This window comes from Corallococcus silvisoli (genome assembly GCF_009909145.1).
Classification (GTDB): Bacteria; Myxococcota; Myxococcia; order Myxococcales; family Myxococcaceae; genus Corallococcus; species Corallococcus silvisoli.
The window spans coordinates 230687-288357 of record NZ_JAAAPJ010000003.1 but is presented as its reverse complement, the minus strand read 5'-3'; the positions used below and the strand labels follow the sequence as shown (position 1 = coordinate 288357).

Genomic DNA, 57671 nt, shown 5'->3' with positions numbered 1-57671 from the left:
ATCTTCACGGACTTCGCTGGCCACTCCGCGAGCATGAACGGCGCGTCGGCGCTGGACCCCACGGTGGTGCAGGCGGGCGTGGGCTTCCGCGACCTGCAGTTGAGCGTGCTCTACCTGCGCCAGGACACCACGTCGGTCGTGTCCGTGGACGAGGTGCTGCCCGCTCCCGCGAACACCGACTTCGAGTCCTTCCACGCGGAGCTGAGCGACCGCTTCCGGCCCACGGACCGGATCGAGATCATCCCCCGGCTGAACCTCACGCTGGGCGAGTCCTACCGGGACTCGGACGAGTCGTCGGAGTTCTTCTACGACAAGCGCTACCGCCGCCTGCGGGGCCGGGCCCTGGCGCGCTGGGCGGCGCTGGACTTCCTCCAGCTGACGGGCGGCGTGGACCTGGCGTTCGACCAGGGGCAGCTGCGCGGACCGGCGGGCATTGGCCAGCAGGAGGCCTTCAACGGGGACGAGGACGTCGTCTCCTACCGCAACGTCGCGGCCTTCGTGGAGGCGTACTCGGACAACCCCATCGCCACGGTGGTGGCGGGCGCGCGCTTCGAGGACCACAGCTTCTTCGGCAGCTCCTTCGTGCCGCGCCTGGTGCTGCTCAAGTCCTTCGGGCCGGTGAGCGGCAAGGCGCTCTACAGCCGCGCCTTCCGCGCGCCCGGCATCGAGAACATCTCCCTGGGCCAGGACGTCCGGCCGGAGCGCACCACCGTGTACGAGCTGGAGGCCACGGTGCGCCTGGGCGAGGGCCAGGCGGTGAGCGCCAACGCCTTCGACGTGGGCGTGACGGACCCCATCATCTATTCGTACGACGCGGAGACGGCGTCGGAGGCGTACCGCAACCTGGGCCGCCTGGGCAGCCGGGGCGTCGAGCTGGACTACCGCCTGCGCGGGCCGTGGGGCCGCGTCCAGGCGGGCTATTCCTTCTACCGGCCGGGCGGGCGCAACGACGTGGAGGACTACCTGGTGCCCGGGCACCCCAAGGCCTTCACGGGCCTGCCCACGCACAAGGTGACGCTGACGGGCACCGCGAAGGTGCTGCCGTGGCTGTCCGTCAGCCCCACCGCCGTGCTGGTGGGCCAGCGCTTCGCCGTCGGCGCGCCGGACGAGGAGGGCGTGTCCGAGGTCCAGACGCTGTCACCCCGGCTGCTGCTCAACCTGTTCGTGCGCGCGGAGAACGTGGGCACGAAGGGGCTGGAGATTGGCGCCGGCGTCTACAACCTGCTGGGCAGCGACTTCCGGGTGGCCCAGCCCTACAACGGCGGCCACGCGCCCCTGCCGGTCTTCAGCCGGGAGTTCCTGGTGCGGCTCACCTACCTCTTCGAGCCGTCCTACGACGACTAGGCCCGCCGTGACACGGCGTGCATCTGGCGTTGCGCACGGGCGTGGCGGGGCGTAGGGAAGTCGCCCCTGCCATGTCCGAGAACGCCCAGCTCCTCGAAGCCGTCCGAAAAGAAGCCAAGCCAGGACTCTGGTCCAAGGGCGTCAGCCTCGCGCGCGCGGGCGCCGTGGCGCTCCAGTCGCGCACGGCCTCGGAGATCGAGCTGCGCGTGAAGGTGGCGGGCCGGCCGGTGGCCCTCACCGTCGTCCTCTACCCGGGCGACGAGGCGTGGGAGTGCGACTGTCCCAGCCCCGTGGACCCGTGCGAGCACGTGGTCGCGGCGGCCATCTCCCTGGAGCAGGCGGAGAAGCAGGACGCGCCGCTGGAGGCGGTGGCGGAGCGCTGGTCGCGCGTGGTGTACCGCTTCACGCGCGTGGAGGGCGGACTCCAGCTGCACCGCGTCCTGGCGCACGCGGACGGCACGGAGGAGCCGCTGGAGGACAGCCTGGCGGGCCGCATCGCGAAGCCCACGGGCGGCGCCACGCTGCAGGTGGAGCAGGTGGACCTGGTGATGGACCGCCTGCTGGAGCGGCGCACCCGGGGGCCGCTCTTGGCGGAGAAGCTGGACGCGCTGCTGCGGGCGCTGGAGCCCGCGCGCAACGTGCTGCTGGACGGCCGGCCGGTGGCGGTGTCCAGCGAGGTGCTCTCCCCGCGCGCGAAGGTGGAGGACAAGGGCCAGCAGTGGGTCATCACCATCACCCGCGATCCGCGCATCACGGAGGTGGTGAGTCCCGGCGTCGCGCTGACGGCGGAGTCGCTGGTGCGCCTGGGCGAGACGGCGATGACGGGGGCGTGGCTCCAGCACCTGCCGCTGGTGCGCACCTATTCGCCGGAGCAGCTGGGCGAGCTGTCCGCGAAGGTGCTGCCGGAGCTGGCGCGGCGCATGCCGGTGGAGATGAGGAGCCGCCGGCTGCCCGCGTTGGATCGCGAGCTGAAGCCGCGCATCCTCCTGGAGCTGAACCAGCTCACCCAGGGCCTGTCGGTGCTGCCCACGCTGGTGTACGGCGCGCCGCCGTCGGTGCGCATCGACAACGGGCGCATGGTGTACCTGCGCGGCGCGGTCCCGCTGCGCGACGAGCCGGCGGAGCAGAAGCTCCTCCACCAGCTGCGTGACGAGCTGAACCTGGTGCCCGGCCGCCGGCTGACGGTGCAGGGCCCGGAGATGATGCGCTTCGCGGACAAGCTGCGGAAGTTCCGGGGCGACCTGGGCGGCGACGCGGCGGGCATCGTCAGCCCGGACATGCGCCTCAAGCCGTCGCTGCGCGTGGAGGGCGGTGCGTCCGGCGCGGGCGTGCCGGAGGTGCGCTTCACGCTGGAGTTCGACGTGGAGGGCGGCAAGGGCGGCGCGCGCACGGTGGACGCGGCGGCGGTGGTGCGGGCGTGGACGGAGGGGTTGGGGCTGGTGCCGCTGGACGGTGGCGGCTGGGCGCCGCTGCCGCGCGCGTGGCTGGACAAGAACGGACAGCGCGTCGCGGACCTCCTGGCCGCGCGTCAGGCGGATGGCCGCGTGGCGAACCACGCGCTGCCGGAGCTGACCGCGCTGTGCGAGTCGTTGGAACAGCCGCCGCCCCCGGGGCTGGACCGGCTGGCCCCGCTGGTGGAGGGCTTCGAGAAGCTGCCGCCGCCGGTGCTGCCGGCGGAGCTCAACGCCACGCTGCGCGCGTACCAGCAGCAGGGCGTGAGCTGGCTGTCGTTCCTCAAGGGCGCGGGGCTGGGCGGCATCCTCGCGGACGACATGGGCTTGGGAAAGACGCTCCAGACGCTCTGCGTGCTGGGGCCCAGGTCGCTGGTGGTGTGCCCCACGAGCGTGCTGCCCAACTGGCTGGCGGAGCTCCAGCGCTTCCGGCCGTCCTTGAAGGTCTGCGTGTACCACGGGCCCGGCCGCAAGCTGGACCCGTCGGCGGACATCACGCTCACCACGTACGCGCTCTTGCGCCTGGACGCGCCGGTGCTGGGCGCGCCCACGTGGGAGGCGGTGGTGCTGGACGAGGCCCAGGCCATCAAGAACCCGGAGAGCCAAGTGTCGCGTGCGGCGTTCGGGCTCAAGGCGAACCTGCGGCTCGCGCTCAGCGGCACGCCGCTGGAGAACCGCCTGGATGAGCTCTGGAGTCTGATGCACTTCACCAACCCGGGCCTGCTGGGCGGCCGGCGCCAGTTCGAGGAGAAGACGGCGCAGCCCATCGCGGACGGCAAGCCGGGCGCGGCGGAGGGGCTGCGCCGCCGCATCCGGCCGTTCATCCTGCGCAGGCTCAAGCGGGACGTGGCGCCGGAGCTGCCGCCGCGCACCGACTCCGTGATGCACGTGCAGTTGGACGAGCGCGAGCGCTCCGTCTACGACGCGGTGATGGCCGCCACGCGCGCGGAGGTCGTCGCGCTGCTCAACGAGGGCGGCAGCGTGCTCAAGGCGCTGGAGGCGCTGCTGCGGCTGCGGCAGGCGGCCTGCCACTCCGCGCTGGTGCCCGGGCAGCACGCGAAGACGTCCTCCAAGGTGCAGACGCTGGTGGACGCGCTGGAGACGGCGGTGTCGGAGGGCCACAAGGCGCTGGTGTTCTCGCAGTGGACGTCGCTGCTGGACCTCATCGAGCCGGGCCTGAAGGACGCGGGCATCGCCTTCGACCGGCTGGACGGCGCGACGGCGAACCGCGGCGAGGTGACCTCGCGCTTCCAGGGCGAGGACGGCGCGCCGGTGCTGCTCATGTCGCTGAAGGCGGGCGGCACGGGCCTGAACCTCACGGCGGCGGACCACGTGTTCCTGATGGACCCCTGGTGGAACCCGGCGGTGGAGGCGCAGGCGGCGGACCGCGCGCACCGCATCGGGCAGGAGCGGCCGGTGATGGTCTACCGGCTGGTGTCGCAGGGGACGGTGGAGGAGAAGATCCTGGGCCTCCAGGAGAAGAAGCGCGCCCTGTTCGAGGCCGCGCTCAGCGAGGCCTCGGGCGCCGCGGCCATCACCCGCGAGGACCTGCTCCAGCTCTTCGCGTGAGGCGCGGCTTCACTTCGCGAACGTCACCGCCACGGTGCCGGCGTCCGGGTCGCTGAAGCGCAGGAGGTCCTCCCCCTCCTGCGCGAGCGCGTCGCGGACGGGCTTCTTCAGCGGCGCGAAGGCCTTGCACACGAGGGTGGCGGTGCCCTTCTTGCGCTCAGGGGTCCAGGTGCCAGCGGTGCGCCCGTCCACCAGGAACACGTTGAGCACGCGCAGGTTCTGGGTGGACAGCTTCGCGCGGTGCTCCTCCGGGACGACGCGGGTGCGGTCCGCGTGGGAGAGGATGAGGTTGTCGAAGTCCGGCAGGAAGCGCACGGGCGCGGGGGTTTCCTCGGGAGGGCGCGGGGCCCTGGGCAGATCAAAGAGGACACGCTTCTTCTCGTCGCGGAACTCCACCAGCTTGCCGCGCACCTTCTCGAAGGCGTCCTTCAGCGGCTTGAGGCCGGACCAGGCCTGCATGTCCGCCACGGTGGCGGGGCCGAAGGCGGCCAGGTAGCGCACCACCAGCGGCGAGGCGTCGTCGTCGGTGGAGAGCTTTTCGCCCAGCCAGGACTCCGCCAGCGTGAAGCAGGCGTTGCCCGGCCAGCCCCATTCGAGCCCCTCCTCGGGGACCTGGATGAGGGGGAGCAGCATGCGCGTGGCGAAGCCCATGGCGCGCTCGTCGCCGTCCACGTGGTGTTTCATCAGGTGGGCCCGCACGTCCTCGAAGGTGTGGGCCTTCCCGTCGAGGAAGGGCTTCGCGGTGGCGAGCAGCGCGGGCAGGTCCAGCGCCGCGGCGCGCTCCTTGAGCACGGAGCGCATGGCGGCGGTGAGCAGGGGGCGGAAGAGGTCGCGGTAGCGCAGGTAGTCCTTCGCGCTCATCAGGTGCAGCGTGCCGCGCATCATCGTCCCGCGAACGAGGGTGCGCTGGAGCGCGGGCTTCGTGAGCTGGTCGCGCTGGAAGCCCTGGAGGCGGGACCAGAGGGCCAGGTACGGCGGGCGCGCCAGCTGCGCCTGGAGTCCCACCAGGTGCTCCACGGCGCGCGGCACCGTCATCTTCTCGCGCGTGAGCAGCAGCTGCCGCGCGAGCGTGGCGCGGTTGAGGGCCTGGGGGGACAGCACTTCGGTGGGCATGCGCCCGAGCATACCGGGGGACCGTGATGGCCTGGGGGCTCCGGGAGCCTGTGCGGCGCCTGCGAGACAGCCGCGAACAACGGACGGCACGGAGCGGAGGAGGGGGCCGCCCCGTGCCGCCGTCACGGAGTCAGAACCTCAGTCCAGCTCCGCTTTCTGGAAGAGCTTCTCCGTGGGCGCGACGCCATCGGAGAAATCGATGATGGCCGTGTAGTAGCTGGGGTCGGTGTAGTAGCCGTAGAGCAACTGGTCATGGCCCAGGCCCCGGAAGTCACCGGCGAACATCCGCTTGGCCGAGAAGGAATACCCGCTCTGCTCTTCGCGATAGCGCACCTCGGCGGGCGGTACGCCGTCGAGGAAGTCCGCGACGAGCATGGCCGGCCCCGTGGTACCGGCATTGACCAGGAGCAACTGGTCGTAGCCCAGGCCTCGGAAGTCCCCCACCACCTGGCTGTCATCCGCGTCCATCAGACCGTCCAGCAAGGGGAAGGCGCCAGAGGCCTCCACGTAACGCACCTGCGCCGGCGCCACGCCCGTGTGGAAGTCGATGAGCTTCACCCGCGCGCCCGTGCCGGAGCGGTTGAGGCAGAGCACCTGGTCGTAGCCCAGGTTCTGGAAGTCGCCCACGTAGAGCTTGTCGTCCGGCTCGGAGCAGTCCTCGAAGGAGTTGGTTGTCCCCCACGCCTCGTGGTAGCCGACCTCCACGGGGGCGACGCCGTCGCTGAAGTCGGTGATCATCACCCGGCCCCCGGCGCTGGAGCGGTTGAAGAACAGCACCTGGTCATGGCCCCGCTGCAGGAAGTCGCCCGCGAGCTGGAGGTCCTCCGGATCGTGCCAGCCGTTGAGCACGGCGCTCTGGCCATAGGCCTCGTGGTAGCGCACCTCCGTGGGGACGACGCCATCGCGGAAGTCGGTGATCATCACCCGGCCGCCGACTCCGGAGTTGTTGATGAGGAGCAACTGGTCGTAGCCCAGATGCCGGAAGTCCCCCTGGAGCTGGATGTCACCGGGGTTGTGCCAGCCGTCCAGCAGGGCCGAGACCCCCCACTGCTCCTCGTAGTGGTAGTTGGGGAACGCGGTGGCGTTGACGTAGCCGGAGATCTCGACGCGCCGGCCGTAGCCGGCGCCCCAGATGGAGAGGAGCTGGGCCGCGCTGCCCGTGCCCGCGAAGACGCCCGCCCTGTAGACGGGGGGCATGGCGATTCGGAAGGTCTTGGGCGCGTTCATGAGCAGCGGGCTGTTTCTGCCCTGTTGATCCAACGCGTAGATGCTCAGCGTGTGGTCCGTTCCGTCCACATAGGCGTCCGGGATGCGGAAGGAGAAGCCGTTGGACCCAGAGGCCATCGGATAGGCGGCCTTCACGTCGGACCGGTAGAGGTTCGCCACCACGTTGGTCGCGGTCGCCGGGTTGCCATCGATGGAGTAGTAGACCGTGATGGAGGTGCTGGGCGAGTCCAGGTCCAGCGCCCAGCCCGTCACCGTGCCATCGGCGGCGATGGTGTCGAGCTTCCCGAAGGCGCCCGGCAGGTTGAACGTGCGCGGCGAGCCGGCGATGAGCGGATTGTTGATGCCCTGCACGTCGATGCCGTAGACGTACATCGTGTGGTTCTGCCCGTCGCGGAAGTACGCGGGCACGGGGAACGAGAACCCGTGGTCGCCTTTGATGTTGTCGAACGCGGCGTTGACGTCCTCGCGGAGGACGTTCGTGGGGGCGGCGGCGCCGAACGCACCCGAACCGGTGGGCCCGTCGATGTAGTAGTGCACGTCCACGGACACCTCCGGTGACGCGGTGTCCAGCGCCCAGCCTCCCACCTGGCCGGTGGAGGAGATCTCCTCGAAGTTGCCCCTCATCTCTCCTGGGTAGATCGCGGCGGCGGAGGCGATGTCGCCCGGGCTCAGGCCCTCGCGTTGCCCGATGGATTCCCCTTCCTTCGTCCGAATGGTCGTCATGGGTTTGCCCGTGACGGGATCGGGCTTGCCGAACGCGGTGGCTCCGTAGTGCATGATCGAGTCGAAGTCGTAGGGCCCGAAGTTGTCGCCGTCGCTGATGTGCTGCTCGAAGTTGTGCGACTCGCCGGACACGATGTTGTTCCAGAGAATCTCCACGTAGTCGTCGCGGAACTCGCGGCTCTGCTCGTGCCAGAAGCCGATGGCATGGCCCAGTTCGTGGATGACGGAGCCCTTGTTGCAATCGGCACCGAGCACGATGAACTGCCGGCCACCTTGACGCCCGACGGGGGATGAGCAGCCCTCTCCCTTCACGAAGTAGACATGGTCCACGGAGGACGGCGTGGTCGCGGAGAGCGGCTCGAAGCGCAGGCCCGTTTTTACCTGCCAGTGCCGGATGGCATCGTTGATGATGTAGTTGTCATACAGCGAGCCGTAGACGTGGACATACGGGACGACGCCGTTCGGCCAGCGCTTGCTGCTGCCGGTGACGCGGATGCCCTGGGCGGAGACGCGGTTCTCCGCTTGGGCCTTCACCCTTGGTGAATCGCGCTCCACGTCCTCGACGGAGCCCAGGATGATGTCGCCCTCGAAGAGGGCCAGTCCGTTGACGGCCTTGTACTTCACTTCGCGGGGCTCAGCGTTCGGCCCCAGGTGGACCCATGCCGAGCGCACGCCGGAGCTGGCGGTGGCCGAGGCGGGGGCGGGGAGGGTGGGTGGGGCCGCGTCTTCAGGACGGCAGGCGGTGCCAAGGCAGGCCGCGGCCGTGAGTACCCGGATCCACCGGGTGTGATGGCTGCTACTTCTCATGTGTGGGCTCCCCTCGTCGGGACAGAAGGTGACTCCGGGTGCAATACGCAAGCACCCGCGAAAGCTGGCAGTGCCGGGGCGGAAGCTCCCGCGATAAGAGGCGGCATCTCCATGGCCGCTTCCACCTCCGAGTCCGCTCCTTCCCGTGTTCCCCTCCGCTGCGCGCTCGCGTTCGCGGCGCTGTACGCCGCTTACGAGGCGCCAGAGGGAGTCGGAGGGCGGCTGTTGGGGAACGCGGTGGTGGCCGCGGTGATGATGACGCTCTTCCACGCGGTGGCCTTTGGCGTGGGACGGTGGCTGGGCTACCGCCGCAATGGCTTCCATGCGTACGCGCTGGAGTGGCATGGCTCCGCGCTGGCGCGGGCGCTGGCGGTGATGCTGGTGCTCAAGCCGCTCTCCGTGCTGGTGGGCGTCAGGCTGGGCCTGTTGCAGGTGCTGCCGTTGGAGAAGCCCGTGGTGGGAACGGCGCTGCTGGTGGCGGTGCTGGGCGTGGCGGTGTCCACGTTCGTCCCGTCGGTGGCGGAGGACATCGTCGCGCGGGGCTTCTGGTTCCGCGCGTGGCCGGTGGCGGGGCAGCGCGCGGGCTACGTGCTGCTGTCCGCCGGCGTGTTCGTGCTCACCCACGTGTACCGGCTGGGGAACGGCCCGCTGGAGTGGCTGATGCTCTTCTGCACCGGACTGGCCTACGCGGCGGCGGTGGCCCGCACGGGCTCGCTCTGGGGCGCCGTGGGGCTGCACTGGGGTTGGAACCTGGCGAACAGCCTCATGGACCTGCGGCTGGATGTCACGGCGGTGGGGCAGGGTGGCCGCATGCTGTCCACCGCGACGGGACTCGTGGCGCTGGCCCTCGTCGTGCTGTTGCCCGCGAAGCGGCGGGCCGTGGAGCCCTGACGCTTCGCGAAGTAACCCGTGGCGCACGCTGGACCTCCCGAGGCCCTTCGCCCCTGGCGGGATCCGCGCTACAGACCCGGGACAGGAGGCACGCGATGCCCGCACCCCTGACGCGGCGCCCGGAGACGAAGTCGTTCAGCATCGAGGACCTGCTCGACCGCGTGCGGCGGGGCGAGGTGCGCATCCCCGACTTCCAGCGGCCCCTGCGCTGGACCGCGGACGACGTGCGCGACCTGCTGGACAGCGTGTACCGGGGCTATCCCATCGGGACCCTGCTGTTCTGGCGACGGGAAGCGCCCGCCGCCAGCGTCAGCTTCGGACCCGTGCGCATCGACGCGCCTTCCTCCAGCCAGGGCCTGTGGGCCGTGGATGGACAGCAGCGGGTGACGGCGCTCGCGGGCGTGCTGCTTCACCCGGCCTACGGCGATGAGACGGGGCGCGACGACTTCCAGCTCTACTTCGACCTGGAGACAGACGAGCTGCATCCGGCCCCAGCCGAGGGCGTGCCGCCGCCGCACTGGCTGCCGATGAACGAGGTCCAGGACAGCGAATCGCTGCTCCACTGGCTCAGTCGCTATCCCGGCCGGGAAGCGCACCCGGAGCACCTGCGCGCCGCCATCCGCCTGGGCAAGGCCATCCGCGAGTACCAGGTCCCGGCCTACGTCGTGGACACCGCGGACGAGAAGGTCCTGCGCATCATCTTCAAGCGCCTGAACACCGCGGGCCGGCCGCTGACGGATGAAGAGGTGTTCAACGCGCTGTACGTGGGCTCGCGGTCGCTCAGCCTGGAGTCGGTGACGCAGGGCCTGCGCGAGCTGGGCTTTGGAAGCATCCCGGAGCCCCTGCTGCTGCGGGCCGTGCTGGCCGTGCGCGGCCTGGACTTCACGCGCGGCTACCAGAAGCAGCTCCATCAGGACGACGAACTCGCGGAGACCGTCCAGCGCACGGACCGGGCCCTGCGCGATGCCATCGTCTTCCTCAAGCGCGACGCGCTCATCCCGCACCTCCGGCTGCTGCCCGCGCCGGAGAACTCGCTGGTGTTGCTGACGCGCTTCTTCCAACTGCACCCGGAGCCATCTCCCCGGTCCCGGGAGCTGCTGTCCCGCTGGTTCTGGCGCCACCTCGTCTTCGGCGGATGGGTGCTGGAGCCCGAGGAAGCGCTGGAGATCTTCGCGGCGATCCGCTCCGACGAGGAGCGGTCCATCCAGTCGCTGCTGGCCCAGGTCTCGCATCCGCCCGTCCGGTGGTGGGACGCCCCGGGGCTCCCCTTCATCCCCAACCCCGGCAGGACGCAGCCTCCTCCCTTGATGCGCATCGCGCTGGTGTCGCTCCAACCACGGCACCTGCTGACGGGCGCGCTGCTGGACACCGGCGAGCTGCTCGACGCGGAGGACTTCCAGTCCATCGCGCCCAAGGCCGGCCCCGCCGTGCCGCCGCCCGCCGCGGGCCCGATCCTCCCCATCGCGTGGTCCTTCGTCACCGCACCGGCCTTCGCCTACCTCCTGCACCCCGCGCTCGCGCGGACGTCACCGGCGGCCGTGCTGCGCGCCGAGCCCCCTCCCAGCGAGGAGATCCTTCGCAGCCATGGCCTGGGCCTGCCCGTGCTGGAGGCGATGCGACGGGGCCTGGAGGTGGACTTCTTCCGGGAGCGGGTCCGGGTGCTGATGCCCGTGCTGTACCAGTTGATTGAATCCCGCACGCGCTGGGACGACTCGGACCGGCCCTCGCTCCAGTCGATGATCATCGACGACGATGAGGACTGACATGGACTCCACGCCCCCTGTGTCCACCACCGGCATCCTCGACGTCCTGATGGGCGACGTGCACGTCGGCACGCTCACGCTGCTCGCGGACGAGCGCATCGAGTTCAACCTCTCCGAGGACTACCGCCAGCGCTACCCGCGCCCCGTGCTGGGCCAGTTCTTCGAGGACGACCTGTCGCGCCGGCACACCAGCCGCATGCGGCTGCCCCCGTTCTTCTCCAACCTCCTGCCCGAAGGCCCGCTGCGCGACCTCATCTCCGAGCGCGAGCACATCGCCCGGCAGCGCGAGTTCTTCTTCATCGCCCACCTGGGCGCGGACCTCTCCGGCGCCGTGGTCGTCCGCCCCGCGGGCGAGCTCTCCGGCCACGACGCGCCCCTCGCGGACGGCCCCGCGGAGGCCACGGCCGACGGAGAGCCGCTGCGCTTCTCGCTCGCGGGCGTGCAGCTCAAGTTCTCCATGCTGCGCCGCGACCGGGGCATGACCCTGCCCATGGGCGGCATGGGCGGCGACTGGATCGTCAAGCTCCCGGACAACCGCTACGACCGCGTGCCGGAGAACGAGCTGTCCGTGATGACGTGGGCGCGCGCCACCGGCATCGACGTGCCGGAGCTTCAGCTGCTCAAGGTGTCCGACCTGCACGGCCTGCCGGAGGGCATCACCCTGCGCGAGGACCTGGCGTACGCCATCCGCCGCTTCGACCGACCGTCCCCCGGCCGCCGCGTGCACATGGAGGACCTGGCGCAGGTGCTGGGGCTGTACTCGGATGAGAAGTACAAGAAGTACAACTACGAGACCATCGCCAACGTGCTCCTGAAGGTCGCGGGGCTGGACGCGCTCCAGGAGTTCCTTCGGCGGCTGGTGTTCATCATCGCGTGCGGCAACGGCGACGCCCATCACAAGAACTGGTCGCTCTTCTACCCGGACGGCACCCACCCCACGCTGTCGCCCGCGTACGACTTCGTCTCCACCATCCAGTACATGCCGCAGGACCAGCTCGCGCTGAACCTGGCGAAGTCCAAGCGCTTCGAGGATGTCTCGCTCCAGAGCTTCGAGCGGCTGGCGCGCAAGCTGGGGCTGCCCGACGAGGACGTGCTCCCCGTGGTGAAGGGCGCCGTCGAGGTCGCGCTCGATGCCTGGACCACGCTGCGCTCGGGCCTGCCCATGCCAGAGCTGTTCAAGCAGCGCATCGAGGAGCACTGGAAGCGCGTGCCCCTCCTCCAGGGCAACGTGAAGCGCAGCGCGGGCGAGCTGCGCCTGGCGGCCAACGCCTTCTTCACGCTCTACAACGAGCTGCCCCGCCTGGGCCCCGGCAGCGACGACTGCACCCGCGAGGCCCTGCGCCGGTTGGAGCCGCTGCCGACTTCGCCGCGCGTGCTGGACCTGGGCTCGGGCACCGGGCGGCAGTCGCTGGTGCTGGCGCGGATCCCGGGCGCCCATGTCACCGCCGTGGACCTGCACCGGCCCTACCTGGACCGGCTGGAGCGCGAGGCGCGCGAACAGGGGCTCGCGGAGGTCATCACGACGCGGCAGGAGGACATGGGCTCGCTGACGCTCCCGCCCGGGGCCGTGGACCTCCTCTGGTCCGAGGGCGCCATCTACCTGCTGGGCTTCGGGCCGGGCCTGCGCCGCTGGCGGCCGTTGCTCGCGCCCGGAGGCCAGGTGGCCGTCACCGAGTGCACGTGGCTCACCGACGCCCGTCCGCCAGAGGCCGCGCGCTTCTGGTCCACCGCGTACCCGTCCATGGCCTCCATCGCGGAGAACCGCGCCACCGCGGAGGCGGAGGGGTTCACCGTGCTGGACACCTTCACGCTGCCCGCGTCCGCGTGGTGGGACGGCTACTACACGCCGCTGCTCCAGCGCATCGAACGGCTGAGGCCCACGGCGGACGCCGCCTTGCGTGAAGTCATCGCGGCGGCGGAGCAGGAGGTGAACCTGTACCGCCGCCACGGGGACAGCTACGGCTACGTCTTCTATCTGCTGCGAGCGCGAGGAGCGTGACGCGCGGTGTGGCCGGGCGCGGCCGGTGGCGCGGAGGGGGATGAACGGGAGAGGATGGGCGTGCCCATGCCGACCCCCGCCCCCCGCGCCGTCCCCGCCGGGGACCCGCCCTCCGACGCCTTGCCGCCGTCGCAGGGGGGCCCCGGTGCGACCCAGGAGGACGTGGACACCCACTGGCTCACGCGGGTGTACCAGGGCGACCGCATGCCCCAGCTCACCCTGCGCGCGGTGGCGTTGGGCGCGGGGCTGGGCGTGCTCACCTGCGCCACCAACCTCTACGCGGGCCTGAAGACAGGCGTGGCGTTTGGCGTGGCCGTCACCGCCGCGCTGCTCGCGTCCGCGACGCATGGGGCCCTGCGGCGGGTCAGCCCTCGGGTGGCGGGGGCGCCGCTGTCCTTGCTGGAGCTGGGGTGCGCGCAGACAGTGGCCTCGTCCGCGGGGTACGCGACGGGCGGCGCGCTCGTGTCCGTGCAGGGCGCGTGGCTGCTGACGACGGGGCACCACCTGCCCGTCGGCACGCTGCTGGCGTGGACGTTCCTGGTGTCCGCGCTGGGCGTCTTCTTCGCCGTGCCGCTCAAGCGCCAGCTGGTGGACCGCGAGCAGCTTCCGTTCGCCTCCGGCACGGCCGCCGCGGCGACGGCTCGCGCGCTGCATGCGGAGGAGGGGGCGGCGGTGCCTCGGCTGCGCATGCTGGGCGTGGGTGGGGCGGTGGCGGGGGCGCTGACGCTCGTTCGCGATGGCTTCGGGCGGCTGCCGTATGCGTTCGCGTTTCCGGGGGCGCTGGGCGGGGTGCCGCTGGAGCGGCTGGGGTTCGCGCTGGAGACGGGGCTGATGCCGGTGGGGGGCGGGGCGCTGCTGGGGGTGCGCATCACCGCGTCGATGCTGCTGGGGGCGCTCGTCGTCCATGGCGTCGTCGCGCCCCGGCTGATGGCGGCGGGGGTGGTGTCGGTGGAGGGGGACTTCCTCGCGTGGGCGCTGTGGCCGGGCGCGGCGGCGCTCACCACCGCGTCGCTGTTGCAGTTCGTGCTCCAGGCCCGGGTGTTCGGCCGGGCGCTGCGGGGGCTGCGCACGCGGGATTCGCGGCGGGCGCCCCATCCCATCCTGGCGTTGCAGGTCCCCGCGCGGTGGTGGGGCGCGGGCATGTTGGTGCTGACGCCCGCGACGGTGGCGCTGGCGCGCATCGGCTTCGACGTGCCGGTGCCGCACGCCCTGCTCGCGGTGGCGCTGTCATTCGTGCTGTGCCTCATCTCCTGCCGCGTCACCGGTGAGACGGACGTGAGTCCCGTGGGCGCGTTGGGGCAGGTGACGCAGCTCACGTATGGCGTGCTCATGCCTGGGGACGTGCGCGCGAACCTCGCCACGGCGGGGCTCACCGTCAACGCGGCGGCGTCCTCGGCGGACATGCTCACCGACCTGAAGGCGGGGCACCTGCTGGGCGCGGATCCGCGGCGCGTGTTCCTGGCGCAGCTGCTGGGGTGCGTCGTGGGCTCGCTGGTGGTGGTGCCGCTGTTCTATCTGCTGGTGCCGGATGCCTCCGCGCTGGGGTCGGAGCGCTTTCCGGCCCCGGCGGCGACGGTGACGGCGAGCGTGGCGCGGGTGCTCGCGACGGGGTGGAGCGCGGTGTCACCGGACTTGCGGATCGCCATGGCGTGGGCCGCGCTGGGGGCGGCCGTCCTCACGCTGGGCGAGCAGGCGCTGCCGGAGCGCTTCCGCCGCTGGGCGCCGTCCGCGGTGGGCGTGGGGCTGGCCTGCCTGCTGCCGCCCTCCACCTGCCTGGGGTTCTTCCTGGGGGGGCTGGGGTGGGAGCTTGCCCGCCAGTGGAAACCCGCATGGGAGGCGCCAGGTGTGACGCTCGCGGCAGGGCTCATCGCGGGCGAGGGGGTGGTGGGCGTGGGCATCGTGCTGGCGCGGGCGCTCTGGTAGCCTTTCGGGACCCACATGCGCTGTCCGGTCTGCCAACGCCGCCTCGCTCCCGGCGCGGCGTGTCCCGTGAACGGCGTCCCCGCCGAACCCGGTCCCCCCGTGGAGCCGTTGGTGCTCCCGGACGTCCCCGGCGTGTCCGGCGCCGCCCTGTTGGGGGTCGGCGGCTTCGCGCACGTCTTCGCCGCCGTGCGCGAGGTGGATGGGCGGGAGGTGGCCGTCAAGGTGGGCATGTCGCGGCATCACGCCCGCATCGCCCGTGAGGCGGAGGCGCTCCGGCGCGTGGGGCCTCCCACGGTGCCCGCGGTGTTCGAGGCGGGGCAGGTCGGCGGCAGGCCCTACCTGGTGCAGGAGCTGCTGCGAGGGCAGACGCTCGCGGCGTGGATGGCGGCGTTGCCGGGGACGGGGGCCGCGTCCGTGGCGCGCGTGCGTGAGCTGCTGTCGGGGCTGTGTCCGGCGGTGGCGCGCGTGCATGCGGTGGGGCTCGCGCACCGGGACCTCAAGCCGGAGAACCTCTTCCTGCGCGAAGGCGGCGCGCTGAGCCTCCTGGACTTCGGGCTCGCGCGCAGGCTGGAGGACGGGCCGGAGGAGGGATTGGAGGCGGTGGGGAACCGGGCGGGGACGACGGTCTACATGGCGCCGGAGCAGTGCCTGGATGCGCGCGAGGCGGGCACGGCCGCGGACATCTACGCGCTGGGGGTCCTGCTCTTCGAGCTGCTCACGGGCTCGCCGCCCTTCCATGGCAGTCCGGACGAGGTCCGCGAGGGGCATGTGAGCCGGCGTCCGCCGCGCGTGTCGGAGCGGGCGCCGGTGCCCGTGGCGCTCGACGCGGTGGTGGCGCGGTGTCTGGCCAAGGCTCCGGCGGAGCGGTACGCGAGCGCTCCGGAAGTGCTCGCGGCGTTCGAGGCCGCGTGCGAGGCGGAGCCCTCGCTGCCGGACGTCATCGGGGGCGCGGATCCCCGGGCCACGCAATCGCCGGTGACGTTCTCGGGGGCGCGCCCGGTGGCGGTGCTGGGGTTGCGCACGGCGGCGGCGGTGGAGGGCTTGGGGGCCACGCTGGAGCCCTTCGGAGGCGTGCTGGCGCGGGTCGTGGCGGGGGGCTACCTGCTCGTCTTCTGCGAGTCGTTGTCGGCGGAGGCGAACGTGCGCTCGGGCGCGCTCGCGGCGCGGCGGTTGGTGGAGTCCGGCGAGGCGGCGGCCGTCCTCCACGTCGCGGCGCTGTACGTTCATCCCGGCACCACGTTGCCGCGCACCGCGGGCACCGCGCTGGAGCGACCGGAGACGTGGTGGCTCCAGCCCACCGTCCCGGGCCAGGTGCGTGTGACGCCCGAGGCCGCCGCGAGGCTGGAGCCCGGATGGGTCGAGCCCGTGCCGCACCTGGGGCCCGCGAGGAGCGACTCCGCCGCGACGGCAGCACTGGATGGACGCGAGCCGAACTCGCCGCGGGAGTTTGGTGGAGCACGGCCCGCCGCGACCCATGCGGCTGATGAAGCCGAGCTGAACTCGCCGCAGGAACTCGGTGGAGCATGGCCCGCCGCGACCCATGTGGCTGATGAAGCCGAGCCGAACTCGCCACAGGAACTCGGTGGAGCATGGCCCACCGCGACTCCCTCGGCCGCTGGTGACGTGCCCACCGCGGGGCTCCATGGCGTGGACCTCCGCCTGCGCCTCCAGGATGACGAAGGCGCGCGAATCGAAGGTGAGCCCCCGCCGTTCGTGGGCCGCGACGAGGTGTTGGACGCCCTCATGGCGGACGCGACCCAGTGCCTCTCCGCGTCGGTGCCGGGGCTGGGCGTGCTCACCGGGGAGGTCGGGCACGGCAAGTCGCGATTGCTCAAGGCGCTCGCCACCCGACTGGAGGCCGAGGGCCACGCTCGCATCGTGCGGCTTCGCGCGCCCCCGCCGGATGCGTCCCTCTCCAACGCGCTCCTGGATGCGCTGCGAGCCGTCGTGGGACGTCCGTCCGCGGACCCTCGCACCCTGGCCGAAGCGCTCCTGGCCCAGGCCCGCGAAGCGCCGCGCGTGTTGCTGCTGGACGACGCGCACCTCGCCGACGCGGTGAGCCTGGATGTGCTGGAGCGCGCCACGCTCGCGGGACCCCGTGCCCCGCTGTGGGTCTGCCTCGCCGGCCGCCCCGCGCTGCTCGGACTGCGCCCGCACCTGGGCGAGCGCAGCGCCCATTCGTTCCATCACCCGCTGCCCCCCCTTCCGCCGGAGGCGAGCCGCGCGGTGCTCGTCCACCTGCTGCGCCCCGCGGAGCACATCCCCGAGCCCGTGCTCGCGCGCCTGGAGCACCTGGCGCAGGGCGTCCCCCTCTCCCTGGTGGAGCTGGCGCGCGCGCTCCGGGCAGCGGGAGCCCTGCGCTCGGCTCCGGGAGGCGGGTGGTACGTCGCGCCCGACGCGCTGCTGGACGTGTCGGTGACGCCGCTCTTTGAACGGCTGGCCCCTCGCGTGCTGGCGGGCCTCCCGGAGGTGCACCGCGTGCTGGCGCGCTTGTGCGCCGTGCTCGGCATGGAGATGGACGTGTCGCGCGTGGACGCGGCCCTGCGCCACCTGAGCGTCGTCCCCGAGCTGTCACGCGCCGCGACGCTGGACGCCGGAGCCGGCCTTCAGCGCTTGAGCCGCGCGGGCCTGCTGCGCCCCGCGGGGCCGGGCCGCTTCGCCTTCCGCCATCCCCTGCTGCGCGAGGCCCTGGAGGCCCTGCTTCCTTCCGCGCCCCGCCGCGCCCTGCATGCGGCCGCGCTGAAGGCCAGCGTCGGCAACGACGTGGCCGAGCGCCGCCGCCGCGCCCACCACGCGGCGGCGTGTGGCGCCCACCTGGAGGCCGCCCGGGACTACCTCTCGCTGGCGGAGGAGGCCCGCGAGGGGCACCTGTCCGTGGAAGCGGAGCAGCACTACACCCGCGCGCTCGCGCTCCTCCCGGAGACCGACGACGCGCGCCGGGCCCAGGCGCTCGCGGGGCGCGGACGCGTGCGCCACCGCCTCCAGCGCTTCCGCGAAAGCCTCGCGGACCTGGCCGCGGCGCGCACCCTGGCCCGGACCCGGAACGACGCGGCGCTGGAGGTGGACCTGCTGCTGGAGGAGGCCACTGCCCGCGACTGGATGGAGGACTCGGACGGCTCCGCCGCGTGCACGCGCGAAGCCCTGGACGCCATCGAGCTGCTGGACGCGCCGCGCCTGTCGCTCCGGTGTGGGCTGGCCCGGGGCCGGCTGCACGTGCGCCAGGGCGAGTGGGCCGCCGCGGCCCGCGTGCTCACCTCCACCGCCGAGGGCGCCGAGCGCGCGAGAGACCATGAGACGCTGGTGGTGTCGCTGGCGCTGCTGGGCGCCGCGCTCACCTTCCTGGACCGCGCCTCGGAGGCCGCCGCGCGCTTCGACGAGGGGCTGGAGCGCTGCGAGGCCGCGGGCGACGGACTGCACAAGGCCGCGCTGCTGTGCAACCGCGTCCTGCTGTGGCTCCGCCAGGGCGACGTGCCGCGGATGGAGGAGGACCTGCGCCGTGCCCTCGCGCTGGGCCGCGAGCTGGCGCACGCGCAGATGGAGCGCTGGTCCACCTTCAACCTGGCGGAGGTCCTCTACATGCAAGGCCGCCTGGATGAAGCCCTCCCGCTGGCCCGGCGCGCGCACGAGCTGGGGGTGCGCTTCTTCCGCGAGCACCCCGTGCCCATGGACGCGCTGCTCCTCGCGCGCATCCACGCGGCGGCGGGAGACGAGGCAGCCGCCGCCCGCCAGCTCGCCTGGATCTCCGAGCGCTGTCCGCCAGAGTCCCTGCCGCCCACCGCCATCATGCGGCGCCTCGTGGAGCTCCAGGTCCATCAGCAGGCCACCGGGGCCTTCCGCGCGCCGGACTGGGACGCGCTCCACACGGAGGCGGACGCCTTGGCCTCTCCGGACGAGAAGGCGGAGATCCTCCTGCAGGCCGCGAGCGTCGCGCGGCGCACGGACGCGCTGGAGCAGGCTCGCGCCTGGCTCGAACGGGCCGCTCCCGCCGTCGCGGAGGCCCCGCTGTGGGCCGCGCGCTACCAGGCACTGCGTGACACGCTTGTCATGGAAGCGCTGTAGCGCGAAACGCTACACGGGGCCGTTCGCAGTAACCTTTCGCGCTACCCTCGGGCTCAGCGAACCGTCCTCCGTAACCTTTCGCGCTACAGCGAGACAACGAGGGCATGGCTGGGGTTTCCTTCCCATCCGACTTCCGAAGACCTGTCCAAGGAGTGTTCGCGCGATGGCCTCCCCAATCCTTCGAATCCCCTGGTGTTTCCTGCTGCTGGCATTGACTGGCTGCGAGCCCGCGCTCACGGAAGGCGCGGGCGCTGGCGGCAGCGACCCGGTGCTCGGCACGAGCGAGGCGGAGATCCGCATCTCCAACTCGCTCACCACCCAGGAGCTGGTGACCAACGCCATCGCCGCGAACCACACCGCCAACGAGCTCCTGGCGACGAACTCGCTGGAGTCGCTCTTCGACCCCGCCGTGATGAGCCCCAGCGAAGAGACCGCTTTCATCGCCAACCAGCTGCGCGATCCCTACGCGCAGCGCTTCATGGAGTACCTGGTGGGCTGCGCGCTGGGCCCGGAGCAGACCCTGCACTGGCTCAACCCCTCGAAGAGCGTGGACACGCAGCTCAGCGTGTGGAAGGGCTCCGCGGGCTTGTGCCCGCGGTGGCTCGACCAGCCGCCCGCGGGGGGCCCCGGGTGCCTCAATCGCGTGACCGCTTGCCTCCTGGCGCGCAACAACGGCCTGGGCTACCGCGTGGAGCTGTCGATGCGCGGGGAGATCTACGATCCGGAGCTCGGCATCGAGGAGCCGTTCACGCTGGACACCTGGACGACCCCGCTCGACCACGTCCCGACTTCGCGCACGTCGCTGCCCAGCGCGGAGCCCTGCGACACCGCGACGGTGGGCGCGGGGCGCGACTGTGGCTGGACGATGCATTCGGTGGGGTGGTGCCCCGCGGGCCAGACGATCTCCGTGGGCGCGGGCGGGCCCGCCAGCTGTCCGGCCGGCACCCCGATGGGCTCCAGCGTGGGCGCGCGGATGGTGATGCGCGTGTGCCGGGGCATCGCGGGATGTGACAGCACGGACGGGCGGCTGATCGCGTCGAGCCAGGGCTGCTCGGCGAACTCCAGCTGGCCTTTTCCGTCCGCGGCGACGGACCCGTCCGTGCGCTTCAGCTGCCCGGCGCAGGGCGGGTACTTCTCGGTGATGACGGCGCCCTGGAACAGCACGATGGTGGGCCAGGCGAACGTGGCCGTCACGAGCGGGGTGCCGGCGCCGCTGCCCGAGCGCTCGGTGTACCGGATCCGCGAGGGGGCCTTCTACGGCAACCTCTTCGGGCGTGGGGCGCTGCGCAAGGACGTCAACGTGACGGTGACGCAGGTGACCAAGGCGGGGCGCTACGTCATCAATCGGCCGAAGAGCCCGCAAGCGGAGCCCCTCTTCAACAACCTCTACTCCTGCTACGACCCGGGCTGGGTGCACGGCATGGCGTACGCGACCTACCGCGTGTGCGCGCTGCCGGGCACGCACGAGGACTGCGCGGCCACGGTGACGGGGCCGTGCTGGACCGTGGACCCGATGGAGTCGCACCAGTGCGAGTCACAGGACGGTCCGCTGATGGAGGGCGACGGCGACTTCGAGGAGTGCCGGGACCCCGCCAACGACGCCTGGATGGAGCCCGTCACCGTCTACCTCAACGGCGCGTGCGACCTGGTGGATGACCAGCACCTGGACCTGTGCAAGCGCTGGATGGGGGTCGAGGCGCCCTCGCTGGCCGGGGCGACCATGCAGGCGGGGACGCAGCGGCACTAGCCCATGGCGGAGAACGGCGAGGAGTCCCTCTACGGCGAGGAGCTGCGGCCCGGCGCGCTGGTGGGCGAGTGGGTCGTGGACCGCGTCCAGGTCCAGGGGCCCGTGTCCGCGCTCTACCGCGCGCGGCATGCCCGGTCCGGCATGCTCGCGGCGCTGAAGGTGATGCACTCGCAGGTGGCCGCGTCGGTGGTGGCGCTGCGGCGCTTCCGGCGGGAGGCGGCCACGCTCCAGCGGCTGCGCCACCCGCACATCGTCACGGTGCTGGGGTACGGCGAGCTGGCGGATGGCCGTCCCTTCATCGCGATGGAGTGGTTGGAGGGACAGGACCTGGCGGCCGAGCTGGCTTCGCGGGGGCCGCTGTCCCCGCGCGAGGTGCTGGCCGTGATGGAGCAGGTGGGCGCCGCGCTGCGGGTGGCGCACGCGTCGGGCGTGGTGCACCGCGACCTGAAGGCGCAGAACGTGGTGAGGCTGGCCCCGGGGCGCGGCGGGCCCGCGGTGAAGCTGGTGGACTTCGGGGTGGCCAAAGGGCTGGTGCCGGGCGCCCCGGGCAGCACGTCGCTCACGCACACCGGCGTGGTGCTGGGGACGCCCCTGTCCATGGCGCCGGAGCAGATCCGCGGGCTGGTGCCCGACGCGCGCACGGACCTGTACGCGATGGGCGTGCTGCTGTTCCAGCTGCTCACCGGCGTGCCGCCCTTCCAGGGCACCACGCGCCACGACGTGGAGCAGCAGCACCTGCACGCGCCGCCGCCGCGCCCGGGCGAGCACGCGCCGGTGTCCGCCGCGCTGGACGCGGTGGTGCTGCGCTGCCTGCGCAAGGAGCGCGAGGAGCGCTACCCGGACGTGGACGCGCTCCTGGAGCACCTGCGGAGCGCGGTGTTGGGCGGCGTGGCGCCCCTGGAGGTGCCGCGCGCGGTGGGGCTTTACGTGGAGGCGCGCCTCGGGGGCGAACCCGGCCCCGAACAGATGGAGGCGTTGGACGCGGGCCTGGAGCGCGCGAGCGCCCTGGCGCTGGAGGCCGGGATGGAGGTGCGGGTGACGGGCGGCGCGTGCGTCTTCGCCGTGGCCAGCCTCCCGGACGACGTGCGGCTCGAGCGCGAGCTGCGGGCGCGCGTGCTGGACGTGGGGTTGGCGCTGACGGCCGGGGACACCTCCGCCGTGCGCCTGCGCGTGACGGTGCACGTGGACCGGCTGATGTCGCGCGAGGACTCCCACGGGTGGACGGACGCCGTGGCCTCCGCGTGGGACGAGGCGGGTGGGGAGGGGGGCCTGCAACACCTGCCCGGCTGGGTGCGGGAGGACGGGGACGCCGCGCTCGTCGTCACCGGCCCGGCGCTGCGGGACCTGGAGGCGGACTTCGTCGCCAGCCCCCTTTCGGGGGCGTCCGAACGCTGGCGGCTGTCTGCGCGGCGCTGAAGGCGCGTCCGCTCACGGCTTGATGCCGTGCCTGCGCAGCAGCCGGTAGAAGTGCACGCGGTCCATGCCCGCGGTCACGGCGGCCTGGGCCACCTTGCCCTGGTGCTTCTCCAGCAGCGCCCGCAGGTAGCGGCGCTCGAAGTCGTCCACCACGCGGCGGCGCTGCTCCGCGTACGGCCGCGACAGGTCCAGCTCCAGCGGGCTGCCCTCCGGCCGCGAGTCCTCCTCCGCCAGCGGCAGCGCGTCCTCGAACACCAGGCAGCGCTCCAGGTGGTTGCGCAGCTCGCGCACGTTGCCCGGCCACGCCGCGTGCTGCAGCCGCGACAGGAACTCCGGCGTGCGCAGCGCGCCCGTGCGCTCCGGATCCGCGCCCAGCGACGACAGGATGCCCGCCACCAGCATGGGCAGGTCCTCCGGCCGCTGGCGCAAGGACGGCATGGCGATGCGCAGCACCGCGAGCCGGAAGAACAGGTCCGAGCGGAAGCGCCCCGCGTTCACCTCCGCGCGCAGGTCGCGGTGCGTGGCCGCGATGAGCCGCACGTCCACCGGCTGGTACGTGTTGCTGCCCACCCGGCGGATCTCCCGGTTCTCCAGCACGCGCAGCAGCTTCGGCTGGAGCTCCGGGGGCAGCTCGCCAATCTCATCCAGGAAGACGGTGCCGCCGTCGGCCTCCTCGAAGACGCCCGCCCGCCGGTTCACCGCGCCGGTGAACGAGCCCTTCTCATGGCCGAACAGCTCGCTCTCCAGGATGTGGGCGGGGATGGCGCCGCAGTCCACCACCAGGAACGCCGCGTCCTTGCGCCGGCTGGCCTGGTGGATGGCGAGCGCCGCCTGGCTCTTGCCCGTGCCCGTCTCCCCCTCCAGCAGCACCGTGACGTCGCGCGCGGCCGCCCGCTCCATCATCGCGAAGCAGCCGCGCATGGCCACCGACGTGCCCACCAGCGTGCCGAACCGCGCCAGCTCCGACAGCGGCAGCCGGTTGTTCTCCGCGCTGACGTCGAAGCGGAGCACCACCCGGCCCAGCCGCAGGAGGCTGCCGCTGCGCAGGATGCCCTCCACCACCTGCACGCCGTCCACGATGACGCCGTTGAGGCTGTCCAGGTCCTTCACCTGCGGGCCCTTGGGCCCGATGCGCACCTCGCAGTGGAAGCGCGACACGGTGGAGTCCTCCACCGTGAAGTCGTTGAGCGGGTGCGAGCCCACCGAACAGGTGTCCGCCGTGGACTCCCACATCGCGCCCACGCCAGGGCCCTCCACCACGGACAGGCGGAAGCGGCGCACCACGGGCAGGTCCCCCGGGCGGCGGGCCTGCTCGTAGGGCAGCGTCACATGGAGCGCGGCGTCCTCCTCCACTTCGTCCGGGCGGGCGCTCTTGTCCTTCGCCTCCCCCAGGGCCCCGTCGACGCGGGTTCGATCCGACACAGACATGCCTTTCAAACTATCACGTCCAGGCCACCCGCGGCGGCACTGCGGAGTGTCCGGCAGGACACAGGCGTGTCCGCGCGCCAGGCCGTCAGCTGAGCGTCACGTCCAGGAACATCATCAGCACGAAGCCCACCATCAATCCGGCGGTCGCCTCCTTCGCGTACTCCTGCCGGTGGCTCTCCGGGATCATCTCGTCGCTGACGACGTACAGCATGGACCCGCCCGCGAACGCGAGCGCCCACGGGAGGATGCCCGACGCGAACGACGTGGCGAAGAAGCCCACCAGCGCGGCCACGCCCTCCACCAATCCCGTGTACAGCGCCACCAGCACCGCCTGCTTGCGGCTATACGCAACACCCAGCAAAGCCAGCGCGACCACGAAGCCTTCTGGAATGTCCTGGAGTCCAATGCCCACCAGGATTGGCACGGCGATGTCCATGGAGCGGCTGCCCACCCCGGTGCCCACCGCGAGCCCCTCCGGGAAGTTGTGCAGCGCGATGGCCAGCACGAACAGCCAGATGCGCTTCAGGTTCGCCGCCTCCGCGTTGCCCTCCTGGCCCTTGATGAAGTGCTCATGGGGGATGAAGCGGTTGCACAGGTGCAGGAACAGGCCGCCCACCAGCATGCTGCCGCCCACGATCAGCGCGGGCACGAAGCGCGATGACGCGCGCGCCTCCGCCAGCCGGATGGCGGGCACCACCAGCGAGAAGGCCGTGGCCGCGAGCATCACGCCCGCGCTGAAGCCCATCAGCACGTCCTTGGCGCGCGGGGAGATGCTGCGCGCGGCCAGGGCGGGCAGCGCGCCCAGGCTGGTGGACAGGACGGTGACGGCGCTGCCAACGAGCGCCAGGGCGAGGGTGGACGAGCCGAAACCACTGTCGGACATGGCCCTCCCAACCTGTCGCGCCGCCCCGCGCGCGGCCACCTTTTCGCGGGCGGCCCTCGTACGGGGTGCGCACCAGGGAACAGAGCCGCCCGGCCGCGGGCGGTGGGCGGTCAGGGGCGCAGGCGCTGCTTCTCCCGCAGGAGGAGGTGCCACTCCTGGAGGTTCAGCTTGAGCGCGGAGAGCCACGCATTGATTTCAGGGTCCATGCGGGGATCCACGCCGCGCAGGGACTCCAGCAGCGGCCGTGCGCTGGACTGCCCCAGGCGCGCGATCCCCTCCAGCGCGGACTTGCGCACCGCGAGGTCGTTGTCGCTCCGGTACTGCGCGAGGAGCGAGCGGCGCGCGCCCGCGGCTTCGGTGCCGGGCACGCCGCCCAGCGCCTTCGCCGCCGCCGCGCGCAGGCCCGGGTCCTCCGAGCGCAGCTGCTGCGTGAGCTTGCGCACCGTCGTCGGGTTCGCGGCCTCCATGGAGACTTCGCCCAACAGGCGCGTGGCCACCGCCGGATCCTCCGAGGCCGCGGCGATCCGGACCGCCGCGTCCGCCAGGTCCGGGTTGTGGCCGAAGTAGATGCCGGCGCTCTCCGTCACCAGGTTCTCCGCCACCGCCTGCCGCACCTCCGGCGCGCTGTCCCGCACGAGCTGTTCGTAGGTGACGACGTCGCCGTTCTTCGCCATGAACTCCACCGACGGCGAGCCCTTGAGCGCGCGCACCGCCGCCGCGCGCAGGCTGGGGTCCGCGTCCTGGCTCGCGCGGGAGAGCAGCGGCTGGAGCAGCTCCGGCCGCTGCGCGTTGCTCGCCTTGGTGGCCAGCGCCGCGCCCACCGCCTCCAGCACGGCGGGGTCGCGCTCCTGGCTCACCGCCCGGCCCAGCGCCTCGGGCGGCAGCGCGATGGCGGCCTCCTTCAGCCGCAGCCGGGCGTAGCGCTGGTACGCGGGCGAGCCCGTCTTCATCGCCCCGCGCACCTCGTCCAGCATGCCCTCCACCGTGCAGGCCGCCGGCGTGGGGACGGCGGCGGGGGCGCCCTGGGCCAGGGTGGGCCCCGACAGCAATGACAGCCCGAGCGCGCAGGCCTTCAGCATTCGCGAACCCATCAGTGCGGCGCTCCTTCCTCGACCACGCAGTCGTGGTGTTCCTTCTTGCCCAGCCAGATGCGCGCGAAGTCCGTCGCGCCGGTGGCGTACAGCGCCTTGAAGTCCAGGGCGTCCTGCCGCAGGCGCGGGTCCTTGCGCGCGAACTCCTCCACCAGGGGCAGGGCGTCCGCGCCGGCCGCGCGCACGGCGAAGCGCAGGAAGGCCCACCGCACGCACAGGTCGCGCTCCCCGTCGAAGGCGGCGCTGTACGCGGCCAGGGCCTTCTGGGGATCCTCCGTGACGGCGAGCCGGAAGGCGGCCATCTCGCGAACGTCGCGCTCCTGGTCGGTGCGCATCACCTTCGCCAGCACGTCGATGGAGTCCGAGTCGAGCAGCGGGTCGGAGTACGACGGCATCTCCAGCGCGAGCAGCCGCACGGCCATGTCCTCCGACGTGGTGCCGATGTCCAGGAGGTCCTTCCAGTACGGCGCATAGGTGCCGGTGCGCTCGTAGTCCTCCTTCATCACCCGGCCCAGCGTGCGCGTGGCCACCCACGCGGCGGAGTCCGCGGAGTCGTCCAGCGCGATGGCCCGCAGCCGCGACCGGGTCTCCGGCGTGAAGCGGTGCTGCGTCTCCAGCGCGTCCAGCGCGGCGGCGCGGTCCGGCGCGGCCAGCGACCGGTCCTCCGACACGGACACCAGCTTCTCGACGACGCGCGGGTGGCGCACGGCGGGCGCGGCCTTGAGCGCCTCCAGGTAGATGGCCGGCTCGGGGGGGGCGGCCTTCACGGCCCACGCCACCAACTGGAGCGCCCGGTCGGGGTCGTCGCCCACCAGCTCCGTCAGGCGCTCCTGGAGATAGGCCACCAGCGCGGTGTCGCGCGCCTGGATGGCGGCGGCCACGGCGGCGTGCAGCGACTCCAGCGTCGCGGACGCGTCCAGCGCGGCCAGGCCGTCCCAGCACCCGGGCATGGGAATCACCTCGCGCGGGGCCGCTCGCGCGGCGGGCGCGGCGGTTCCGGAGGCGGTGGCCGTGGCGACGGCGGGCGTCGCGGCCGGGAGGTTCGCGGAGGGCGGACCGGCGTCGGTGCCACCCGCCGCGCCCCGCCACCACACGACGCCCAGGGCGACGAGGAGGACGAGGCTGGCGAGCGCGACCTTGAAGAGGGGACGGGAAGTCATGTCGGAGACAGGCTCACGCGGGAGGAATGGGCGGCGCACGCGCGCCGGGGACGTGACGCCGGACGGGGGCCGCGCGGGCCCCCATCCGGAAGGCCACGCAGGGGCTACAGCGTGGGAACACCCAGGTGGTTGTTGCAGTACGCGTTGGTGCCGCACGTGGTGCCGACGCTGGTGTACCAGGCCGACTTGCGCGTGCCGTACTGGCGGTTGTCCGAGTGCGAGTGCGGCCCGGTGGCGCTGCCCGTGCCACCCACCAGCCCCAGCGCGCAGCGGTCGCACGTCTTCGTGCCGGAGCTGACGTTCGCGTAGAAGTGCAGCTGGCGGAAGTCCCAGCCGTTCGCGCCGGACACCACGTAGTAGTTGCCCGCGCCGCCGTTGCAGGTGGAGCCGTTGCAGGCCGCCGCGCAGCCGCCGTAGTAGTAGTAGTAGTAGTTGCCCACCAGCATGCCCCGGTGGTTCCACTCACCGCAGGAGCTGTTGCCGACGTCCAGCGCCGTGTGGCTGCTGCCGGTGCAGTTGTAATACGTGGTCGAGTTCACGTAGGCCGCCGTGTCGCAGATGGGGCCATTCGCGGTGGCCGCCGTTACCGGACTGGCCCACGCCGTGGCGGCCAACGCCACCCCGGCGGACAGCAACGTCTTCAGCTTCATGGGGTCCTGCCTCCCGTCATGCGCCCTCCGTATTCCCTCGAATGGGGAAAGGGCGCTGAAGCGGTAATACATGAAGTCCGTGGGTGAGTCCCAAGAATCGAGGATTGAGAAACACAACGATTCCAAGGGTTTCCGTGCCGCGCCGTGTCGTTTCCGGGCCGGGATGCAACCGGACTCAAACGTTCACGAGAATCTGGAATGTCGGCGTTCGTGCGATGCTGGTGCCTCGCCGCCGGACCTCACGCTGGGTGTTTCGCGTCATCTGGGAGAAGCGACATGACCTCGATAGGCAGGCCCGGTTCGCGCCCCACGTCCGCCGGCGCCCCGCTTCCGGTGAAGCCGACCTCCGGCGCGAAGGAGGAGTGAGCCCTGGCCTCGCCAGACACGCATGACGACGGGCAGGGGCCTGTCGTCGTCACCGAGGACGCGGACGGGCGCCGCTCGCTGCGCTTCGGAGATGGCGGCGCGCGCCAGAGCGTGGTGTGGCCCGGCGAGCCGCTGCGCCTGGAGCTGCCCTACACCCGCATGGCGATGGTGGCGCTGGCGTTCGTGCCCCGGCCGGAGAACGTCCTCGCGGTGGGGCTGGGCGGCGGCGCCATTCCCATGTTCCTGCGCGCGGTGCTGCCCGACACGCACATCGACGTGGTGGAGGTGGACGCCGGGGTGGTGGAGGCCGCGAAGCAGCACTGCGGCTTCCGGGAGGACGCGCTGCTCGAAGCGCACGTGGCGGACGCGCGGACCTTCATCGAAGCGGAGGGGGCGCCCTACGACATCATCTTCCTGGACGCGTACGGGGCGGACCAGATTCCCGGGCACCTGGCCACGCGCGAGTTCCTGGGCGCCGTGCGCGCGCGGCTGACGCGGGGCGGGGCGGTGGTGGGCAACGTGTGGGAGTCCGCGGCGAACCCGCATTACGACGCGATGGTGCGGACCTATCAGGTGAGCTTCCAGGGCCTGTCCCTCTTCGAGGTCCCCACCAGCACCAACCGCATCCTGGTGGGGTTGGAAGGCCCCTCGCGGCTGACGCGCGAGACGCTGGTGGAGCGGGCCCGACGCGTGGAGCGCGAGCGCAAGCTGCCGTTCCGGCTGAGCACCTTGGTGGCCCAGCGCTACCGGCCCCTGACCCGGCGGGTGGGGCGGGGCCGGGTACTGACGGACGCGGGGCTGGGGCCCGATGGCCTCATTCCGGACGAGTAGGCGGCGCTCTGCTGGCCAGTGAGCACGGCCGCTTCGGGTCGCGGCTGAATCGGTGGCTGGCGCTGCTAGTCTTCAAGGCTCGGTACGTCAGCACCCTTGCGGAGACGCGATGAACGGCGCGAACGACGGACGATCTGGCCAGCCTCCTGTTTCCTCCGAAGGCGACTCGCCGCTGCACAACGGCGAGTCCGATGGCGAGGGGACGCGAGGCGCTTCCCGGCCGCCGCCCATCTACGTCCTGGAGGGCAACACGCTGAAGACGCGGCTGACGCGCGACGTGGGGTTGCACTATCCCTTCGTGGGCGCGGGCATGGCCTTCGTGTCGCTGCCACCGCTGGTCATCGCGGTGTCGGAGGCGGGCGGCCTGGGCATGCTGGGCACGGCGCCGGAGCCGCCGGGGGTGCTGGAGGCGCGGCTGAAGGCCATCCGGGCCGGCACGCAGCGCCCCTTCGGCGTGGACTTCATCGTGGACCGGGAGGAGCCGCATGGCTTCACGGCGCGCGACCACGTCGACACGTGCATTGGCGCGAAGGTGCCGGTGGTGGTGTTCCACTGGACGCTGCCGCCCCGGGAGTGGATCCGCGACCTCCAGGCGGCGGGAACCAGGGTGTGGATGCAGTCAGGGACGGTGGAGCTGGCGCGGGAGGCGTTGGAGATGGGCGTGCAGGGGCTCATCGCGCAGGGGCGGCAGGCGGGAGGTCGCAACCTGGGCAGTACGCCGACGCTGACGCTCGTGCGCCAGCTCCGGGCCCTGTCGGACGCGGTCCCGGTGCTGGCGGCGGGAGGCATCGCGGATGGGTTCAGCGCGGCGCGGGCGCTGTACCACGGCGCGGATGGCGTCTGGGTGGGCACGCGGCTCATCGCCTCCGTGGAAGGGTACGCGCACCCGCTCTACAAGCAGCGGCTGGTGGAGGGAGACGCGGGCGACACGGCGACGACGACGCTCTTCGGTCCCGAGTGGCCCGGCAAGCGCATGCGCGTGATCCGCAACCGCGTGGTGCGCGAGTGGGCCGGGCGCGAGTCGAGCGCTCCGCCGGCCTCCGATACGGAGACCATCGGGACGACGCTGCTGTTCCCGGGCGTGCTGGACGTGCCGTACGTGATGCCCAGGTTCAGCTCCTTCCTCCCCACGCCCGACACGCAGGGCGACCTGGAGGAGATGAGCCTTCCGGCGGGAGGCGCGAGCATGTCGCGCATCGACACCGTGCAGCCCGCCGGGCAGATCGTCGTGGAGATGATGGAGCGCGCGCGCCGGCTCCTGGAGTCCCCTGAAGGCCTGGACGAAGAGGACGAGGACGACCGGGGCTAAGCCCGCTCCCGGCGCTCAGCGGGAGGGGGACGTGGGGCGGGCCGCCATGCGCTCGGCCCGACGCCGCTCCCACAAGTCCAGCGCTTCATCGAGGTACCCGCGCTCCGCCGCGGACGTGGCGGTCCGGACGGAGTCCTGGATCCGGCTCAAGTCGTCTCGGAGGTCCTTGTCCAGCACGGGGACCCCGTTCTGGGATGGGAGCCTCGCGCGGATGTCCTCCAATCGCTGCTCGAGCGACGACTTCACGGACGAGGACGCGGCCGTCAGGGATTGAGGGGCCTTGGGCGCGCGCCCGGTCTTCACGCCAGTCCGGCGCGACGGCGCCTTGAGGTTTCGCTCCTGCTTGAGCGGGCCCTCCAGCGGAGTCGCTGGCGGAGCACCCGCCTCGGGAGGAGGCGTGGCGGTGGCTTGCCGCGTGGTGGCCTGGACCGCGCCTGGGCTGGCGGTGCTCTTCGCAGGAGGCGCCGGGGCCGTCACGGGCGCGGGAGGCATGGGCAGACGCTGCTTCAGGTCGCGCGTCGGGGCCTCGGTCCGTGTCAGCAGCCACAGCCCCGCCCCCAGCAAGGCCACCCCCACGGCCGCCGCGAGCGGCACCCTCCGCCGGCGATCCGCCAGCATCGCCGCGAGCCCCGGAGGCCGGGGCGTGGTCGGTGACGTGGGCTCCTCTCGCGCGGGCTTCACCGGCACGGCGTGCAGCGCCGTGCCGGGTGGCAGCTTTCGGGACAGCGCGAGGATCCGCTGGCGCACCTGCTCCGCGGACGCGGGCCGCTGCTCGGGGTCCTTCTCCAGCAGTTGGAGCACCAGCGCGTCGAGCGCGGGCGGGATGCCGTCCACCCGCGAGGACGGCGGGGGTGGGATCTGTTCGACGTGCGCGAACATCACCTGCACGTTCTCGCCCTGGAAGGGCCGCGTGCCGGTGAGCATCTGGAACGCCATGATGCCGAGCGCGTACAGGTCCGTGGCGGGCTTCACCGCGCCGCCCCGGACCTGCTCCGGCGCCATGAAGTCCGGCGTGCCCAGCACCGAGCCATCCGCGAGCGTCAAGCCCTCGCGCGACCGCATCACCTTGGCGATGCCGAAGTCGACCAGCTTGATCACCGGCGCCGCGTCCGGCCGCTCCACCACGAACACGTTCGCCGGCTTCAGGTCCCGGTGCACCACGCCGGCCCGGTGCGCCGCCCCCAGCGCGGAGAGGATCTGCTCCAATATCCAGAGCGCCGTCCCCACGTCCAGCCGTCCCCGGGCGCGCAGCACGTCCGCCAGGGACTGCCCCTGGAGCAGCTCCATCACCACGTACGGCCGCCCATCCGGGAGCGTGCCGAAGTTGAAGATGTCCAGGATGCCCGGGTGCCGGATGGCGTTCGCCGACCGCGCCTCCATCAACAGCCGCTGCTCCAGCTCCCGCGACACCAGCTCCGCCCGCAGCACCTTGATGGCGGCCTGCTTGCCAATCAGCGGATGCACCGCCCGGTAGACGACCCCCATCCCCCCCGCGCCAATGCGCTCCTGGATGACGAACTCGCCCAGTTGCGCCGACACCAGCGGATCCACCGGCGGTGTCCTGGGGGCCGGCGCCACCGGCAGCTCCCGCTGGGTCAGCGCCCGATGTGCCCCCGAATCTGCAAGTCGTCGAGTCTTCATTGAAAAGCTCGTTTTGCAGTGATGGTAACGGGGGGACGGAAGTCCGTCGCATGCCCTGGGGTCCCACCCGGTGTCCGGTCTCCCGCGAACCGCCTCCGTGGGGCGGGCGCGTCCATGTATCCGTGCTGGTCAGGAAATCCGTTTCTCTAGAGGGAGAAAGGGTGCTCCACCCGGGAGGTGGGCCTCAAGGAAACGACAGGGGCCCGTTGTAGAGTCGGGTCCGTCCTTTCCTGGACGTTCCCGGGTCGTGCGCCTGATCCCTGCTCCCCAGGGATCGCACCCGGAGGGGGAACATGGCACCGGCATACGACACCCTGGTCATTGGCACGGGGTTTGGTGGCGCGGTGGCGGCCTGTCGCCTCGCGCAGGCCGGCCTGGGCGTGCGCGTGCTTGAACGCGGCCTGCGCTATCCCAAGGGCAGCTTCCCGCGCGACTTCGAGGATCCCCGCAACGGCTGGCTGTGGCAGCACCGCCAGGGGCTCTTCGACATCAAGCTGCTCAAGGGGATGAGCATCGTGCAGGCCGCGGGGTACGGCGGCGGCTCGCTCATCTACGCCAACGTGCACCTGCGGCCTCCGCCGGAGGTGTTCGCGTCGGGGTGGCCGGAGGGCTACGGCCGGGAGGCGCTGGACCCCTACTACGACCTGGTGGCGCACATGCTGGACGTGCAGCCCATCACCGCCTCCGCGCGCGGCCTGCCGACGAAGACGCAGCGGATGCGGGAGGTGGCGAAGAAGCTGGGCCGCGAGGCGCAGTTCTTCCATCCGAACCTGGCCGTGCGCTTCGCCCCCGCGGGCGAGCCCCTGCCGAACAAGTTCGGTGTCCTCCAGGAGGGGTGCAACTACTGTGGCGAGTGCGACATCGGCTGCAACCGCCGCGCGAAGAACACGCTGGACCTGAACTACCTGGCCCGCGCCGAACAGCTGGGCGCGGAGGTGACGACGCAGGCGGAGGTGACGCGCATCGAGCCGCTGTCGCCGGGCTACCGCGTCACCTACACCGACCACGCGAACGCGGGCAGGCAGTGCACGGTGGACGCCCGCCGCGTCTTCCTGTGCGCGGGCGCGGTGAACACCACGGAGCTGCTGCTGCGCGCCCGGGACGTCCACGGCACGCTGCCGGACCTGAGCGCGCGGCTGGGGGCGCGCTATTCCGCCAACGGGGACTTCCTCGCCTTCGCCTTCGACACGAAGGAGCCATGGGACCCCGCGGTGGGCCCCACCATCACCACCGGCATGGTGGTGGATGAGGGGCAGGGGAAGGACAAGACCTGGTTCCTCTTCCAGGAGGGCGGACACCCGGCGCAGGCGGCGGGGCTGATGCTCGCCATGGATCCCGACCGCGCGCTGACGCTGCCGGCGGACCTGCTCCAGCGGGAGCTGGTGAAGGTGCTGCGCACGCGCTCGAAGGAGATGGCCTCCATCGAGAACGAGCGCGGCCGCTTCCAGGCGGTGTTCCTGGCCATGGGCCGGGACAAGTCCAACGGCCGGCTGTCGCTGTCGCCCCTCACGCGCGAGCTCCAGGTGCAGTGGGACGTGCCCGCGAACCTGCCGCTGTACCGCACGCAGGAACAGCTCTGCGAGGACGTGGCCCGGGCGCTGGGCACGCGCGCCGCGTACAACCCGCTGTGGGAGCGGCTGCACCTGCCGGTGTCGGTGCACAACCTGGGCGGCTGCGCGATGGCGGAGGAGCCGGCGTACGGCGTCCTCACGCCCGACGGAGAGGTGCACGGCTACCCCGGCCTGTACGTGTTCGACGGCGCGGCGCTGCCGGTGGGCATCGGCGTCAACCCGTCCGCCAGCATCGCCGCGGTGGCCGAGCGCAACGTGGAGCGGCTCATCCGCGAGCTGAAGGAGGCGCCGGGCTGGGTGGCGCCGGAGCGCGCGCCCGGGACGTCCTCCCCGCCACGCGGCGCCCCTCCGCGCGTGAGCCTGCGGATGATGCCGGAGGTGGAGCCGCCTTCCTCCCCCGTGATGCCGGGGACGGATCCGCTGGGCGACGTGGTGGTGCCGCCGGGCGGCACGGTGGCCTCGCCCACGCCGGTGGTGGGGCTGCGCTTCACGGAGCGGATGAAGGGCTACCTCCAGCCGGGCCATCAGCCCGCGGACGACTTCAACGGGGCGGCGCGGGCGGGCCAGCGCGGGGGCCAGGTGGCGGAGTTCGTCGTCACCATCACGCTGCCCAACCTGGACCGCTTCCTCGCGCAGGAGTCCCACGGCGGCATCGTGCAGGGCACGCTGCACGTGCGCGGGCTCACGCCCCCCGGGGGCGCGTCGGTAGAGAACGGCGTCTTCAACCTCTTCGTGGGCACGGAGCGCTTCTACGAGCGGCGGATGCTGTACCTGCTGCCCTTCACCGGCGCGGACGGCCAGCCGTACCTGCTGGATGGCTACAAGGAGGTCCACGACGACGCGGGCTTCGACGTGTGGAGCGACACGTCCACGCTCTACGCGGTGGTGCGCAAGGGGCACGAGCGCTCCGGGCCCGTCGTCTCCACCGGCATCATCCGCCTGCACCTGCCGGACTTCCTCCAGCAGCTCACCACGTTCTCGGTGCTGGGCACGTCCTCGCCGCTCAAGCAGGCGGACGCGCTGCGGCGCTTTGGCGGCATGTTCATGGGCACGCTCTGGGACGTCTTCGCCCGCGCGAAGTTCGACTGAGGGGAGGGCGGCACATCGTGGCGATCGCGAAGCGGTACGACGTGGTGGTGGTGGGGTCCGGCTTCGGGGGCTCCATCGCCGCGCTCCGGCTGTCGCAGGCGGGCCGCACCGTGGCAGTGCTGGAGCGGGGCCGCCGGTACGCTCCAGGCCAGTTCCCCCGCGACGTCACCCGCGCGGACGAGCTGCTCTGGCACCACCCGTCGCGGCCGGAGGCGCGGGGGCTCTACGATGTGCGCTTCCTGTCCGGCATCGGCACGGTGACGGCGAGCGGCGTGGGCGGCGGGTCCCTCATCTACGCCAACGTGCACGTGCGGCCGGACCCCATCGTCTTCGACCACCCGCGCTGGCCCCGGGGCTTCAGCCGCGAGGCGCTGGACCCGTACTACGACAAGGTGGCGCGCGAGCTGGACGTGAAGCCCTTCCCCGCGTCCCTCCCGCTGCGCAAGCGAGACCTGTTCCAGCAGGCCGCCGGACGCATGGGCCGCCAGACGTTCGACCCACCGGAGGCGGTGTCCTGGACGGAGCCCTCCGCGCCCGGCCGCAAGGCGTGTCAGCTCTGCGCGGAGTGCGAGTTCGGCTGCCAGCACGGCGCCAAGAACACCCTGGACCTCACCTACCTGGCGCGCGCGGAGAAGCTGGGCGCCACGGTGTGGCCGGGCCTGTCGGTGTCCCACGTGCAGCGCGTCGCGGACGGCTACCGGGTGCACTACCGGGACCTCGCCACCGGGGAGAAGGCGTCCGTGGAGGGGCGGCGCGTGGTGCTGTCCGCCGGGGCGCTGGGCACGGTGGAGATCCTGCTGCGCAGCCGAGACCGGGCCCGCACGCTGCCCCTGGTGAGCGCCCGCCTGGGGCACGGGTACTCCGGCAACGGTGATTTCCTGGGCTCGCTGCACGGCAGCCGCGACGAAATCCTGCCGTGGGTGGGACCGGACGTGGCCACCGTGATGCGCTTCTTCGACGCCGCGCCCCGCTTCACGCTGGTGACGGCCACCTTCAACAAGCCCGCCACGGCGGTGCTCGCGGGGCTGGGGCAGGCCCAGCTGGGCCCGCTGGGCGGCGTGGCCGGGCCGCTGTGGACGAAGCTGTGGCCGCTGATGCATGGCGCCTTCAGCAAGGGGCTCTTCAGCAAGCCCCTGGGCCACGGGGTGGACCCCGCGCGCACGAGCAACCTGTTCGCCATTGGCCAGGACAACGCCAACGGGCGCATGGGGCTCAAGGGCGAGCACCTGGACATCGAGTGGGACTACGCCCGCGAGAACGCGGAGCTGGTGGCGCGGATGACGGGCGCGATGCGGGAGCTGGCGTCCCAGTACGGGGGCACCTTCGCGCCGCTCGCCACCTGGGAGCTGTTCCGCCGGCCCTTCACGGTGCACTCGCTGGGTGGCGCGCACCTGGCGGAGTCACCGGCCCAGGGCGTGGTGTCCAAGGAGGGCGAAGTGTTCAACTACCCGGGACTGTACGTGGCGGATGGCTCCGTCATCCCCACGTCCATCGGTTTCCATCCGGTGATGACCCTCAGCGCGGTGGCCGAGCGCATCGTGGAGGCGGTGGCCCATGGCTTTTGACTACCGGAGCGGCGCGGCGGTGTCGCGGACGCTCTCCCAGGACCTCACGCGCGGCGGCCTGCCGGTGGCGGAGCGGTACGACTTCCTCGCGGGCGATGGCGTCCCCCTGCGGCTCACCCGCTTCGTGGGGGGAACCAAGGGGCCGGTGCTGCTGGTGCACGGCGCGGGCGTGTGGAGCGGCATGTTCATGCTGCCCACGCTCCGGGAGAACTTCGTCCAGCACCTGGTGCGCCACGGCTACGACACGTGGCTGTTGGACTGGCGGGCCAGCGTGCAGCTGCCCCTGCGCCAGTTCACGCTGGACGACGCGGCGGACCACGACATGCCCGCGGCGGTGCGGCACGTGCGCGAAATCACCGGCGCGGAGTCGGTGCAGGCGGTGGTGCACTGCGCGGGGTCGGTGGCGTTCTTCATGGCGCTGGCCGCGGGGCACCTGCCGGACGTGCGCGGGGTGGTGGCGTCGCAGGTGGCGCTGCACCACGACACGCCGGCCTCCACGCGCCTCAAGGCGATGCTGCGGGTGCCGGAGCTGCTGGACGCGGGGCTGGACTCGCTCACCCCGGATGATGCGTCCCGCACGCCGCTGTTCCAGGCGGCCTTCACCAGGGTCGCGGGCCTGCTCCGCATGGAGTGCGACAGCCCGGTGTGCCACCGGCTGTCCTTCATGTACGGCCGGCTCTACCGGCACGCGCGGCTCAACGCGCAGACGCACGCGCGGCTGGAGGAGCAGTTCGGCCGCTGCAACCTGCTGACGTTCCGCCACCTGGGGCAGATGGCCCGGAGCGGGCACGCGGTGCGGTTCGACTTCGGCCGGGCGGCCAACCTGCTGCGCTACGGGCAGGCCCGCCCGCCGGACTACCTGGATCCGGAGCCCTTCAAGCGGCCCATCACGTTCGTCTCCAGCGAGCAGAACCGCACCTATCTGCCGTCGTCCACGGAGCGGACCTTCACGTGGCTGCGCGAGGCGAACGGCGCGCGCTACTACCAGCGCCGCATGCTCGCGGGCTACGGCCACCTGGACACCTTCATGGGCAGCACCGCCGCCGAGGACACCTACCCGGTGCTGCGCGAGGCGCTGGAGTTCCAGCCCCGCGCGGGGTGAGCCTTCCTCCGGGCGTGGCGCCTCGCGACTAGCGCACGACGTCCAGGAGGCCCACGCCGCGCTCCGCCCACTCGGTTCCCGGCGCGGTGCGCAGGTCATCCACGGGAAGCGACAGCGGCTCCCAGACGGTGGCGTTCTGCGGGGGCGGCTTGTTCGTGTTCTGGGTGCGCGCCCGGTAGAGCTGCCCGTCGTGCATCACCAGGGCCCCCGCCGCGTACGTCACCTCGGGCGAGCCGGGCGCCAGGGTGGCGCGGTCCGTCCACATCTCCAACCGCCTCGCGCTCGCCCCCGCGGGCAGCCCCGTGTCGACGAAGTTCAACACGGGCACGGGGCCATTCACGTTGCCGGTGGCCGTCACCGAGCCCACCGTCCCGGTGCCTCCCGTCAGGCCTGAGATGAGCTTGCGCCCGCCCTCCCATCGGTTGTCCTTGAACGTCACGGGCGAAGTGATGGCGCCCGACTTGCCAAAGACGACGCCCGGGTCCGTGGCGTCCGGGTAGACGCTGGCATAGCCAAAGTCGAGCCCTCGGAACGCGTTGCGCTCCCAGAGGAATGTCGCTCCGGCCCCGGAGCTGCCGCCCAGATAGACGCCCAGCGAGAGCGTGTCCGCGAAGGAGTTGTCCGTGAACTCGACGTTCAGCGGCAGGTCTCCGGTCTCCGCCTGCGCGAAGAAGTTGAGCAGGGTGCTCGCGCCGCCCACGAAGACGTTGTGGTGGAAGCGGATGTGGCCGCCTCGCACCTGCGCCTGGGAGTTGTTGTCCTGGTAGCGGTCGAAGGCCGCGCGCCAGTCGATGGCGCCGAAGGCGAAGACGTTGTGGTGCACCTCGGTGCCGTCGCCCAGGTTCTGGATCTGCAAGGACTCCGTCCCCGTGCGCACGAGGCGGTTGTTGTAGACCTTCAGGTTGGAGCCGAGCGGCGTGGGCGCGCCCTGCGTCGAACCGAAGTAGATGGCCTCGCTGGCCGTGTCATGGATGTAGAGGTCGTGAAGCTGAATGTCATCCAGGGGCGGCACCTTCCCGTCGCTCCCCGCGGAGCGGTTGATGCGCAGTCCCGCGAAGCCCGACCGGGTGATCTCCAGGTACTCCAGCTCGAAGGCGTGCGCGCCGCCGATGCCCAGCCCCATGTGGCTGCCGTTCAGGAAGAGGTCATCGCTCAGAATCCCGTAGCGCCCCCGGGACGTCGCGTACGCGCCGCAGCGATGGCCCGGGAAGTTCGCGTCGCCCGTTCCGGAGTCCGGGTCATACCGTCCGGTGAGGATCCAATGGGAGCCGCCGTTGATGGCCCAGATGTAGCCCTGGGTGCTCCCGGGTTCAGGCCGGATGACCACCTGCCCACCCGTGTTGGTGATGACCAGCGGCCTGCTGGCGGACCGCTCCGGCAGGTTGCCCAGGTTGAGGACCGTGTAGCGCCCCGCGCGGATATAGAGCCGGTCCAGCTTGCTCCAGTCCACCTCCGGGAAGCGCGCCTGCACATCTGGGATGTAGAGCTCGCCCGTCGCGCCAGGCGGCGGCAGCGTGAAGGTCGTACCCGGTGCGCCGAAGCGGCCGAAGGCCTCGCACTCCGAGGTGCCACCATCCGCCTGGGATTGGGGGCCACCCCCTTCGGGAGGATCCTCCGAGCAACCGGATGCGAGGCAAACGACGACGCAGAGAAGGCCAAGACTCCGGACCATGGTGGAGACTCCCGGTGGCGTGAGCCCGGCAGCCTACTCCGGCCCTGTTCCCCGCGGCGGCCATCGCGTCGGCCCAGGGGGTGCGTTCCTGGATGACGCGCGCGCGTCGCGCGGTGACGCCAGTCTTTGGCTTGCGCGTCCGTCCTGAAGCCAAGTGGGCGGAATCAGACGCTTTCGGTGGCTGCCAGGGAATGGCACTCGGGTTGCTCATGGGGGGATGACCGGCTCGGCGCTGGTGGGGGGCCACACCTGGATGGGTGCCATGCAATCGCAGACGACGCTGAAGCTCCCGGGGGCGCTCGGGCGCACGTCTTCCGTCCGTCGGCGGGTGGCTTGGGCCGACGCTTCGGAGGAGACGGGGGCGCGGGCGGCGCTCCGGCCCGCGCGGCATGTCGCCATCTCCGCGAGCCATGAGCTGTTCCCGTCGCGAGAAGCGGCGCTGGAGTGCGTCGTCGAGAAGCGCCTCGTGGCCCACCAGCGGATGCGCGACCAGCAGGCGGGCCTCACGCTCCGCGCCCCCGTGCGGCTGGCGGCGACGCGGATGGAGCGGACCCGGGAGGGCGGCATCGATGACCTGAAGTTCCTCTACCCGGTGCTCGACACCGTTCCCGTCATCGCGTTGCCCATCCTCCACTTCGCGACCTGTGGGGTTCAGGTCAGCGTCTACGGATCCGCCGAGGTCGGGCGGGTGGTGGAGGTGATGCGGGACTACCTGCTCGAAGCGCGCGTCATCGACGCCCCCGAGAAGCTGCTCTTCGTCCCGGAGGATCCGAAGCACCTCTCCTTCTTCCACTCCGTGCGGAGCGCCGTGGAGCCGCTGGAGGCGAGGGATGGCGACGCGCTCGTGTGGTGCGCGGGGGACATCGTCCTCGCCTACGACGTCTTCCCCTGGCTGATGGAGCCGGACCTGGACGCGCACCAGCTCATCCTCAACGTGGGCGCGAAGCAGCGGGTGTTTCCGGACGGGACGCCGGAGCTGTTCCTGGGCAACTATTACGAGTCGCTCGTCACCCGCGACGGCCCCGACGGCTCGCGGGTGTTCGACGTCAAGGACCCGAACCTGCTTGTCTTCACGCGCGAGGGATTGCGCGGCCTGTCACGCCTGGATGACCTGCGGAGCGCGAAGGACTCCAGCGTCTACATGGGCGTGTTCCTGAGGACGGCGTGGAGGGCGCTGGCCAGCTCCAGGGCGCTCGCGTGCCTGGGAACCTTGCGCTACGGCCTCAAGCGTCAGCGGGGAACGTTGCGGCCTGGGGAAGGCCTGAGACAGGACCACGCCAGCGAGTTCGCTTCGGCCTTCTTCGATGTCCGCGCGCGGCTGAAGGCGGACACGGTCGACCCGTTCGTCCTCAAGGACTGCGACAACTTCGAGGACCTGTTCGGCTTCTACCGGGGCTTGCTCCAAGGCATCGTCGACGAGGGGGCCACGCGCGAGGAGGGCTATCGCCGGCTCGCGGAGTTCTACCCGCACGCGAAGCACCTGCTGGCCCTCTCGTACCGCCTGCTCCCGCTCTGGGACGAACTGCCGCTGTGGCGTCACTGGCCGGAGCTGATCCGCGACCGCATCTCCACCTGCAACCGGCGCATGACGGAGGCGCTCCAGGCCAGCGACCTGTACGACGGGACGCCGCCCCTCCCCGAGTACTTCGCCGCGGACGGCTCCTTCCAGCACGCCCCTGCTCCAGGGGACGACCTGCCTGGCACTCGCGCCTTCCTGCGTGATGTCTACCTGCCGCGCTTCCATCAGGGCCGCGCGGCCCATGCCAGGGTGCTCGCGGGAGTCCGGCCATGAGCCTGCCCTTGGAAATGGACTCCCCGGCAGGGGACACGCTCGAGGCGCGGCTCGCCGCCTTGGCGTCCGCCCGGGTGCTGGTGGTCGGGGACGTGATGCTGGACCGCTACTGGCATGGCACCGCGTCACGGCTCTCCCCGGAGGCGCCGGTGCCCGTGGTGCGAGTGGAGCGGGACGAATGCCGTCCGGGGGGCGCCGCCAACGTGGCGGTGAACATCGCGGCGCTGGGCGCCCAGGCCACGGTGCTGGGCATCACCGGGGATGACGCCGACGCGGGGGCGCTGGACGAGAGGCTCACGGAGGCCCGGGTGTGTTCGCGCGTGATGCGGACCCCGGGCGTGCGCACCGTCAGCAAGCTGCGCGTCCTGGGCACGCGCCAGCCGATGATCCGCCTGGACTTCGAGGACGGTCTGCCGGGGAGCCACGACGCGCGCTTGCTCGAAGGCTTCGGGCCGCTGCTCGCGGACGCCGGCGCCGTCGTGCTGTCCGACTACGGCAAGGGGACCCTGCGCGATCCTCGGCGCTTCATCCAGGCGGCGCGCGCGGCGGGATGTCCCGTCCTGGTGGCTCCGAAGGGCCGCGACTTCACGCGCTACGCGGGGGCCACGGTGCTCGTCCCCAATCGGAGCGAGTTCGAGGCCGTGGTGGGGCCCTGCGCGGACGACGCCTGCCTCGTCGCACGTGGGCTGGAGTTGCTGCGGACGCTGTCCCTGGAGGCGCTGCTCGTCACGCGGGGCGAGGAGGGCATGACGCTGCTGCGGGACGGCCACCCCGCGCTGCACCTGCGCGCCACCGCGACCGCCGTCCTGGACGTCACCGGCGCGGGCGACACCGTCATCGCGGTCCTGGCGGCGGCGCTCTCCGCGCGAGTGCCCCTGCCGGAGGCGGTCTCCCTCTCCAACGTGGCGGCGGGCCTGGTCGTGGGCCGGAGCGGCACGTGCGCCGCCACGCTTCCGGAGCTGCGGCGGGCGGTGGCCGGACCGCGCGAGCCGAAGCGGGGCGTCGTCACGGAGGACCACCTTCTGGAGCTCGTGCGCGACGCACGCGCGCGGGGGGAGACGGTGGCCCTGACGCTGGGCTGCTTCGACATCCTGCACGCGGGCCATGTCTCCTACCTGGAGCAGATGGCGGGCCTCGCGGACCGGCTGATCATCGCGGTCAACGACGACGCCTCCGTGCGCCGGTTGAAGGGCCCGTCACGGCCGCTCAACCCGCTGGGGCAGCGCATGCGCGTGCTCGCCGGGCTCGCGGCCGTGGACTGGGTGGTGTCCTTCAGCGAGGACACGCCGGAGCGGCTGGTGTGCAGGGTCGTCCCCGACGTCCTGGTGAAGGGCGGCGACTACCGCCCCGAGCAGATCCCCGGTGGGCGCTGTGTCCGCGAAGCGGGGGGACGGGTGCTCGTCCTCGACTACGTCGACGGCTGTTCGACGACGGGGCTGGTGGCCCGCATCCAGGAGCGCAACGGCGCACCGAAGCTCGCGGGGCCGGGGTGAGCCATGGGAGCGAACGCCCTCATCGAGGACATCCGCGCGGACGTGGTCATCCTGGGCGGCGGCATCACGGGGCTCTGGCTGCTGGCGCACCTGCGCGCGCGAGGCTACGCCGCCGTCCTGTGCGAGGCCCGAGCGCTGGGGGCCGGCCAGACGCTCTGCTCGCAGGGCATCATCCACGGGGGCCTGAAGTACGCGCTCGGCGGGGCGCTGTCGGAGGCGAGCCGCGCGCTGACGCACATGCCCGCGCGCTGGCGCGATTGCCTTGAGGGCGCGCGGACGCCGGACCTGCGCGGCGCCCGGCTCCTGTCCGCGCACCAGTACCTGGTCTCGGGCTGGAGGCTGGCGGGCTTCCTCGCCAGCCGGATGCTCCAGGGCCGGGTGAACCGCGTTGACTCCGGACAGGTTCCGGAGCCCTTCGCCGCGGCGCTGGGGCCCTCCGCCCGGGGCGGCGTCTATCAGCTCGACGAGCCCGTGGTGGACGTGAGGTCGGTCCTCGCGGCGCTGGGCCACGCGCACGCGGACGCCCTGCTGGCGGTGGACGCGGATGGGACGCGGCTGCTCCAGGACGCGGGGGACGTCACCGGGCTGGAGGTCCGTGACCGAGAGGGGCGACGGCTGCGGATCCTCGGCGGGCATGTGGTGCTCTGCGCGGGCGCTGGCAACGAGGGACTGGGGCGGATGATTCCTTCGGGCGCCGCTCCGATGCAGCGGCGGCCCCTGTGCATGGTGATGCTGCGCGGCGCGCTGCCGGAGCTGTACGCGCACTGGCTGGGGACGGGCGCCGCTCCTCGCGTCACCGTCACCAGCCACCGCGACGCGCGGGGGACGCCGGTCTGGTACGTGGGCGGCGAACTGGCGGAGTCCGGCGTGGCCCGCGAGCCGGAGGCGCAGGTGCGCCGCGCCCGCGAGGAGCTGTCGCGGCTGGTGCCCGGCGTGGACCTGGCGTCCTGCGCGGGCGCGGTGCTGTCCGTGGACCGGGCGGAGGGACGGCACGCGTCGGGGCAGCGCCCGGATGGCCCGGTGCTCGCGCGGGCGGGGGCCGTGACCCAGGTCTGGCCCACCAAGCTGGCCTTCGCGCCGCTCGTCGCGGAGCAGGTGGAGGCGCGGCTGTCGCTTGGCGGGATGCGGCCCGGCCGCTGCCCCATGCCCTCCACGCAGGGCTGGCCGCGTCCGGCGCTCGCGCCGCTTCCCTGGGACGAGGCGCGGGCATGGTGCTGAAGCCCGCCACCGGACGGCCGTTCGTCCTGCTGGACCGGGACGGCACGCTCATCGAGGAGCGGAACTACCTGCGCGACGTGGAGGCGGTCCGGCTGCTGCCCAACGCCGTCCGCGGCCTGCGCCGGTTCCGGGAGCTGGGGCTGGGCCTGGTCGTCGTCACCAATCAGTCCGGCGTCGCGCGGGGCTACTTCGACATGAAGCGGGTCGACGAGGTCCATGCCCGGGTGGGCGAACTGCTCGCGCGTGAGGGCCTGCACCTGGACGCCACCTATGTTTGCCCCCACCTGCCCGACGCCGGCTGCGCGTGCCGCAAGCCCATGCCGGGGCTGGGGCTCCAGGCGGCGGCGGACCTGGGCATCGACCTCTCCCGCAGCTTCGTGGTGGGGGACAAGCCCGGGGACATCGCCTGGGGCCACCGCCTGGGGGCGATGCCCTTCCTGGTCCGGACGGGCCATGGCGCCAGCGTGGAGCTCGCGCGGCTGCCCCAGCCCAGTCAGGCCGTTGACGACTTGTCGCACGCCGCGGAGCTCGTCCAGCGGCTCATCCACGGAGGTCGCAGATGGAACTGGAGCTGACGCGGGAAGAAGGGGCGGGCCGTATCGACGAGGGCACGCGGCTCGTGAGGCAGCACGTCCTGGGAAGCATCGACGTCAAGCAGCGGCTGCTGGTGAACTGCGAGCGGGAAATCCAGGACGCCGCGGGGCTGCTGTCCCAGGCGCTCCAGTCCGGAGGGAAGCTCCTGCTCTGCGGCAACGGGGGCAGCGCCGCCGACTGCCAGCACCTGGCGGCCGAGTTCGTCAGCGCGCTGAGCCATGACTTCGAGCGGCCGGGGCTCGCGGCCATCGCGCTGACGACGGACACGTCGCTCATCACCGCGCACGCCAACGACTTCGGCTTCGGCCACATCTTCGAGCGGCAGGTGCAGGCGCTGGGACGACCTGGGGACGTGCTCATCGGCATCAGCACCAGCGGCGAGTCCGAGAACGTGGTCCGGGCCTTCCGCTGCGCCCGGCTCCAGGGCTTGCGGACGGTGGCGCTCACGGGCAGCGGCGGAGGCAGGCTCCTGGCCCTCGCGGACGTCTGTGTCCGCGTGCCCAGCACCAACGTGCAGCACGTCCAGGAGTGCCACATCACCATCGCGCACCTGCTGTGCATGCTGGTGGAGAGCGGGATGGTGGCCCAGCCGGTGGCCGCCGCGGGATGGAGCGTGGGCCATGGGAAGTGACGCCCGCGACAGCGGCGTCGAGACGCGCTCGCTCTGGCGCTTCCTCGCGGTGGAGCTCGCGCCCCTCTGGTCGCGCCTGCTGGAGGGGTCGCTCGGCGCTCCAGGCCCGAAGGCGGATGGAGGGCTGGTGTACGGCGTCATCGACGAGCTGCGCGAGCGCACGTCCGCGTTCCTCGCTCACCGCTACCCGGGCCTCCCTCTCAACGAGGAGGGGCTGTCCCGCTGGCCGCCGGAGGGGGACTGCTGCGCGGTGGACCTGGTGGATGGGACGAACAGCCTGCTGCTCGGCGCGCCGCTCTTCGGCCTCCAGTTCGCCACCGTGGTGGGCGGTCGCGTGGAGGAGTCCGTCATCTTCCTGCCCACCGAGGAGCGGCTCGGCGGTTCGGGCCTCCACGTGAGCCGGCGCGGCGCGGGGGCGTATGTGGTGCTGCGCGGAGAGACGGAGCTGCGGCTGCGTGTCTCCGGGGTGCGCGAGCTCGCGAAGGCCTCCATCGCGTTCGACGGGACGACGCCCACGGTGGGCGCGCTCTACCATCCCCCCCTGGTGGCGGCCGTCACGCGGATCCGCAACTTCGGCGCCTTCTGCTGGGCCGGGACACGGCTGGTGCGGGGCGCGCACCTCCCGGTGAGCGTGGATGCCATTGTCGCCATCGGCAACAAGCCCTGGGACCACCTGCCGTCCATCGGACTGGTGGAGGAGGCGGGAGGGCAGGTGACGTGCTTCGACGGGTCGCCCCACTCGCTGAATCACTGCACCGAACTGCTCTTCTCCAACGGGCCCCTTCACGCGGACCTGCTGGGCCACCTGCGCGGCGCGGGGATGTCCCGGAGGGGGACATGAGCGCGGGGCCGGAGGGAGCGCAGGTCACCGTCCTCTGCGGCTGGCCGCTCTCCGGCAAGAGCGAGACGGCCGCGCGGGTGGGCCGGGAGCTGGGCGCCCACGTCGTCGATGTCGACGTGCTGGCCCGCGCGGGCCTCGGGTTGCCGGAGGAGGACTGGTGGACCACCGACGCGGGCCGGCGGCGCAACCTCAACCGGATGGCCATGGCCTATGAGCTGCTTCATCAGGCGGTGCGCATCCACCTGGAGGTCGCTGAGCCGAAGCGCTCGCTCGTCGTCGTCTCCACCTACTCTCGGCCCTCGAGCTGGCGCTTCCTCCAGGCGGTGATGGCGCCGCACCCGGGGGTCCGGTTCAAGGTGCTGTGGTTGCGGCCCGCGGACGACTCCCCGGAGGCGGTGCGGGAGCTGCTGGGCCGCCGCGCGGGCGCTGGCTACTGCGGAGGGTGCACGACGCCCGCCGAGTACTTCGACGTCAAGGCGCGCTTCGTCCCGCCGCCGTTGCCCCACCGGGTGGTCGACACCTGGTTCCGCCACACCCCCGAGGCCTGCGCGCAGCGGGCCCTCGACTACGTCCTCGCGCCCTAGGGAGCCACCATGCTGTTCCACCGCAGGTTCGAACATCGCTACCCGCGCATCATCCGGGGGCAGGGCGCCTACCTCCATGACGACGAGGGCCATGTCTGGCTCGACGCCGTGGGAGGCGCGGGAGTGGCCATCCTGGGACACGGCCTGGAGGAGCTGGCCCTCCAGGCCGCCGAGTCGATGCGCCACGTCAGCTACCTCCACGGCACCCAGTTCACGACGATGGATCTGGAGGCCTATGGCGAGCGGCTGGTCGCGCTGGCCCCGGACAACATCTCCCACGTCCTGCTGATGGGCAGCGGCTCGGACGCGGTGGAGACGGCCATCAAGCTGGCGTACCAGTATTACGCCGGCAAGACGGGCACGCGGCGCAAGCGCAAGGTGATCGCCACCCAGCCCGGCTACCACGGGGCCACCGGCCTCGCGCTGGCGGTGACGGGCAAGCCGAGAGACCGCCTGCTGTTCCAGGGGCTGTTGCACGAGCAGTGTTTCGTCCCCGCGCCGGACGGCTACCGGAGGCCGGAGGAGTCGGGCGAGGCCTGCGCCGAGGCGCTGGAGCGAAAGCTCCTCGAAGAGGGGCCCGAGAACTGTCTGGCCTTCATCGTCGAGCCGGTGATTGGCGCGTCCATGGGCATCGGGGTTCCGCCGCCCGGCTACCTCCAGCGGGTGCGGGAGATCTGCGACCGCCATGACATCGCGCTCATCTTCGACGAGGTGATGTGTGGTTTTGGCCGCTGCGGGGAGTGGTTCGCCTCCTCCCTCTCTGGCGTCAAGCCGGACATCATCATCCAGGGAAAGGGGATGGCGGCCGGGCTGGTTCCCCTGTCCGCGGTCTACGCCAGCCGCACCCTCGTGGAGGGCATCCACCGGGACGGCGGCAACTTCGCTCATGGCTTCACGTTCACGAACCACTCGGTCGCCGCGTCCATCGGCCTCCGGGTGCTGGAGCACGTGGAGCAGCACGGCCTGCTGGCCCGCGTCCGGCGTCAGGGAGAGGCGCTGCGCGAGCGGCTGCGGGAGCTGACCGCGCTCTCGTGGGTGGACGATGTGCGGGGGCTGGGGCTGTTCTGCGGCTTCGAGCTGGTCGCGGACAAGGCCACGCGCCGAGCCTTCCCACGGTCGGCGAAGCTGGCGGAGCGGGTGCTGCAACGGGCCATGGCCCGAGGCGGCAACTTCTACTTCTCCATCGGCTACCTGCCGGACGGCAGCGGTGACTCCATCCTCGCGATGCCACCGTACAACGTCACGGACGCGGAGCTGGACCACCTCGTGGACATCCTGCGCGGCACGCTGATGGACCTGGACCCAGAGGTCCAGGCCCTCGCGTGCGACCGCGCCTAGCGCCGGCGAAGGCACCCATGGACATCCGGACCGACTGTCTTCACTTCAATGGCTACAAGCCTTGTGGGCCCCACAAGGAGCGGGGCGTCCACTGTGGGGGCTGCACGAGCTACCAGCCCGCGACCGGCAACGTGCTCATCATCAAGCTCCAGGCCGCGGGCGAGGTGGTGCGCAACACCCCACTCCTGCGGGCCATCCAGCGCCAGCACCCCGGCGCGCGGATCTTCTGGCTCACGAACCACCCGGAGCTGATTCCCCGGCGCGAGGTCTTCAAGGTCCTCCGCTTCGACCTGGCCGGCACGCTGACGGTGATGGACTTGAAGTTCGACCTCCTGCTGTCCCTGGACAAGGACGTGGAGGCCTGCGCGCTGGCGAACCGGGTCGACGCCCGGGTCAAGAAGGGCTTCACGCAGAAGGATGGCGTCATCCTCCCGTTCGACGAAGACAGCCAGCGCAAGTGGCGCACGGGGGTGTTCGACGACCTGATGAAGGCCAACCGGAAGCACTATGTCGAAGAGCTCTTCGAGATCTGCGGCTACACCTTCCAGGAAGAGGAATACCTCCTGCCGGAGTTCGAGGTCCCCTCGGTGCCGCTGGCTCCCGGCAAGCAGGTGGTGATGCTCAACACGGGCGCTGGCAGCCAGTGGAAGCCGCGCCTCTACTCGCCGGCCCGTTGGACGGAGCTGGCCCTGCGTCTGAAGGACTCCGGCCGCGAGGTCGTGCTGGTGGGCGGGCCGGAGGAGCATGCGCGCAACGAGGAGATCTCCGCGGCGGCGGGCGTCCATTACTTCGGCGTCCAGCCCTTCGCCGGGTTCATCGGCCTGCTGAGCCTCGCGGACGTGGTGGTCACGTCGGTGACGTTCGCGTTCCACGCGGCCGTGGGGCTGCGCAAGCGCATCGTCCTGTTGAACAACACCTTCAACAAACATGAGTTCTACATGTACGGGCGCGGCACGGTGCTGGAGCCGGAGGTGCCATGTCTGATGTGTTACAAGCAGGACTTCGACGCGCGCTGCGCCCAGCGTGACTGTATGGATTTGATCTCCCCGGAGCGCATCCTCCGCGCGGTGGGTGAGGTCTGAGCCTGGACGCCACCGGCCCGCACGAGGAGGTGGAGGTCGCCATCGTCGGTGCGGGCGTGGGCGGGTGCTACCTGGGCTATCGCCTCACGCATGACGGCTCACCTCGGCTCCGGGGCCGGGTGGGGCTCTACGAAGCCTCCGGCCGCGTGGGTGGGCGGCTCTGGTCCGTGGAGCTTCCGGGACTGCCGGGGGGCCACGCCGAGCTGGGTGGGATGCGCTTCCATGATCAGCTCCACCTCGTGTCCGACCTCATCCAGCACCTGGGACTGGGCGCGCAGGTGGAGGACTTCCACTTCGGGCAGCCGGAGAACTTCACCTACGTGCGTGGCGGCCGCTTCCGGCAGCGCGAGCTGACGGCGGAAGCGCTCGCGAAGCACCCCGGCGTGCTGCCCTACCGCCTGCGTCCATCGGAGCAGGGACGGGGGATCGCGGAGCTGGAGGCGTGGGGGGTGGAGGCCGCGCTGCCGGGGTTCGGGTCCCTTCGCTCGCGCTACCACGCCGCCTTCGATGCGGGGCGGTGGGACGAGGCTGGGGCGCTCGCGGAGGAGTATGCGCGAAGCAAGGACGGGGCCCTGCTGGACGGCGCACGGCTGCACGAGCAGTCATGGTGGAGCCTGTTGACCCTGGTGCTGGGCCAGGAAGCCATCCAACTCCTCCAGGACACCGGCGGCTACGATGGGCTGGCGGCGAATGGCAACGCCTCCGACTGGCTGGACGTCCTCTTCCATGCGCCGGTGTCTGGGCGCTACCGGTGCCTCACCGGGGGCTTCGACACGCTGCCTCGCGCGCTTCACGAGCGCTTCCTCTCGGCGGGAGGGACCACCCGGCCGCGACATCTCCTCCGACGCATCGATCGGAGCACCGCGCCGGAGGGGGGCAGGGCCTACGTGCTCCACTTCGAGTGTCCTGACCGCGATGGGCAGTCACCGCGCTGGCGCCGGGTGCGGGCCCGGGCGGTGATGCTGGCCCTCCCACAACACGCCCTGGCTCGCCTGGACCCTGAAACCTTCCTGCTCCAGGACCCCGGGGTGCGCCACGGCCTGGAGAGCGTGCGTGGGGTGTCGGCCGTGAAGCTGTTCCTCGCGTATCCCTTTCCCTGGTGGGAGCGGATGGGCGTCACGAAGGGGCGCAGCACGACCGACCTACCGCTTCGTCAGCTCTGGTACTGGCGTGGAACGACGCCGGAGTCGTCCGGCCCCGGGCTGCTGCTCGCGGCCTACGCCAGCGGAACGGACGCGGAGTACTGGAGCAGCCTGCGCTCGGGCGAGCCCTTCCCCGATGCACCCGGTGGCTCCGGCCCGATCCAACTCCCCAACGTAGCGCCCGCCAGCCGGCGCATGGTGGCGCGAGCCCACGCGATGTTGCTGGAGCTCCACGGCGTCGAGGATGCGCCGCTGCCCATCGCCGCCCGCTGTCAGGACTGGTCCACGTCACCGCATGGCGCGGCATGGCACGTGTGGCGGGAGCACGCCGTCTCGCGCGAGGTCATCCCCGCCATGCGGCGACCCCTCGCGGACGAGGAGGTCTTCATTGTCAGCGATTGCTGGTCGCACGACCCGGGCTCGGTCCACGGCTCGCTGGGTGCGGCGGAGTGCACCCTGCAAGACCACCTGGGGCTGGCGTGGCCGTCCTGGTTGCGCCGCGAGGGAACCCGCCTGGGGCCTCGCGACCTGAAAGCCAGACACCTTCCAGAAGGAGGAACACCATGGCGTTGAGCGTTCCCGCAGGATACGAGCCCCTCCACGCGCGGAGCCTTCCGGGCTACCTCGCGGGCCTTCCTCCGCTCGCGGCGAGGCTGGGAGGGCGTCCGGAGGACTGGCGGGTCCACGAGGCGAGCGATGGAAACGTGAACCAGGTGTTCCGGGTCCACGGCCCGTCTGGCGACGTGTGCGTCAAGCAATCGCTGCCCTACGTTCGACTGGTAGGCGAGTCCTGGCCGCTCGCGCTGGAGCGCATCGACTTCGAACACCTTGCCCTGCTCGAGCATGGACGGCACACGGGGCGGCGCGTCCCGGAGGTGCTGCACCATGACCCGCGCTTGTTCCTCATCGTCGTGGAGTGCCTGACGCCGCACATCATCCTGCGTGAGGGGATGACGCGCGGCATTCGCTACCCTCGCTTCGCCGGGCAGGTGGCGGACTACCTGGCGCGGTCGCTGTTCTTCACCTCCAGCCTCGCGCTGTCAGCGGAGGAGAAGAAGGGGCAGGTGGCGGCGTTCTGCGCGAACACCGCCATGTGCCGCATCATGGAGGACATGGTGTTCACCGAGCCGTATCAGGTGCACCCGCGCAACAGCTGGACCTCGCCCGCGCTGGACGGACTGGCCGCGGAGCTGCGCGCGGACGTGCCGCTGAAGCTCGCGGCGTTCCGACTGAAGCGCCACTACCTGGACACCGCCGAAGCCCTCATCCACGGCGACCTCCACACCGGCTCCATCATGGTGACCCAGGAGGACACGCGGATCATCGACCAGGAGTTCGCCTTCTGTGGGCCCATGGCCTTCGACGTGGGCTCGCTCCTCGCCCACCTGCTGCTCGGCTTCTTCAGCCAGGAGGGGCACTCCACCGCCCGCGAGCCCCGAGAGGACTACGCGGAGTGGGTGCTGGAGGCGGTGGAGGCGCTGTGGTCCTCCTTCCATGACACCTTCCTCCAGCTGTGGGACGCGCACGGACTCGGCGCCGGTGACCCGGCCGTGCTGCTCACCACGGAGGCGGAGCGCTCGGCGCTCTTGCAGGAGCGGCGGGCCTTCCTCCAACGGCTGTTGGAACAGAGCATGGCGTACGCCGGTGCGGAGCTGTTGCGCCGCGTCTTCGGACTGGCGCACACCCTGGACCTGGAGCGCATCGCGGACCTGGAGCGCCGCGCCGCTTGTGAAGCACGCTGTGTCCAGTTGGGCCGGAGCCTGCTCGTCGAAACCGGTCGCTTCCGCACCCTCTTCGACGTGACGGCGGCGGCCCGGGCGCTGGTGGCGCGTCCTCGGCGCGAACAGGTGGCGTGAGGCGCGGCGCATCCCGGAGGCTCACGGCCTCCGGGGCACGGGGCACCTCACTTCACCAGCGCGAGCGCTCCCGGAGTGGGGCTCGCCAGCTCGTGGAACTTCTCCCCGAGCGGCCGGACGACGTGCTTCTCGATCTGGTAGTAGCTGGACAGCTTCTCCAGCGGGACGCGCCGCATGGACCAGCGGCCGTTCAAGTCACAGCCGATGGGGTTCTTCTGGAAGCCGCCGCTCAGCCAGCCGTCGCTCTCGCCCTGGCTCGTGCGCTCGATGCGGAAGTACTTCCACACCTTGTCCGCGGTCACCGCGACGGACTCCGACGGGTCCTCCGGCCGGGGCTCGGCCACGCCAAACCAACACTCCGGTCCCTCGGCGTCGTTCACATACGCGTCATTGAAGCCGAGCCAGATCCAGATGAAGGCGATGAACCGGACGTCCCGGGCGGTGCAGGCATCCACCGGGGTCCCCGCGGGGACGTGCAGCGGGTCCACGTAGAAGCGGCCCAGCCACGACGGCAGCCAGAGATAGAAAGGGTAGGAGCTGTCATCCGACAGCAGATATCCGCTCGCGTTCGAGAACAGCTTGTTCCCCGCCACGGGCTTCAGGCTGACGCCATATTCGCGGATGGCGAAGCGCACCCCGATGATCTCAAAGAAGGACCGGATGTCCTTGTGGTGCTCGGAGAAGTTCGCATAGCTGCCGGAGAGGTCGCTCAAGACTTGTTTTCGGAAGGACATGGCTCAAGTCGTTGCACCCCGTGTACCAGCCAGGGGATCGCGGTCTCTCTCCGGCGAGCCCCGGCCGCCGTCAGGAGTTGCGTCACCCGCTGACGCGCATGCGTTCCGGAGGCAAGCACCCCGCCACGAGCCACTGGTACAAGCGCTGGTTGTGTTCGAAGGAAGGGTGGTAGGCGTTGCGCAGGAAGTCACGCGTCAGGGGAAGGTTGTCGGAGGGCAGGGGGCGCGATTGAAAGACACCCATCGCGTCGAAGTACTCCGGCACGGGCCGCGCCGCGTCAGGGATTCCCAGGCCCCTGAACTCCTGGGCCAGCCGCTGGTTGAGCGTGGCGAGCTTGTCCTGGATGAGCTCCGGCCACCTGCGCCACAGGGGCAGCTCGGATTGGAGCGGGCGCAGGGCCTGGGAGAGGCGATAGAGGATTCCCGCATGAGGGTGGTAGTGCGATAGCTCGCGGTAGCCAGCCTCCTTCGTGGCGGCGGAGTCGACGATGGGCTGGAGGACCGCCCGGTAATAGCCAAACAAGTCCTCCACGCTGTCGCCGTCCCGCACGAAGAAGGGGTCTGTGTTCTCCGCCTTCAGGAGGGTGGGCACCCCGAAGAAGGTCCGGGCCAGCTCTCCGGCATGGAGCTGGGGGAGCGCGTCCCCGGCTTCGATGCGGTCCCGGGTCCGTTTCAATCCATAGCGCAGGAACGCCACGCTCGCCGCAGGGCTCGTATGCCAGACGGTCCTCGCCGCGGCACGCAGCAGCACCTTCATATAGGTGTCGCCCGGGCGAGGGTGCCGCAGCTCGTCCACCTTCGTCAGGCCTCGCAGCCCCGCGGAGGTGAAGAGCAGGACGTTCGGCTCCTTGATGTCGAGCACCGCGCCCGGCGCTCCTTCCAGGCGCAGGCGGTCGAAGTAGTTACGGGCGAAGAGCTCTGGCGTGCCTTCCGGGAAGACGCGCTGGCGGGCGTTGAGGTTGAAGATGAGCTCGTAGCCGGGCAGGTGCCGGTCCATCAGCCAGGGATGGGTGTCATATGCCAGCACCAGGTCTCCGGCGGACCAGGCGATGGGCTCATCCTTCGCGGCGGACAGGCACTCCGTGGAGCGCTGGATGGAGCGGGAGAGGGAGATGTCGCGCCGGTCCTCCTCGACGGCCAGGACCTTCGCGCGGTCCCCGATGAGCCCTTGCGCCAGCAGGACGTCGCGCACCACCTCCACCACCCGGCAGACCTCCGGAGGGCCGTAGACGCTGACCTGCGCTCCCGTCAGCGCGTAGCTCAGCAGTGGAAAGACGATGAGCGGGAGGTTGTCCAACACGGGGTAGAGGAACTTCGTGTCGTCCAGGCCCCCGTCGATGGAGCGGAGCAGGGGCGTGGTGTCCACCACCTTCCACCGCCGGTACCGCGCGGACTGGCGCTGCTGCCGCTCCCGGATGAGGCGATCCTCGACGCGCCGGGCCACCGCCGCCCGCAGCGCGGCCTCCGCTGAGTCGTAGATTTCGTGGCTGGCTCCAATGGCCACATGACGCACCTGCATTCGTTCCACCTCCAGGTGCGTCAATCCATTCACGAACCGTGCGCGGGACATGGGCCCGGGGCGCGCGAGGCTGGGACTCCACGTGAAGCGTCGTCACGTCACGCAACCGCGTCCCTTGAGAACGCGAAAAGGGGCTGGCTTGACGTGGCGAATTGGTGATCGCACTCCATGTGTGTTTGTTTTTCTGGATTGGTACGCAGCTTGCTGATGGCCGTGGCCCGAGCCCTCCGGCGTCCGCCGAGGACTTGCCCTCGCCGCGCGCGGCGAAGGCGGATGCGATGTCTGTCTTTCCATCAGGTCCACGCAGTTCCAATGCAGGGAGTCCGTCATGAGGAAGAACCTCGTTGTTTCGCTGGTGTCGTGTGTGAGCCTCGCGGTGTCGTCGGTGGGGTGTGGCGCCCCGGCGGAGTCCACGGAGGGAGGGCAGAAGGACACCACCGCCCAGGCCAGCGCCGCGCTCGCGGGTGAGGTCACGGTCGTCCTCGGTGACACGGCGTGTCCGGCGGGCTACACGCTCGCGTCTCCCGAGGAGGCCCGCGCCAACTCCTCCGCCATCTGCGCCCAGATGGGCACGTGGGACATCGCGCGGCTGGCGAACGGTGGCGCCATCGATGGTCCCGGCTACGGCTGCGGCGTGCGCACCTCCGACGCGCGCGGGCTGGGCAACAGCATCTGCAAGCAGGTCGGCACGGCCAGCGAGTCGCTGGGCGATGGCGTCTGCCCGTCGGGCCTCACCCTGGTGAGCCCGCTGGTCGCGCGCACCAACCCGTCCGGCTTCTGCGCGACCCTGGGGACGTGGGATGTCGCGCGGCTCGCGGGCGGGGGCAGCATGGACGGCCCGGGCTACGGCTGCGGCATCCGTGACGTCGACACGCGCGGTCTGGGCAACAGCCTGTGCGCGCAGCTGTCCTTCGTCGAGGTGCTGGGCGACAAGCCGTGCGCTCCCGGCACGGCGCTGCTCTCTCCGCAGGAGGCGCGTGCCCGCTCGGCGGAGGTGTGCGCGAAGCTCGCCCCCTGGGATGTCGCGCGGCTCGCGGGTGGGGGCAGCATGGACGGCTCGGGCTATGGCTGCGGCATCCGTGATTGGGACACCCGCACCCTGGGCAACGCCGTCTGCCAGTCGCTGTAATCGCACGCTGACGCCTCCTGCTTCCGGACCGCGGCTCCGGAAGCGGGGGGCGGAGGCCCGCTTGCTCCATGCGCTTCGTCCACTGCTCCGATGTCCACCTCACCGCGGACTACCGCGGGGAGTCGCTGCTCCGACTGGGGTGGCGCCGCTGGCTGGCCCTCCCGGAGTTGCTCGCGGGGGGGCGGGCCCGTGCATACCTCCGCGCGCCGCAGGTGCTCGCCGCCATCGCGCGCGAGGCGCGGGATCATGCCGCGGATCACTTCATCCTCTCCGGAGACCTCACCGCGTGCGCGCTGGACAGCGAGTTCCAGGCGGCACGTGAGGCCCTGGGCTCGCTGGTGGAGGACCGGAGCCGTTGCACCGTCATCCCGGGCAACCATGACGTGTACACGCCGGGGAGCCTCCGGACCGGACGCTTCGCGCGATACTTCGGGCACCTGCTGGAGAGCGACCTGCCCGAGCACTGCCGGGAGGGGCCCTTCCCCTTCGTCCGCCGCGTGGGGGACGAGGCTGCGGTGGTGGGCCTCTGCTCCGCCCGCGTGCCGCCAGTGCCCGGGATCTCCCAGGGGTACATCGGGCGCGCGCAGCTCGAAGGGCTCGCGGCGGTGGCGGCGGATCCGCGGCTCGCCGGTAGGGCGCTGCTCGTCGTCGTGCACCACGCGCCGCTGACGCCCGTGGGGGAGGTGGCCCAGGGGCCCTGGGGGCTCCGCGATGGACAGGCGCTCTGCGCGCTGCTGCCCGGAGCCCGTCACGCGGTGTTGCATGGCCACATCCACCGGCGCTTCCATCACGCGGCCACCGCGGTGCGGCCCCACTTGTTCGGCGCTGGCTCCTCCACGTTCTCAGGGCAGGAGGGCTACTGGATCATCGATGTCGCGGGAGGGCAGGTGACAGGGGGCCGGGTGGCGGTCCCTCGCATGCCGGCCGGCACATGACGTGGGCCCGACGGAAGGGGACAGGCCTGCGAGCGGTGGGCTGGTGCGCGCGCGGTCCTTCGCACCGGGGATGAGAGGCCTCCGCCATGTCTATGGGAGCAGGGAGGCAGGACGACCGCTCGCCGACGATGGCACCTCATCTGGAGGTGCTTACCGTTGGCCCGTCGCGGGATGTCTCTTCCTTTGTCCACCGAGCGGAGGTCCGGATGAAAGCGGTCGTTCTCAAAGGCTATGGGGATGTGGATGTGCTCGCCGTGCAGGACATGCCAGAGCCCAAGGTGGGGCCGGGCGAGGTGAAGGTCCGCGTCACGGCCGCGAGCATCAACCCGGTGGACTTGAAGATCCGCCGGGGGGACATGAAGGAGCGGATGCAGTTGAAGTTCCCCGCCATCCTGGGCCGGGATGTGTCCGGCGAGGTCATCGAGGTCGGCACGGGCGTGGAGGACTTCGAGCCAGGAGATCGCGTGATGGGGCTGGTGAACGCCGGCTACGCGGAGACCGTGGTCGCGCCGACGGAGGCCTGGGCGAAGGTGCCGGAGTCGCTGGACCTGAAGGATGCCGCCGCGCTGCCGCTGGCGACGCTGACGGGCGTGCAGCTCATCGAGGAGCAGGTGCAACCGTCGAAGGGCGACACGGTGCTCATCACCGGGGCGCTGGGCGCCGTGGGGCGCGCGGCGGTCTTCGCGGCGCATTCCCGGGGCGCGAAGATCTGGGTCGGCGTGCGGCGCAAGCAGGTGGAGGAGGCGCGCAAGACGCTGAAGGTGGACGGCGTCGTCGCGCTGGATGATCCCAAGGACGTCGCGAAGCTGCCGACGCTGGACGCGGTGGCGGACACGGTCGGCGGCGACGCCATGACCGCCGTGCTGGAGCGGGTGAAGCACGGGGGCACGGTGGGCAGCGTGGTGGGGCCGACCAAGGGCGCGAAGGAGAAGGGCCTGGTCGTGCGCGCGTTCATGTCCCATCCCGACGGCCGGAGGCTCGCGCAGATTGGCCAGAGCGTGGCGAAGGGCGACCTGGTCATCCCGGTCGGCAAGACCTTCCCGCTGGAGAAGGCGAAGGAGGCCCAGAAGCTCGTGGAGTCAGGCGGCGTGGGCAAGGTGCTGCTCGTCAACTGACGGTGCTCAGAACGGGGCGGCGCGAGTGAAGGACACGCGCTGCCCCGTCGCTGGATGCACGAAGGACAGGGCTTCCGCGTGCAGGTGCAGGCGGGAGCCCGCGTGTCCGTACAGCGGATCTCCGACGATGGGCGCGCCCAGTCCTCGTGGATGCGCCGCGTGGACGCGCAGCTGGTGCGTGCGCCCGGTGCGCGGGTGGAAGGCGACGCGGGTGCGGCCGGCCTCGCGGTGAAGGACCTCCCAGTCGGTGACCGCGGGCTTGCCGTGGACGGGGTCGACGATCTGCCGGGGCCGGTCATCCAGGTCGACGCGCAGGGGCAGCGTGATGGTGCCCGCGTCCGACCGCACCGGCCCGTCGATGAGCGCGACGTAGCGCTTGTCCACGTCGCGGTGGAGGAACTGGCGTTGCAGCGCCGCGTGCGTGCGGGCATCCAGCGCCGCGACGAGCAACCCGGAGGTGTCCAGGTCCAGCCGGTGCACGAGCAGGGGCCCCGTGGCATGGGGGTGGCGTGCGCGCAGTCGGGTGAGCACCGAGTCCACGAGCGCCGCGTCCCGGCCGGGCACGGACAAGAGGCCGCAAGGCTTGTCGATGACCACGAGCCACGCGTCCTCGAAGACAATGGACAGGTCCGGCGTGGGGGCGGGCGGTGGGATGAAGACGCGGGGCGCGGAGACCTCCAGGCCCTCCAGCATGAACGGGAGGAGGGGGCCGCACTTGTCACGGCACGCGGGATAGAAAGCGCCCTGGACGCGGCCACCGGACGCGGGAGGTGTGCCCCACCAGAACTCGGCGAGCGCGACGGGTTGGAGACCGTGAGCGAAGGCATGGGCGAGCAGCTTCGCGCCCGCGCAGTCCCCCGCGCCGGAGGGGGGCTCGGCTCCGGAATAGAGCGAGCGCAGGGGGCGCGTCTCTCCGCGCGAGTTGGTGATGACGTAGGTGTCGTGAAACTGTTTCATGAACCCGCGCGAGACAATGCGCCGCAGCCGGTCCAGGGCGCGCACGCGGCGCTCTGCCTTCGCGCGGGCGGGTGAGAGCAAGCGCCGGGCTTCCTCCTGGGCGGCATCCCAGCGGCGCTTCTCCGCCTTGTCCCCCCGGCTCTCCTGATCAATCGCATGCAGTGCCTCCGCACGTTCGGCCTGCGTGAGGCCCGTCGCGGGGAGCGTCAGGGCGGACGGCTCATGGCCTGGGGCACTCAAGGACTCCGCGCGAGCTGGCATGGCGAGGAGCGCCGCGCGGCGCTCGTGTCGCTGGCGGCGGCGGGCCTCATGGCGCAGCCG

Annotated in this window: 40 protein-coding genes (2 of these 40 running past the window's edge); 28 read left to right on the top strand and 12 right to left on the bottom strand. The window is 71.7% G+C overall.

The features are described from left to right. Together GTY96_RS07655 and GTY96_RS07650 are read left to right on the top strand one after the other, a co-directional pair. Nucleotides 1-1344: the 3' portion of a TonB-dependent receptor plug domain-containing protein gene (locus tag GTY96_RS07655; RefSeq protein ID WP_328700795.1), read on the top strand. Its footprint begins 705 nt before the window's first position; the window shows 1344 of its 2049 coding nt (coding positions 706-2049); the start codon falls outside the window, past its left edge; the stop codon is at nt 1342-1344. A gap of 71 nt (nt 1345-1415) precedes the next feature. Continuing rightward, entirely contained in the window at nt 1416-4364 is a 2949-nt protein-coding gene (locus GTY96_RS07650; RefSeq protein WP_161664323.1) for a DEAD/DEAH box helicase, read from the top strand. Nucleotides 4365-4373: 9 nt separating this feature from the next. Here the strand turns inward: GTY96_RS07650 and GTY96_RS07645 are convergent, their stop codons facing one another. Further along, complete coding sequence (locus tag GTY96_RS07645; RefSeq protein ID WP_161664322.1) at nt 4374-5477, bottom strand: winged helix DNA-binding domain-containing protein; 1104 nt, start codon at nt 5475-5477, stop codon at nt 4374-4376. Nucleotides 5478-5615: 138 nt separating this feature from the next. Then, nucleotides 5616-8234, bottom strand: coding sequence for a M12 family metallopeptidase (locus GTY96_RS07640; protein WP_161664321.1), 2619 nt, complete (start codon nt 8232-8234; stop codon nt 5616-5618). A 111-nt stretch (nt 8235-8345) separates the two neighbouring features. On the opposite strand from GTY96_RS07640, the gene GTY96_RS07635 reads away from it, so the two are divergent. The 7 genes from GTY96_RS07635 to GTY96_RS07600 all read left to right on the top strand — a co-directional run bounded on the left by GTY96_RS07635 (nt 8346) and on the right by GTY96_RS07600 (nt 22032). Beyond that, nucleotides 8346-9125: a CPBP family intramembrane glutamic endopeptidase gene (locus GTY96_RS07635; RefSeq protein WP_161664320.1), complete on the top strand. Its 780-nt coding sequence runs from the start codon at nt 8346-8348 to the stop codon at nt 9123-9125. A gap of 95 nt (nt 9126-9220) precedes the next feature. After that, a complete protein-coding gene (locus GTY96_RS07630; RefSeq protein ID WP_161664319.1) occupies nt 9221-10888 on the top strand; it encodes a DUF262 domain-containing protein in 1668 nt (555 codons plus the stop codon). A 1-nt stretch (nt 10889) separates the two neighbouring features. Then, a complete protein-coding gene (locus GTY96_RS37525; RefSeq protein WP_235685441.1) occupies nt 10890-12887 on the top strand; it encodes a HipA domain-containing protein in 1998 nt (665 codons plus the stop codon). A gap of 66 nt (nt 12888-12953) precedes the next feature. Continuing rightward, complete coding sequence (locus GTY96_RS07615) at nt 12954-14810, top strand: OPT family oligopeptide transporter (protein WP_143899432.1); 1857 nt, start codon at nt 12954-12956, stop codon at nt 14808-14810. Between the two features lie 15 nt (nt 14811-14825). Next, on the top strand, nt 14826-18869 hold the full coding sequence (locus tag GTY96_RS07610; protein ID WP_161664318.1) for a serine/threonine-protein kinase: 4044 nt from the start codon (nt 14826-14828) through the stop codon (nt 18867-18869). Nucleotides 18870-19032: 163 nt separating this feature from the next. Beyond that, nucleotides 19033-20616 carry a hypothetical protein gene (locus GTY96_RS07605; protein ID WP_143899430.1) on the top strand — a complete coding sequence of 528 codons (1584 nt, stop codon included), beginning with the start codon at nt 19033-19035 and terminating at the stop codon, nt 20614-20616. Nucleotides 20617-20619: 3 nt separating this feature from the next. After that, nucleotides 20620-22032, top strand: coding sequence for a serine/threonine-protein kinase (locus GTY96_RS07600; RefSeq protein ID WP_143899429.1), 1413 nt, complete (start codon nt 20620-20622; stop codon nt 22030-22032). Nucleotides 22033-22044: 12 nt separating this feature from the next. Here the strand turns inward: GTY96_RS07600 and GTY96_RS07595 are convergent, their stop codons facing one another. From GTY96_RS07595 to GTY96_RS07575, 5 genes are all read right to left on the bottom strand, one after another. Further along, the gene (locus tag GTY96_RS07595; RefSeq protein ID WP_235685440.1) at nt 22045-23460 is read right to left on the bottom strand and encodes a sigma 54-interacting transcriptional regulator; all 1416 of its coding nucleotides are present in this window, start codon (nt 23458-23460) and stop codon (nt 22045-22047) included. Between the two features lie 85 nt (nt 23461-23545). Then, on the bottom strand, nt 23546-24343 hold the full coding sequence (locus tag GTY96_RS07590) for a ZIP family metal transporter (RefSeq protein ID WP_143899428.1): 798 nt from the start codon (nt 24341-24343) through the stop codon (nt 23546-23548). Between the two features lie 110 nt (nt 24344-24453). Continuing rightward, complete coding sequence (locus tag GTY96_RS07585) at nt 24454-25434, bottom strand: HEAT repeat domain-containing protein (protein ID WP_143899427.1); 981 nt, start codon at nt 25432-25434, stop codon at nt 24454-24456. Beyond that, a complete protein-coding gene (locus tag GTY96_RS07580) occupies nt 25434-26594 on the bottom strand; it encodes a HEAT repeat domain-containing protein (protein ID WP_143899426.1) in 1161 nt (386 codons plus the stop codon). Before GTY96_RS07580 ends, GTY96_RS07585 begins: the two co-directional genes overlap by 1 nt. 104 nt (nt 26595-26698) lie before the next feature. Beyond that, nucleotides 26699-27244, bottom strand: a complete 546-nt coding sequence (locus GTY96_RS07575) for a M23 family metallopeptidase (protein ID WP_161664317.1) — start codon at nt 27242-27244, stop codon at nt 26699-26701. A gap of 477 nt (nt 27245-27721) precedes the next feature. Here GTY96_RS07575 and GTY96_RS07570 point away from each other — a divergent pair, with 477 nt between their 5' ends. Further along, a complete protein-coding gene (locus GTY96_RS07570) occupies nt 27722-28441 on the top strand; it encodes a spermidine synthase (RefSeq protein ID WP_328700794.1) in 720 nt (239 codons plus the stop codon). A 109-nt stretch (nt 28442-28550) separates the two neighbouring features. Further along, complete coding sequence (locus GTY96_RS07565; protein ID WP_161664316.1) at nt 28551-29750, top strand: NAD(P)H-dependent flavin oxidoreductase; 1200 nt, start codon at nt 28551-28553, stop codon at nt 29748-29750. A gap of 15 nt (nt 29751-29765) precedes the next feature. Here GTY96_RS07565 and GTY96_RS07560 read toward each other — a convergent pair whose 3' ends face one another. After that, nucleotides 29766-31391 carry a serine/threonine-protein kinase gene (locus tag GTY96_RS07560; protein WP_161664315.1) on the bottom strand — a complete coding sequence of 542 codons (1626 nt, stop codon included), beginning with the start codon at nt 31389-31391 and terminating at the stop codon, nt 29766-29768. A 293-nt stretch (nt 31392-31684) separates the two neighbouring features. Here GTY96_RS07560 and GTY96_RS07555 point away from each other — a divergent pair, with 293 nt between their 5' ends. Genes GTY96_RS07555 through GTY96_RS07545 form a run of 3 tightly spaced genes read left to right on the top strand, consistent with a single transcriptional unit; the run spans nt 31685 to nt 36718 of the window. Further along, a complete protein-coding gene (locus GTY96_RS07555; RefSeq protein WP_161664314.1) occupies nt 31685-34051 on the top strand; it encodes a GMC family oxidoreductase N-terminal domain-containing protein in 2367 nt (788 codons plus the stop codon). 17 nt (nt 34052-34068) lie between these two features. Beyond that, the gene (locus tag GTY96_RS07550) at nt 34069-35616 is read left to right on the top strand and encodes an FAD-dependent oxidoreductase (RefSeq protein WP_221938222.1); all 1548 of its coding nucleotides are present in this window, start codon (nt 34069-34071) and stop codon (nt 35614-35616) included. Continuing rightward, nucleotides 35606-36718, top strand: coding sequence for an alpha/beta fold hydrolase (locus tag GTY96_RS07545; protein WP_235685439.1), 1113 nt, complete (start codon nt 35606-35608; stop codon nt 36716-36718). The genes GTY96_RS07550 and GTY96_RS07545 overlap by 11 nt, the downstream gene beginning before the upstream one ends. Nucleotides 36719-36746: 28 nt before the next feature. Here the strand turns inward: GTY96_RS07545 and GTY96_RS07540 are convergent, their stop codons facing one another. Then, on the bottom strand, nt 36747-38390 hold the full coding sequence (locus GTY96_RS07540; protein ID WP_143899420.1) for a carbohydrate-binding protein: 1644 nt from the start codon (nt 38388-38390) through the stop codon (nt 36747-36749). 262 nt (nt 38391-38652) lie between these two features. Between GTY96_RS07540 and GTY96_RS07535 the strand changes: the two genes are divergently transcribed. The 11 genes from GTY96_RS07535 to mtnK are packed head-to-tail and all read left to right on the top strand — an operon-like array spanning nt 38653 to nt 50961. Further along, nucleotides 38653-40182, top strand: a complete 1530-nt coding sequence (locus GTY96_RS07535; protein ID WP_161664313.1) for a hypothetical protein — start codon at nt 38653-38655, stop codon at nt 40180-40182. Beyond that, nucleotides 40179-41675: a bifunctional D-glycero-beta-D-manno-heptose-7-phosphate kinase/D-glycero-beta-D-manno-heptose 1-phosphate adenylyltransferase HldE gene (gene hldE, locus GTY96_RS07530; RefSeq protein WP_201755911.1), complete on the top strand. Its 1497-nt coding sequence runs from the start codon at nt 40179-40181 to the stop codon at nt 41673-41675. Before GTY96_RS07535 ends, hldE begins: the two co-directional genes overlap by 4 nt. Nucleotides 41676-41678: 3 nt before the next feature. Then, complete coding sequence (locus GTY96_RS07525; RefSeq protein ID WP_161664312.1) at nt 41679-42893, top strand: FAD-dependent oxidoreductase; 1215 nt, start codon at nt 41679-41681, stop codon at nt 42891-42893. Continuing rightward, complete coding sequence (locus GTY96_RS07520; protein ID WP_161664311.1) at nt 42884-43468, top strand: D-glycero-alpha-D-manno-heptose-1,7-bisphosphate 7-phosphatase; 585 nt, start codon at nt 42884-42886, stop codon at nt 43466-43468. The genes GTY96_RS07525 and GTY96_RS07520 overlap by 10 nt, the downstream gene beginning before the upstream one ends. Then, entirely contained in the window at nt 43453-44118 is a 666-nt protein-coding gene (locus tag GTY96_RS07515; RefSeq protein WP_186001817.1) for a D-sedoheptulose-7-phosphate isomerase, read from the top strand. Before GTY96_RS07520 ends, GTY96_RS07515 begins: the two co-directional genes overlap by 16 nt. Continuing rightward, nucleotides 44108-44959 (top strand): inositol monophosphatase family protein, encoded by an 852-nt coding sequence (locus GTY96_RS07510; RefSeq protein WP_161664310.1) that lies wholly within the window; start codon nt 44108-44110, stop codon nt 44957-44959. Before GTY96_RS07515 ends, GTY96_RS07510 begins: the two co-directional genes overlap by 11 nt. Beyond that, on the top strand, nt 44956-45543 hold the full coding sequence (locus GTY96_RS07505; protein WP_161664309.1) for an AAA family ATPase: 588 nt from the start codon (nt 44956-44958) through the stop codon (nt 45541-45543). The genes GTY96_RS07510 and GTY96_RS07505 overlap by 4 nt, the downstream gene beginning before the upstream one ends. 9 nt (nt 45544-45552) lie before the next feature. After that, a complete protein-coding gene (locus tag GTY96_RS07500; RefSeq protein WP_161664308.1) occupies nt 45553-46881 on the top strand; it encodes an aminotransferase family protein in 1329 nt (442 codons plus the stop codon). Nucleotides 46882-46898: 17 nt separating this feature from the next. Beyond that, nucleotides 46899-47963, top strand: coding sequence for a glycosyltransferase family 9 protein (locus tag GTY96_RS07495; protein WP_143899413.1), 1065 nt, complete (start codon nt 46899-46901; stop codon nt 47961-47963). A gap of 29 nt (nt 47964-47992) precedes the next feature. Further along, entirely contained in the window at nt 47993-49678 is a 1686-nt protein-coding gene (locus tag GTY96_RS07490; protein WP_161664307.1) for a flavin monoamine oxidase family protein, read from the top strand. Next, complete coding sequence (gene mtnK, locus GTY96_RS07485) at nt 49669-50961, top strand: S-methyl-5-thioribose kinase (protein ID WP_161664306.1); 1293 nt, start codon at nt 49669-49671, stop codon at nt 50959-50961. Before GTY96_RS07490 ends, mtnK begins: the two co-directional genes overlap by 10 nt. A gap of 47 nt (nt 50962-51008) precedes the next feature. Here the strand turns inward: mtnK and GTY96_RS07480 are convergent, their stop codons facing one another. Further along, nucleotides 51009-51674, bottom strand: a complete 666-nt coding sequence (locus tag GTY96_RS07480) for a hypothetical protein (RefSeq protein WP_161664305.1) — start codon at nt 51672-51674, stop codon at nt 51009-51011. 103 nt (nt 51675-51777) lie between these two features. Then, nucleotides 51778-53214, bottom strand: coding sequence for a hypothetical protein (locus tag GTY96_RS07475; protein WP_161664304.1), 1437 nt, complete (start codon nt 53212-53214; stop codon nt 51778-51780). 328 nt (nt 53215-53542) lie between these two features. Here GTY96_RS07475 and GTY96_RS07470 point away from each other — a divergent pair, with 328 nt between their 5' ends. The 3 genes from GTY96_RS07470 to GTY96_RS07460 all read left to right on the top strand — a co-directional run bounded on the left by GTY96_RS07470 (nt 53543) and on the right by GTY96_RS07460 (nt 56393). Then, nucleotides 53543-54343, top strand: coding sequence for a hypothetical protein (locus GTY96_RS07470; RefSeq protein ID WP_161664303.1), 801 nt, complete (start codon nt 53543-53545; stop codon nt 54341-54343). A gap of 68 nt (nt 54344-54411) precedes the next feature. Further along, nucleotides 54412-55278 (top strand): metallophosphoesterase family protein, encoded by an 867-nt coding sequence (locus tag GTY96_RS07465; protein WP_161664302.1) that lies wholly within the window; start codon nt 54412-54414, stop codon nt 55276-55278. Nucleotides 55279-55484: 206 nt separating this feature from the next. Beyond that, a complete protein-coding gene (locus GTY96_RS07460; RefSeq protein WP_161664301.1) occupies nt 55485-56393 on the top strand; it encodes an NADP-dependent oxidoreductase in 909 nt (302 codons plus the stop codon). A 6-nt stretch (nt 56394-56399) separates the two neighbouring features. Here GTY96_RS07460 and GTY96_RS07455 read toward each other — a convergent pair whose 3' ends face one another. Continuing rightward, nucleotides 56400-57671: the 3' portion of an RluA family pseudouridine synthase gene (locus GTY96_RS07455; protein ID WP_161664300.1), read on the bottom strand. 471 nt of this gene lie beyond the right edge of the window; 1272 of the gene's 1743 nt are visible here — the last part of the coding sequence; the start codon falls outside the window, past its right edge — the gene reads right to left on this strand; the stop codon is at nt 56400-56402.

Bases quoted from the DNA above. Each gene is read 5' to 3' on its own strand.
- GTY96_RS07460 (WP_161664301.1), top strand. From the start codon at position 55,485: ATGAAAGCGGTCGTTCTCAAAGGCTATGGGGATGTGGATGTGCTCGCC.
- GTY96_RS07500 (WP_161664308.1), top strand. From the start codon at position 45,553: ATGCTGTTCCACCGCAGGTTCGAACATCGCTACCCGCGCATCATCCGG.
- GTY96_RS07650 (WP_161664323.1), top strand. From the start codon at position 1,416: ATGTCCGAGAACGCCCAGCTCCTCGAAGCCGTCCGAAAAGAAGCCAAG.
- GTY96_RS07630 (WP_161664319.1), top strand. From the start codon at position 9,221: ATGCCCGCACCCCTGACGCGGCGCCCGGAGACGAAGTCGTTCAGCATC.
- GTY96_RS07560 (WP_161664315.1), bottom strand. From the start codon at position 31,391: ATGAAGACTCGACGACTTGCAGATTCGGGGGCACATCGGGCGCTGACC.
- GTY96_RS07595 (WP_235685440.1), bottom strand. From the start codon at position 23,460: ATGTCTGTGTCGGATCGAACCCGCGTCGACGGGGCCCTGGGGGAGGCG.
- GTY96_RS07555 (WP_161664314.1), top strand. From the start codon at position 31,685: ATGGCACCGGCATACGACACCCTGGTCATTGGCACGGGGTTTGGTGGC.
- GTY96_RS07600 (WP_143899429.1), top strand. From the start codon at position 20,620: ATGGCGGAGAACGGCGAGGAGTCCCTCTACGGCGAGGAGCTGCGGCCC.
- GTY96_RS07605 (WP_143899430.1), top strand. From the start codon at position 19,033: ATGGCCTCCCCAATCCTTCGAATCCCCTGGTGTTTCCTGCTGCTGGCA.
- GTY96_RS07590 (WP_143899428.1), bottom strand. From the start codon at position 24,343: ATGTCCGACAGTGGTTTCGGCTCGTCCACCCTCGCCCTGGCGCTCGTT.
- GTY96_RS07520 (WP_161664311.1), top strand. From the start codon at position 42,884: ATGGTGCTGAAGCCCGCCACCGGACGGCCGTTCGTCCTGCTGGACCGG.
- GTY96_RS07510 (WP_161664310.1), top strand. From the start codon at position 44,108: ATGGGAAGTGACGCCCGCGACAGCGGCGTCGAGACGCGCTCGCTCTGG.
- GTY96_RS07585 (WP_143899427.1), bottom strand. From the start codon at position 25,434: ATGGGTTCGCGAATGCTGAAGGCCTGCGCGCTCGGGCTGTCATTGCTG.
- GTY96_RS07615 (WP_143899432.1), top strand. From the start codon at position 12,954: ATGCCGACCCCCGCCCCCCGCGCCGTCCCCGCCGGGGACCCGCCCTCC.
- GTY96_RS07640 (WP_161664321.1), bottom strand. From the start codon at position 8,234: ATGAGAAGTAGCAGCCATCACACCCGGTGGATCCGGGTACTCACGGCC.
- GTY96_RS07635 (WP_161664320.1), top strand. From the start codon at position 8,346: ATGGCCGCTTCCACCTCCGAGTCCGCTCCTTCCCGTGTTCCCCTCCGC.
- mtnK (WP_161664306.1), top strand. From the start codon at position 49,669: ATGGCGTTGAGCGTTCCCGCAGGATACGAGCCCCTCCACGCGCGGAGC.
- GTY96_RS07575 (WP_161664317.1), bottom strand. From the start codon at position 27,244: ATGAAGCTGAAGACGTTGCTGTCCGCCGGGGTGGCGTTGGCCGCCACG.
- GTY96_RS37525 (WP_235685441.1), top strand. From the start codon at position 10,890: ATGGACTCCACGCCCCCTGTGTCCACCACCGGCATCCTCGACGTCCTG.
- GTY96_RS07540 (WP_143899420.1), bottom strand. From the start codon at position 38,390: ATGGTCCGGAGTCTTGGCCTTCTCTGCGTCGTCGTTTGCCTCGCATCC.
- GTY96_RS07505 (WP_161664309.1), top strand. From the start codon at position 44,956: ATGAGCGCGGGGCCGGAGGGAGCGCAGGTCACCGTCCTCTGCGGCTGG.
- GTY96_RS07645 (WP_161664322.1), bottom strand. From the start codon at position 5,477: ATGCCCACCGAAGTGCTGTCCCCCCAGGCCCTCAACCGCGCCACGCTC.
- GTY96_RS07545 (WP_235685439.1), top strand. From the start codon at position 35,606: ATGGCTTTTGACTACCGGAGCGGCGCGGCGGTGTCGCGGACGCTCTCC.
- GTY96_RS07610 (WP_161664318.1), top strand. From the start codon at position 14,826: ATGCGCTGTCCGGTCTGCCAACGCCGCCTCGCTCCCGGCGCGGCGTGT.
- GTY96_RS07515 (WP_186001817.1), top strand. From the start codon at position 43,453: ATGGAACTGGAGCTGACGCGGGAAGAAGGGGCGGGCCGTATCGACGAG.
- hldE (WP_201755911.1), top strand. From the start codon at position 40,179: ATGAGCCTGCCCTTGGAAATGGACTCCCCGGCAGGGGACACGCTCGAG.
- GTY96_RS07470 (WP_161664303.1), top strand. From the start codon at position 53,543: ATGAGGAAGAACCTCGTTGTTTCGCTGGTGTCGTGTGTGAGCCTCGCG.
- GTY96_RS07580 (WP_143899426.1), bottom strand. From the start codon at position 26,594: ATGACTTCCCGTCCCCTCTTCAAGGTCGCGCTCGCCAGCCTCGTCCTC.
- GTY96_RS07565 (WP_161664316.1), top strand. From the start codon at position 28,551: ATGAACGGCGCGAACGACGGACGATCTGGCCAGCCTCCTGTTTCCTCC.
- GTY96_RS07495 (WP_143899413.1), top strand. From the start codon at position 46,899: ATGGACATCCGGACCGACTGTCTTCACTTCAATGGCTACAAGCCTTGT.
- GTY96_RS07475 (WP_161664304.1), bottom strand. From the start codon at position 53,214: ATGCAGGTGCGTCATGTGGCCATTGGAGCCAGCCACGAAATCTACGAC.
- GTY96_RS07465 (WP_161664302.1), top strand. From the start codon at position 54,412: ATGCGCTTCGTCCACTGCTCCGATGTCCACCTCACCGCGGACTACCGC.
- GTY96_RS07525 (WP_161664312.1), top strand. From the start codon at position 41,679: ATGGGAGCGAACGCCCTCATCGAGGACATCCGCGCGGACGTGGTCATC.
- GTY96_RS07535 (WP_161664313.1), top strand. From the start codon at position 38,653: ATGCAATCGCAGACGACGCTGAAGCTCCCGGGGGCGCTCGGGCGCACG.